Annotated in this window: 28 protein-coding genes, 1 tRNA gene and 1 pseudogene (2 of these 30 running past the window's edge); 15 read left to right on the plus strand and 15 right to left on the minus strand. The window is 69.3% G+C overall.

The window, feature by feature from the left end:
• The 3 genes from ABZ552_RS12815 to ABZ552_RS12825 form a co-directional block, all read right to left on the minus strand.
• Positions 1–9,118, minus strand: the 5' portion of a protein-coding gene (locus ABZ552_RS12815) for a thioester reductase domain-containing protein (RefSeq protein ID WP_357437101.1). 3,077 nt of this gene lie to the left of the window's left edge; 9,118 of the gene's 12,195 nt are visible here — the first part of the coding sequence; it begins with the start codon at positions 9,116–9,118; its stop codon lies beyond the left edge, outside the window.
• Positions 9,115–30,591 (minus strand): SDR family NAD(P)-dependent oxidoreductase, encoded by a 21,477-nt coding sequence (locus ABZ552_RS12820; protein WP_357437104.1) that lies wholly within the window; start codon positions 30,589–30,591, stop codon positions 9,115–9,117. Before ABZ552_RS12820 ends, ABZ552_RS12815 begins: the two co-directional genes overlap by 4 nt.
• A 234-nt stretch (positions 30,592–30,825) precedes the next feature.
• Positions 30,826–31,182 carry a helix-turn-helix domain-containing protein gene (locus tag ABZ552_RS12825; protein WP_281880980.1) on the minus strand — a complete coding sequence of 119 codons (357 nt, stop codon included), beginning with the start codon at positions 31,180–31,182 and terminating at the stop codon, positions 30,826–30,828.
• 143 nt (positions 31,183–31,325) lie between these two features.
• Between ABZ552_RS12825 and ABZ552_RS12830 the strand changes: the two genes are divergently transcribed.
• Positions 31,326–32,195, plus strand: coding sequence for an NAD(P)-binding domain-containing protein (locus tag ABZ552_RS12830; RefSeq protein WP_357437108.1), 870 nt, complete (start codon positions 31,326–31,328; stop codon positions 32,193–32,195).
• Between the two features lie 174 nt (positions 32,196–32,369).
• On the opposite strand, the gene ABZ552_RS12835 is transcribed toward ABZ552_RS12830, so the two are convergent.
• Positions 32,370–33,026, minus strand: a complete 657-nt coding sequence (locus ABZ552_RS12835; RefSeq protein WP_281880421.1) for a maleylpyruvate isomerase family mycothiol-dependent enzyme — start codon at positions 33,024–33,026, stop codon at positions 32,370–32,372.
• 72 nt (positions 33,027–33,098) lie between these two features.
• On the opposite strand from ABZ552_RS12835, the gene ABZ552_RS12840 reads away from it, so the two are divergent.
• Complete coding sequence (locus ABZ552_RS12840) at positions 33,099–34,103, plus strand: MerR family transcriptional regulator (RefSeq protein WP_281880419.1); 1,005 nt, start codon at positions 33,099–33,101, stop codon at positions 34,101–34,103.
• 133 nt (positions 34,104–34,236) lie between these two features.
• On the opposite strand, the gene ABZ552_RS12845 is transcribed toward ABZ552_RS12840, so the two are convergent.
• A complete protein-coding gene (locus ABZ552_RS12845) occupies positions 34,237–35,358 on the minus strand; it encodes a PucR family transcriptional regulator (RefSeq protein WP_281880417.1) in 1,122 nt (373 codons plus the stop codon).
• 140 nt (positions 35,359–35,498) lie between these two features.
• Here ABZ552_RS12845 and ABZ552_RS12850 point away from each other — a divergent pair, with 140 nt between their 5' ends.
• Positions 35,499–35,876, plus strand: coding sequence for a nuclear transport factor 2 family protein (locus ABZ552_RS12850; RefSeq protein ID WP_281880415.1), 378 nt, complete (start codon positions 35,499–35,501; stop codon positions 35,874–35,876).
• A 54-nt stretch (positions 35,877–35,930) separates the two neighbouring features.
• Here the strand turns inward: ABZ552_RS12850 and ABZ552_RS12855 are convergent, their stop codons facing one another.
• Complete coding sequence (locus ABZ552_RS12855; protein ID WP_281880413.1) at positions 35,931–36,290, minus strand: Rv2640c family ArsR-like transcriptional regulator; 360 nt, start codon at positions 36,288–36,290, stop codon at positions 35,931–35,933.
• A gap of 98 nt (positions 36,291–36,388) precedes the next feature.
• On the opposite strand from ABZ552_RS12855, the gene ABZ552_RS12860 reads away from it, so the two are divergent.
• The 3 genes from ABZ552_RS12860 (at position 36,389) to ABZ552_RS12870 (ending at position 39,691) form a co-directional block, all read left to right on the plus strand.
• Entirely contained in the window at positions 36,389–36,919 is a 531-nt protein-coding gene (locus ABZ552_RS12860) for an ArsI/CadI family heavy metal resistance metalloenzyme (RefSeq protein WP_281880410.1), read from the plus strand.
• 299 nt (positions 36,920–37,218) lie between these two features.
• Complete coding sequence (locus ABZ552_RS12865; RefSeq protein WP_281880409.1) at positions 37,219–37,998, plus strand: enoyl-CoA hydratase-related protein; 780 nt, start codon at positions 37,219–37,221, stop codon at positions 37,996–37,998.
• 124 nt (positions 37,999–38,122) lie between these two features.
• Entirely contained in the window at positions 38,123–39,691 is a 1,569-nt protein-coding gene (locus ABZ552_RS12870) for an esterase-like activity of phytase family protein (protein ID WP_350356446.1), read from the plus strand.
• Between the two features lie 115 nt (positions 39,692–39,806).
• On the opposite strand, the gene ABZ552_RS12875 is transcribed toward ABZ552_RS12870, so the two are convergent.
• The 4 genes from ABZ552_RS12875 to ABZ552_RS12890 form a co-directional block, all read right to left on the minus strand.
• Positions 39,807–40,538 carry an alpha/beta hydrolase gene (locus ABZ552_RS12875; RefSeq protein WP_281880408.1) on the minus strand — a complete coding sequence of 244 codons (732 nt, stop codon included), beginning with the start codon at positions 40,536–40,538 and terminating at the stop codon, positions 39,807–39,809.
• A 202-nt stretch (positions 40,539–40,740) separates the two neighbouring features.
• Positions 40,741–41,388, minus strand: coding sequence for a hypothetical protein (locus tag ABZ552_RS12880; protein WP_281918568.1), 648 nt, complete (start codon positions 41,386–41,388; stop codon positions 40,741–40,743).
• On the minus strand, positions 41,385–42,389 hold the full coding sequence (locus ABZ552_RS12885) for a hypothetical protein (RefSeq protein WP_281918567.1): 1,005 nt from the start codon (positions 42,387–42,389) through the stop codon (positions 41,385–41,387). The genes ABZ552_RS12880 and ABZ552_RS12885 overlap by 4 nt, the downstream gene beginning before the upstream one ends.
• A gap of 431 nt (positions 42,390–42,820) precedes the next feature.
• Entirely contained in the window at positions 42,821–43,738 is a 918-nt protein-coding gene (locus ABZ552_RS12890; protein ID WP_281918566.1) for a hypothetical protein, read from the minus strand.
• 32 nt (positions 43,739–43,770) lie between these two features.
• Here ABZ552_RS12890 and ABZ552_RS12895 point away from each other — a divergent pair, with 32 nt between their 5' ends.
• The 3 genes from ABZ552_RS12895 to ABZ552_RS12905 all read left to right on the plus strand — a co-directional run bounded on the left by ABZ552_RS12895 (position 43,771) and on the right by ABZ552_RS12905 (position 45,795).
• Positions 43,771–44,037, plus strand: coding sequence for a hypothetical protein (locus ABZ552_RS12895; protein WP_357437116.1), 267 nt, complete (start codon positions 43,771–43,773; stop codon positions 44,035–44,037).
• A 9-nt stretch (positions 44,038–44,046) separates the two neighbouring features.
• Positions 44,047–44,541 (plus strand): NUDIX domain-containing protein, encoded by a 495-nt coding sequence (locus ABZ552_RS12900; RefSeq protein WP_281918565.1) that lies wholly within the window; start codon positions 44,047–44,049, stop codon positions 44,539–44,541.
• Between the two features lie 369 nt (positions 44,542–44,910).
• Complete coding sequence (locus ABZ552_RS12905) at positions 44,911–45,795, plus strand: hypothetical protein (RefSeq protein WP_357437119.1); 885 nt, start codon at positions 44,911–44,913, stop codon at positions 45,793–45,795.
• A 29-nt stretch (positions 45,796–45,824) separates the two neighbouring features.
• On the opposite strand, the gene ABZ552_RS12910 is transcribed toward ABZ552_RS12905, so the two are convergent.
• The 4 genes from ABZ552_RS12910 to ABZ552_RS12925 all read right to left on the minus strand — a co-directional run bounded on the left by ABZ552_RS12910 (position 45,825) and on the right by ABZ552_RS12925 (position 50,222).
• Positions 45,825–47,471: an MFS transporter gene (locus ABZ552_RS12910; RefSeq protein WP_357437122.1), complete on the minus strand. Its 1,647-nt coding sequence runs from the start codon at positions 47,469–47,471 to the stop codon at positions 45,825–45,827.
• A gap of 159 nt (positions 47,472–47,630) precedes the next feature.
• On the minus strand, positions 47,631–49,031 hold the full coding sequence (locus ABZ552_RS12915; RefSeq protein WP_357437125.1) for a DUF2252 domain-containing protein: 1,401 nt from the start codon (positions 49,029–49,031) through the stop codon (positions 47,631–47,633).
• Positions 49,032–49,067: 36 nt separating this feature from the next.
• Positions 49,068–49,511: a hypothetical protein gene (locus ABZ552_RS12920; protein WP_281880397.1), complete on the minus strand. Its 444-nt coding sequence runs from the start codon at positions 49,509–49,511 to the stop codon at positions 49,068–49,070.
• 174 nt (positions 49,512–49,685) lie between these two features.
• Complete coding sequence (locus ABZ552_RS12925; RefSeq protein WP_357437128.1) at positions 49,686–50,222, minus strand: hypothetical protein; 537 nt, start codon at positions 50,220–50,222, stop codon at positions 49,686–49,688.
• Positions 50,223–50,994: 772 nt separating this feature from the next.
• Between ABZ552_RS12925 and ABZ552_RS12930 the strand changes: the two genes are divergently transcribed.
• The gene (locus ABZ552_RS12930; protein ID WP_281880395.1) at positions 50,995–51,408 is read left to right on the plus strand and encodes an SHOCT domain-containing protein; all 414 of its coding nucleotides are present in this window, start codon (positions 50,995–50,997) and stop codon (positions 51,406–51,408) included.
• Between the two features lie 82 nt (positions 51,409–51,490).
• Here the strand turns inward: ABZ552_RS12930 and ABZ552_RS12935 are convergent, their stop codons facing one another.
• On the minus strand, positions 51,491–52,768 hold the full coding sequence (locus ABZ552_RS12935; RefSeq protein ID WP_357437131.1) for a glycosyltransferase 87 family protein: 1,278 nt from the start codon (positions 52,766–52,768) through the stop codon (positions 51,491–51,493).
• Between the two features lie 430 nt (positions 52,769–53,198).
• Between ABZ552_RS12935 and ABZ552_RS12940 the strand changes: the two are divergent.
• The 5 genes and pseudogenes from ABZ552_RS12940 to ABZ552_RS12960 form a co-directional block, all read left to right on the plus strand.
• Positions 53,199–53,407, plus strand: a pseudogene (locus ABZ552_RS12940) (ABC transporter ATP-binding protein); the annotation flags it as partial.
• Between the two features lie 351 nt (positions 53,408–53,758).
• Positions 53,759–53,843 (plus strand) — tRNA-Leu (locus ABZ552_RS12945).
• Positions 53,844–53,951: 108 nt separating this feature from the next.
• The gene (locus tag ABZ552_RS12950; protein WP_281918559.1) at positions 53,952–54,323 is read left to right on the plus strand and encodes a hypothetical protein; all 372 of its coding nucleotides are present in this window, start codon (positions 53,952–53,954) and stop codon (positions 54,321–54,323) included.
• Between the two features lie 8 nt (positions 54,324–54,331).
• Positions 54,332–55,357: a site-specific integrase gene (locus ABZ552_RS12955; RefSeq protein ID WP_281918558.1), complete on the plus strand. Its 1,026-nt coding sequence runs from the start codon at positions 54,332–54,334 to the stop codon at positions 55,355–55,357.
• Between the two features lie 839 nt (positions 55,358–56,196).
• A protein-coding gene (locus ABZ552_RS12960; RefSeq protein ID WP_357437136.1) for an MMPL family transporter crosses the window boundary here: on the plus strand, positions 56,197–57,671 show its 5' portion. 679 nt of this gene lie beyond the right edge of the window; the window shows 1,475 of its 2,154 coding nt (coding positions 1–1,475); its start codon is at positions 56,197–56,199; its stop codon lies beyond the right edge, outside the window.

Below are 57,671 nucleotides of genomic sequence, written 5' to 3' on the forward strand. Positions count from 1 at the left end.
ATCCCGAGATCGGCACGCCGACGAACGCCTGGTATTCGGCGTAACCCACCCCGGCGAAGACTCCGGCATCGGGCAGGCCGCGTGCGGCGGCGCTGCGGCGCACGCGATCCGGTGAGTAACCCGCGTCTTCCAGCGCGGCCCAGGAGGTCTCCAGGAACAGCCGTTGCTGCGGGTCCATCTCCTCGGCGTCCTTGGGGGTGATGCCGAAGAAGCGGGCGTCGAACTTGTCCACGTCGTCGAGGAATCCGCCCCAGCGCGCGTAGGTGGTGCCGGGTTCGTCCGGGTCGTCGGAGAGGTATTCGCGGTGGTCCCAGCGTTGCGGTGGGACCTCGACGATGCAGTCGCGGCCGGCGACCAAGTTGGCCCAGAACTCGTCGATGTCCCCCGCCATCGGGAACTTGCCCGCCATGCCGATGACGGCGATGTCCTCGGCGTCGTCCGCGCTGTCGGGCGCGGAGGTGGAGGCCGCCGTGTGCGCGGGTGCGACGACGTCGCCGGATGAGGTCGTCTCCGGCTTCGAATCGGTGAGCGCGGCCAGGTGCGGCGCGTGCTCGTCGGCGAGATAGCCCGCGAGGTCGCGGACGGTCTGGTATTCGAAGAACAGGGTGCTGGGCAGCGGGCCGAAATCGGTTTCCAGCCGGTCGTTCATCTTGCTGATGAGGACCGAGTCGATGCCATAGTCCTGCAACGGGATACGGGTGCGGATCCGTTGCGGGTCGAGTCGGCAGTATTCGGCGAGCAGACCTTTGAGGTAGGTCTCGGCGGACTGCCGCAAAGGCAGGGAACCCGGCGAGGTGGATCCGGCATCAGGCGTGAATCCGTGAGCCGCGTGGTCGGCTTCGTTGCGGAGCACGCTGTCATGGGGCGGAGCAGCCGTCGCGGGTGTCTTGTCGGCAATCTCCGAGGGTGCCGAGATGTTTTCGAGAACCGGCTCGGCCGTGGGCGGGGCGGGAAGCATTCCCTCGGCGCTGTCGGACACCCGCAGCTTTCGCGGTGCCGCGCCGGTCGACGGGCTCGTTGCACGCATCGCGGCGAGGCCCGGTGCTTCGCTGTCGGCCGGTTGGGAGACCCCTCGCCGCGAGCGCCCGACCGCAGCCGGCCGCGTGGACGAAGACGCACCCACCTCCGGCGCCCAGCACCTTTCCCGGTCGAACTCGTACCCAGGCAGGTGAATACGGCGCGCGGCGGGATCGGTCCAGCCCGCGTATTCGACCTGAACCCCTTCGACCCACGCCTGTGCCGCCGCTGCCGGGTCGTTCAGCACAGTGGCTCCGGTTCGCTCAGCGGGGGCGTCGATCGTGCCGGTGAAGACCCCGGCGGGCCGATCACCCTCGGCGAAGGCGGCGAGCCGGGCCGCGACGGCGTCCACCGTGTCCGCGACCACCGCGAGGCGATGCTCGAAGCCGCTGCGCCCGAACGCCAGCGTGCGCGCGACATCCGCGAGCACCGCATCCGGATGCGCGGACAGATACCTGCGCAGCGAGCGCGCCATCCGGGTCAAGCTGGTCGTACTGCGCGCGGAGAGCACGATGACCTGCGGTGCGCCCGGCGCGGCAGGCCCGGCGGCTGCCACGGCCGGAGCGTCGTCGACCACCAGGTGCGCGTTGGTGCCGCTGAATCCGAAGGAACTGATCGCGGCTCGCCGGGGTGAACCGTCCCATGCGCGCAGTTCGGTGTTGACGAAGAACGGTGAATCAGCCAGCCCGAGCAGCGGGTTCACCGCGGCGACGTGCAGCGACGGCGGCAACTGTCGGGCGCGCATCGCCAGCAGCACCTTGAACAGACTCGCCATGCCCGCGGCGTGCGAGGCGTGCCCGATATTGGATTTCACCGATCCCACCGGGATGGCGCCGACCGTGCCGGTGTAGCGGCGGAAGGCGGCGGTGAGCGCTTCGATTTCGATCGGATCGCCCAAACGCGTCCCCGTGCCGTGCGTTTCGACGTAGCCGATGGTGGACGGATCGATCCCGCCGTCGCGATACACCGCCAGCTCCAGCTCGGTTTGCGAGCGCACACTCGGCGCGGTGATGCCATTGGTGCGGCCGTCGTGATTGACGCCGATCCCGCGGATCACCCCGTGGATCGGGTCGCCGTCGCGTTCGGCGGCGGCCAGCGGCTTGAGCACGACCACACCGACGCCCTCGGCGATCACGAAACCGTCGGCGTCGGCGTCGAAGCTCGCGCACCGCCCGCGCGGCGACAGCATGCCCATCGACGAGGCGAGCAGGTGGTATTCGGGCGTCACGAACACCGCGACACCACCGGCCAGCGCGAGTTCCGACTCGCCCGAAGCGAGGCTGCGGCAGGCTTGGTGCAGCGCGACCAGCGCGGAGGAACACGCGGTGTCCAACCCGATACACGGACCGGTCAAATCCAGGTGATACGCCACCCGGGCGGGCAGGATGGCCGGGCTGTTGCCGGTGAACAGGTGATGAGACCCGACCGTTCCACTGTTGCGCAGCAGGGTGGCGTAGTCCGACCCCGGCGACCCGGCGAACACACCGCACCGGCTGCGCCGCAACGACTTCGGGTCGATGGCGGCATCTTCCAGGGCCAGCCAGCTGTGTTCCAGGAACAACCGCTGCTGCGGGTCCATGTAGTCGGCTTCGGCGGGCACCAGGTCGAAGAACGCCGGATCGAACTGCTCGACGCCGTCGAGGAAGCCGCCCCACTTGGAGTAGGTCTTGCCCGGTGTGGCCGGCCCCGGCCGGAAGTGATCGGCGATCGGCCAGCGCGTCGCGGGGATCTCGGTCACCGCGTCGTGCCCGGCGGCGAGATTGCGCCAGAACTCGTCGAGGTTCGCCGCGCCCGGGAACTGCCCGGACATGCCGATGATGGCGACGTCCATCGATGCCGACCTCTCGCTGGGCCGCTCGGCGGCGGTTCGGGTGCCGGGCGTCGGCAGGTTCGAGACGGGCGCTGTCCGGGCGCGCGCTGGTGCCCCGGATGCGCTCGTCGCCTCAGCGCCCTCTTGGGCCAGGCGAGCGCTGAGCAGCCGTACCGACGGATGGTCGAACACCACCGTCGGGCGTAGCGCCAGGCCGTACCGGGCGTTGACCCGGTCGATGATCTTCACCGCGAGTATGGAGTCGACCCCGTACTCCGAAAGCGGCAGATCCACCCGCACCTCGCTGCGTGCCACGCCGAGTCCGTCAGCGACTATGGCGGTGAGCTCGGCCTCGAGCGCCTGGGCAGTGCCGGGCTGTGAAGGTGCGGTCACCACCGTGGGTTCGGTCCGCGTCTCGGCCGCTGGTCGGGCGGCGTCTGCTGGGTGGAGCGGCGCGACGGGGGCCGACTCCACGGCAAGCGCGGGGTGGACCTGCGGATCGGCGGCGACTGTCGGCTGAGACTGCACGCCGGAGACAGCCGTGGGCTGGACCTGCAATTCGGCGGCGACCGTGGGTTGGACCTGCGGATCGGCGGCAACTGTCGGCTGAGACTGCGCACCGGAGACGAGCGCAGGCTCGACGTGCAATTCGGCGGCGGCCGCAGGCTCGAGTTCCGCGGCGGCGGCGACCGCCGAGCGAGACTGCGCGGCGGCGGGAACGGAGGCGCTGACCGCGGCGAGCAGACGGAAACTCGGCTCCGGATCCGTGGACAGGCCGGGCCCCCACGAGCGGATCCCGGTGAAGCCCGCTGCGGCCAGCGCCGCCTGCCATTGGGACTCGGACAGCAACGGCGAGTGCGGAAGCCGCACCTCCGGATCGCGGTAGGCGTGCCAGCCTTCCAGCAGCCCGAAGGTCAGCGCGAGGACCTCGAGGTCGGTGGTCGCCTCCGTGCACGCGAGCACGCCGCCGGGCGCCAGCAGCCGCCGGACGTTGCGCAGCGTCGTGCCGATCGACCGCGTCGCGTGCAGGACGTTGGCGCAGAGCACCAGGTCGGCCTCATGCGCGGGGAATCCCTGCGCTACCGGATCGGCTTCGATGTCCAGCACCGTGAAACGCAGGTTCTCGCGCGTACCGAAGGTGCGTCGTCCGTGCGCGACGAAACTGTGCGACACGTCGGTGTAGTGGTAGTCGAACGCGATCGCGCGCTCGGTGAGCGCGTCGAGTACCGCGTGCGTGGAACCTCCGGTGCCCGCGCCGATTTCGATGATGCGCAGCGGCCGCGCCGGGCCCGGCGGCTGCGCTACCGCCGACACCAACCCGGCGAGCAAGCCGTTGGTGAAATCGTAAGCTGCGTTGCCACGGTAGATCGCGCCCACCAGTTCGAGGTCGCCGCCGGGGAACAGCACCTCCGTCGCGGACAGCTCGCCGCGTAGGACGCGCGGATACGCGGCCAGGCAGGCGTCCAGCAATGTCACATACGGCTGGGTTTCCGGGAAGCGCGCGAGCAGGTCGGCGCGCATCCCGCCGGTCCCGGGTGGCGGGCCGGGAACCACGATCCGGCCGTCCTGCGAGCGCACCAGCTCGTGTCGCCGCAGGATGTCCAGGCAGCTGGTGCGCAGTCGGTCGAACTCGGGTCGTATGCCCAGGCGCGCGTCCACCGACCGCGCGGTCCACTCCCCCGGCGTGAGTCCCATGCCGGCGAGCGTGGCGAACAGCCGCATCGCCGCGTAGCGGCCGAGTTCGGCCTTGCCGGGCTCCACGACGCCCGCAGGCTCGACGGCCGCCTCGAACCGCTGCACCGCGGCGTCGAACCCCGAGCGCGGTGGTGCGATGATCCAGTAATCGGTGCGCTCGAAGGGATAGCCGGGCAACGGGATCCGGCGCAGCGGCCCGCCGCGCCCACGCCAGTCGACCTCCGCGCCGGCGACCCACCGGCGGGCCAGCTCCTGGTCGTCGGACGTGGGCGCGGAGAGCGTCGGCCGGGTCTGCGCGTCGACGGTGCCGGTCACCACGGGACCGAGCTGGTCGGTGCGGAACTGGTCGAGCGCGTCGGCCACCTCGGCGGGTGCGGACGCGACGACCGCCAGACGATGCGCGAGCGCGGGCCTGCCCACCTGCAAGGTGCGCACGGCGTCGCGGAAATCCGCGGGATCGAGGGTGCGGAAGTGCCGGGCCATGGTCTCGGCGTAGCGGCGCAGTCGCTCGGGAGTGCGCGCCGACAGCACGAAGATCTCCGGTTCACCCGTGGCGGCCGGGCGAACGCGGTCGTCGAGGTATTCGGCCAGCACCACATGGGCGTTGGCGCCGCCCGCGCCGAACGCGCTGATGCCGGCGTGACGCGCCACGGCGACGCCGTCGATGGTGCGGCGCGGCCACTCCTGCACTTCGCGCGGCAGGCGGAACGGCACCGAATTGAACGCGATGGCCGGATTTGCCTGTTCGGCGTGCAGCGTCGGCGCGATCCGGCCGTGACGCATCTGCAACAGCACCCGGGTCAGGCCCGCGACACCGGCGGCCGCTTCCAAGTGGCCGATGTTCGACTTCGTCGACCCCAGAGCGCGGGAGTGCCCGGCTCCGGGGGACCTCCCGAAAGCGGCAGCGAGCCCCGCGATTTCGATGGGGTCGCCGAGCGGGGTCCCCGTGCCGTGCGCCTCGAGGTAGTCGATCGCGGTGGGGTCGACCCCGGCCGCGCGCAGGGCCTCACCGATCACCTCGGCCTGCGCGCCCGGGTGCGGCACGCTGTATCCGGAGGTCTGGCCACCGTGGTTGACCGCGCTGCCGAGAATCAGTCCGTGGATGGTGTCGCCGTCGGCGCGGGCGGCCGACAGCGGTTTCAGATACAAGGCGCCGACTCCTTCGCCGGGCACGTAACCGTCGGCCGCGGCGGCGAAGGGCCGGCACCGTCCGGTGTCGGACATCATGCCCAAGCTGTGCAGCAGCCGGAATTTGTCCTCGTGCAGCAGCAGATTCACCCCGCCCACCAGCGCCGCGTCGCATTCGCCGTCGAGCAGGCTGCGCCGCGCCAGATGCAGCGCGGTCAGCGACGCCGAGCAGGCGGTGTCCACGGTGATGCTGGGCCCGCGCAGCCCGAGGGTGTAGGAGGTGCGGTTGGCGATGGACGACGGGATCGAGGCCACCGCGACCGGATCGCCCTCGCGGGCGGCCGCGACCCCGAGCAATCGGTAGTCGCTCCAGGTGGAGCCCACGAACACGCCGACGCGGCGATCCCGCACGGCCGGATCGGTGTGGTGGTAGCCTGCGTGCTCCAGCGCCGCGTACGCCTGCTGCAGGAACAGCCGCTCCTGGGGGTCCAGCAGCGGCGCCTGGACGGGCGGGATGCGGAAGAACTGCGGGTCGAAACCGCCTACGTCACGGAGGAATCCGCCGATCATCGGGGGCGCGCCGGGCGCGTCCCCGGCGGCGGTGAGCCACCAGCGTTCGGCGGGGACGGGACCGACCGCGTCGTGTCCGTCGCGCAGATTCCGCCAGAACTCCTCGATGTCCTCCGCGTCCGGGTAGCGACCGCTGATCCCGACGATCGCGATGGGCTCCGCGACGGACCGGCGATGTGCAGCCGGCGAGGGCTCGATGACGGCGGCGGTCGGCCGTGCGGCTGCCGGTTGCAGTCGCGCGCGCAGCGCCTCGGGCTCACCCCACACCGTGGCCAAGTGCGCGCGGTTCAGCGTGGCACAGGACACCAGCAGGTCCAGGCCGGTCGCGGTCGGCAGCAGTCCCACACCGGCCCGCCGCAGCGCGGCGATCTGTTCGGCGGGTGGACGCATGCCGCCCTCGGCCCACAGCGGCCAGCCCACACTGATGGTTCTGCTTCCGGACTGATCGCGCTGTTCGGCGAAGACGTCCAGATAGCGGTTGGCCGCCGCGTAATCCGCTTGCCCGGGGTTGCCCAGCACTGCGGAGACCGACGAGAACAACACCGTCAGGCGGACCTCCGGCAGCGCCCGCGTCAAATGCGTGACGCCGTAGACCTTCGGCGCCAGCACGGATATCGCGTCGTCACGGCCGGTGCCCGCCAACAGTCCGTCGCGCAGTTGTCCCGCCCCGTGATACAGCACCTCGACGGGTCCGAACGTGGCGTGGGCGATCGCGGCGACGCGGTCGGCATCCGCGGCGACCGACACGTCGGCGCGCACGTGCACCGCTTCCGCGCCGAGGTCGCCGAGTTCGGCGAGCAGCGCGGCGGCCGCCGCGTCGAGCGGGCGGCGCGATACCAGCACCATCCGGGCGCCGCACTCGGTGGCGAGGCGGCGGGCCAGCTGCCGGCCGATTCCGCCGAATCCGCCGGTGATCACGACAACCGACCCAGGGCGCGGCACCGCGTCGCCGGAACTCGGCGTGGTGTCGGCGAGCAGCCGGGACCGGCGGATCTGGCGTCGCCCGCCGAGATAGCGGATCTCGGTGGCTGAGTCGCGTTCGTCGACGCCGAGTTCGGTGGCCACGATGTTCTCGATCGCACCGCCGGGCTCGCGCTGGACGGCCCGCAGGATCGGTTGTGGCTGCTCGAGCCGCAGGGTGCGCGCCAAACCGCCCAGGAGCGCGCAGGTCGATTCACCTGCGGGTGTGGCGGGCGTGAGAGCGAGTATCCGGCGCATCGGCGGTTCGGGCGCCGCCGCGGCGGCACGCAGCAGATCACGCAGCGGCAGGTACACCCGTTCGATCAAGCCTTGCGGGTCGGTGTCGGTCACCGCTTCGGGCCACAGATACAACGCGGCGTCGAAGCGCACTCGCCGCGACGCCAGTTGAGCGACCAGCCGCTCCATGTGTTCTGGGTTCGCCGGGTCGACGTCGAACCGGTCTGTTCCCGCCACGAACTCGTTGCCGGGGCGAACGCGGACGGCCGTGGCCGCGCCGTGCGGGTAAGGGTGGTCAGCGGTATCGAAGACGAGCAAAGCGGCCGGTTCGCGACGTGGGTGCGCGGCGGGGTCGGGCTCCCAGTCGAATCCGAAGGCGATCAGGTCGTCCACGGCTGGGACCGAGGCGGATACCACCGGCGTGGCGACTGCTTCCGATGTCTTGGCGCTGGTACTCGATTGTGTTGCGTTCGGAACTGATTCAGTTGGGTGAGCATCTATTCGAACAGGCGTTGCCGAGGGGACGGCGGTGTCACCGGGCCGGTAGTTCGCGCCGACGATCTCGGAGAGGTGCCCGGCGAGCGCCTCGATGGTCTGGTACTCGAACAACAACGTCGGGTAGAGCGGCTCACCGACCCGCGCCTCCAGCTCCGCGGTCAACCGCAGCAGGCGACCGGAATCCAAGCCGAGCTCGTAGAACCCCACGTCCGTCGCGATGCCTGCGGGCTCGGCGCCGAGTTCGCCCGCGACGAGCGCGGCCAAGTCGGCGGCGATCACCGCACGTGCGTCGCCCAGAGGGACGGCCGCGGCCGCAGCGGTGGGCGCGGCCGGTCGCTGCGGGGACGCCGCCTCCGGCTGGGTCAGCAACCGCTGGATGTCGGCGCTGCCACGCACACGCTTGGACGTCAGCCGATACCGCGCCACCGGTGCCCCGTCCGGATCGTAGAGCGCCACCTCGGCTTCGAGCAGATCCCCACCGTGCCCACCGCGCAGCGAGGCCCGCACGAAGACCTCCTCGGGAGTGGCCCGCCAGGCGCGCACGTCACCGAAATAGATCGGGATGAACGCGCTGTCGTCGTCCACGCCGAGCCGGTGCGGGTCGATGAACGGCACGATCGTGGAGGCGTCCAAGAAGGTGGGATGCAGCAGGAAACCGGGGAGATGCGCGGCCGCCTCGGTGCCGAGACCCAGCGTCGCGGTGACCACGTCGTCTCGGCGGGCGAAATGCCCGGTGGCGCGCATGAACGCGCGATGCTCGATACCCCGGCTCCCGCTTTGGGCATACATCTCGGCGATACCGCGCGCCAGCGCCGCACGGAATCCGGTGACATCGATTCCTTGCGGCTCGTCCGCTGACTCCGTCTGCTGGGCAACGCATTCCGCTACCAGCTCGACCGCCCCGACCGGCACGCCCGCGGCATCCAAACGCTGTACGTCGATGGCGATCCGGCCGGTCGGGCGATCGACCCGGAACGCGATGCGTGCCGCGCCGTCGTCGGCGAGGGCGACCGGACGCTGGAACAACGCTTCCCGGATCGTCAGGTCACCGGGCTGGTAACCGGCGGCCATCGCCGCGCGCAGGATCATGTCGAGATACACCACGCCCGGCAGGATCCGTACACCGTGCACCCGGTGGTCGCGCACCACCGGGTCCTCGGCCCGCAGGGTGGTGGCGAAGCTGTTCAGGTCGATCCCGCTCATACCAGCGGCTCCACACGGAGGAACGACGGTGCGGGGGCGCTCGTCGTCATCGGCACCACGATCCGCGGCGCGGGCTCCGTCGATGTGCTGGGAACCGTTCTCGGCAGCATGAAGCTCCTCTTGCGGAATGCGGGTGGATCCAGGGGACGGCGCGTCGGCCGGTACCCGTCGGGCGCCTGCTCGACGACGAGGTGGGCATTGGTGCCCCCGAAGCCGAACGAGCTGACGCCCGCCGCGCGGGGCCTGCCGTCGGCAGGCCGCCACGGGCGCAGTTCCCGGTTGACCTGCAAGGGCGAACCGGTGAACTTGAAACGCGGATTGAGGTTGTCGCAGTGCAGCGACGGCGGCAGCGCCGCATGGTGCACGGCCAGGATGGTCTTGACCGCTCCGGCGATGCCCGCCGCGGAAAGCAGATGTCCGATATTGGTTTTCACGCTGCCGACCGCGCACGGCTCCGGACCGCGCGACCGGTCGCCCAGCACGGTCGCCAGCCCCTTCAGCTCGATGGGGTCGCCGATCATGGTGCCGGTGCCGTGCGCTTCCAGGTACGACAGCGCGTCCGGCGACATGCCCGCCACCTCGAGCGCCGCGGTGACCACCTCGATCTGCGCCCGCATGTTCGGTGTGGTGATACCCATCGTGTGCCCGTCGTTGCCGATCGCCGAACCGCGCAGCACCGCGTAGATCCGATCGCCGTCGGCGAGCGCGTCGTCGAGCCGCTTGAGCAGCAGCAGCGCCGCGCCCTCACCCGGCACGAAACCGTCGGCGTCCTCGGAGAACGTGGCACACCGTCCGTGCGGCGACAGCACGCCCGCCGCCGACAGGGTGACGAACGGCATCTCGTCGAGCAGCACCTCCACCCCGCCGGCCAGCGCGGCGTCCACCTCGCCCGCACGCAGCGCCTGGCAGGCCAGATGCACCGACAGCAGCGACGACGAACACGCGCTGTCGAGCACGACGTTGCCCGCGTGCCAGTCGAAATAGTCGGAGATGCGCGCGGCGATGAAGTTCTGGCCGATGCCGATGACGGTGTGCCGGTCCGGGACCGGTATCCGGTGGAAGTAGTTCGCCGCCCGGCTGCCCGCGTAGACGCCGACCCGCTTGCCCGCCAGTTCCTCGCGCCGGTATCCGGCGTCGGTGGTGGCCAGCACCGAGGTCTCGAGCAGCAACCGCTGCAACGGGTCCATCTGCCAGGCCAGTTCGTCGGTGACCCCGAAGTACTCCGGATCGAACAGATCGATGCCGTCGACGAACCCACCCCATTTGCTGTTGGTCAGTCCGGGCCCGCCGGTCGGGCGGTAGAAGCGGGCGGGGTCCCAGCGCGCCGGGTCCACTTCGCGGATGCCGGAGGCGCCGGCGGCGAGCAGACGCCAGAACGCGTCCGGAGTGTCCCCGCCCGGCAGGCGGCAACCGATGCCGATCACGGCGATCGGCTCGGCGGCCCGGCCGCGACGGGCATCAGCGGCCCACGCGGCCGTGGTGCGGCGCGACTCCCGTGGTTGTTCCGCGGGCGGCGGATCGCTCGGCGTCCGCTGCGGATCCGCGGCCGGGTCCGCAGCGAAACGTTCCGGGTACTGCTCAGTCAACAGGCCCGCCAGCGCGTCCAGCGTCGGGAATTCCAGCACCAGCGCCGGGTCGAAGGGCTGGCCGATGACCTGCTCGATCCGGCGCACCGCCGAGGCGATCAGCACCGAGTCCGCGCCGTACTCCTCGAACCGCTTGTCGCCCTCGAAGCGGGCCGGGGCGAGCTTCAACTCGTCGGAGAAGATCCGCAACAGTTCCTGATACGCCGCCGCGGATCCGTTCGCCACCGTGGGCCGCGCCGCCGGGGCAGACTGTGGCGCGGGACGGCTCGTGCGGGTCGAAAGCCGTAGTGCCGCACCGTGGTACGGCAACACCACCGGATCCGGCAGGCCGAGGACCGCGTCCAGCAGTTCGAATCCCTCCGCGGCACTCAGCGCAGGCAGCCCGGTGGCCCGATAGGCCGCGCTGGTCACCTCGCCGAATCCGGTGTCGCGGAACGACGGCCATTCGACCGACCGGAAATACGGCCGTCCGAGGGCGTGCTGCGCTTCGGCGAAGCGGTCGAGGTGCGCGTTGGCCATCGCGTAGTCCGACAGGCCCACCGCCAGACCGGGCAGCACCGCCGACACCGACGAGAACAACACGAAGAAATCCGGCCGGTCGGCGGCCAGTACGTCGGCGAGAACCGCCGTGCCCGCCAGCTTGGGTTCGAGCACGGTCGCGACGGCGGGTCCGGTCTTGCGCACGAACGCCGGGCTCTCGCTCGACACGCTGCCCGCGCAGTGCAGCACGCCAGCGATCGGGCCCAGCTCGCGCCGCACGCGGTCGAAGAAGCCGGACAACGCCGTGTCGTCGGCGAGGCTGCCGAAGTAGGTCCGCACCGCGACGCCGCGATCGCGCAACGCGACCAACCGCCGCACCTTGTCGGCCACGGGCCCGGTACCTGCGGCGACCCGGTCCCAGTCCGGTTCCGGCGGCAGCGTTTCGTGGCCGAGGACGGCCAAGCGGCGTGCTCCGCGTTCGACCAGCGCCGCCGCGAACTCCGCGCCGAGCCCACGGGTACCGCCGGTCACCACATAGGTGCGAGCGGGGTCCACCACGAGACCGGCGCGTGGCGTGGCGTCGGCGAGTTCGACGGCTTCGCGTCTTCCGTTGCGGTACCGCACCCGCGGGGCGCTGTCCTCGCCGCACTCCGCGCCGAGGATCGCCAGCAATCGGGTGGGATCGGCGCACACCGCCGCGCGCTCGGCGACCACGTGGACGCTGCGGGTGCGCACGTCCCGGATCTCCTCGGCGAGCGCCGCGACCAGACCGCCCAGCGGCGCCGACTCCGGTCCGTCGGCGCCGGGATGTCCCGCGGCGACGTGCACCAGCACGAGCGAACCGGTGCGCGCCTCGATCACACCCTGGTACAGCCCCATCCGGCCGAGGTCGCCGGTGGGCCGGCCCGCCGGCGCGGGGGCGAGGTCACACACGTCGAGCACGCAGTCGGTGCTGGGATAGCGCGCCGCCAGCTCCCGGCCGAGCGCGGCGCCCGCGCCGAAGTCGTCACGGTGCAGGGCTCCCGGAAAGTCCGACAGCCGCACCAGACGGCGGGGATCGCCCACCGCGGCGACGAGTGCTTCGATCAGCGGCTGCGGGGTGCGCGTGTCGTATACAACCAACGCGCGGCGATCACGCAGGTCACCGGAGGGCAGCGGAGCTTCCCGCCAGACCGGAACCAGCAATCGACGTTCCGGCGAGGCGGCTCGCCGGGTCGGCGCATGCTGTTGAGCGGGTGCGGGCCACCCGGCCGACGCGGATTGCGGCGACCCGGGTTCCGCTGCCGACCGGTCCGCCGGAAGTGGCGGCAGCGCGGCGTCGGACCATTGCCCTGACGCGAGTTGCGGCGATTCCGGCGTGCGCGCATACCTCGGATCGAGAGCAGGCTGGGGCGCGAGGGCGAGATTCGCCGCTGATGGTTGTGGCAGCGACGTGAGGTCGGACCCGGACGTGGACTGCTCGAGTGCGGACTGTGCCACCGGGTCGGTGCCCGCTCCGGCCTGCCGACTCGGCGTGACCTGCGGCGCGGCAACGGATTCCGTGTTCGGAGCGCTCTGCCAGGTCGGCGCGGAATCGGACTCGGGCGCAGGCGTGACGTCCGGAATCCAATACCGCTCACGCGCGAACGGATACGTGGGCGCGGGAATGCGGCGTCGAGGTCCGGGGTCGCGAACGGTCGCCCAGTCGATGTCGCCGCCGCCGAGCCAGCGCGCGGTCCGGGAGTCCTCCCCCGCTTCCCGGCACGCCCTGGCGCCGGGTGCGTCCTCGACCCACGCGCGGACGGCGGCGCGCAACTGGTCGAGGTCCCGTGCGACGAACGCGGCGCGAGCGCGGCCCGCCTGACGGCCCACCTGCATGGTGTAGGCCAGATCGGCGAGGTTCGGCTGCTGTGCGGCGAGGTAACCGTCGAGTGCGGCCACGTACTCCGCGAGGCGCTCGCGATCGCGTGCGGAGACCGGGACGACCTGCCCGCCGCTGAACCGGGTCTCCGGCCTGCGGTCGACATACTCTTCGATCACCACGTTCGCGTTCGCCCCGCCCGCGCCGAACGAACTCACCGTCGCCCGGCGCGGTCGCGCCGGATCGCCGCCGGGCCAGGGCAGCGGCTGGGCCGGGATCCGGAACGGTGTGGCCGCGAAGTCGATATTCGGGTTGGGCGGCGTGGCGTGCAAGGACGGCGCGATGGTCCGATGGCGCATTTGCAGCAGCACCTTCGTCAGCGCCGCGACACCGGCCGCCGCCTCGAGGTGGCCGACATTGGACTTCACCGAACCGATCGGCAGTTCGGACACTCCCGAATGAGCGAAAACCTTGGCCAGACCCGCTATTTCGATCGGATCGCCCAGGGCGGTGCCGGTGCCGTGCGCTTCGATGTAGGACACCGACGCCGGATCCACACCGCCGGCGCGCAGCGCGGAACGGATCACCGCCGCCTGCACGTCGGGATTGGGCACCGTGAACCCGTTGACGCGGCCGCCGTGATTGATCGCCGAACCCTTGATGACCCCGTAGATGGTGTCGCCGTCGGCTTCGGCGTCGGCCAGTGGCCGCAGCACCATCGCGCCGACACCCTCGCTGGCCACATATCCGTCGCCGCCCGCGCCGAAGGAGCGGCAGCGGCCGTCGGTGGAGGCGAACTGCCCTTGGCTGAGGGCGACGAATTTGTAGGGGTGCAGCGACAGATTGACGCCGCCGACCACCGCCAGCCTGCATTCGCCGGTGCGGATGCTCTGGCAGGCCAGGTGCAGCGCGGTCAGCGAGGACGAGCAGGCGGTGTCCACCGCCATGCTCGGCCCTTGGAAGTCCAGGGCGTGTGAGACGCGGTTGGGGATGCTCCAGAACGTCGATCCGGGCAGCGTGCCGCGCCCGAGCCGGGACTCTTCGGCCCCGAACATCTGGTAGGTGCCCCACATGACGCCGACGAACACACCGGCCTGTTCCGGGCGCAGGCCACCGCGCGCCAGATCGGCGCGGGAGTGCCCGGCGTCTTCCAGTGCGGCCCAGGCGGTTTGCAAGAACAGCCGCTCCTGCGGGTCCAGGATCTCCGCCTCGCGCGGGGAGATCGCGAAGAACAGCGGGTCGAAGCAGTCGACGTCGTCCAGGAATCCGCCCCATTTGGTGTAGGCGGTGAACGGGTTGTTGCGGTCGGGAACGAAATAGCGGGTGTGATCCCAGCGCTCACGCGGGATCTCGGTCACGCAGTCCCGTCCCTCGACCAGCACCCGCCAGTACTCGTCGAGACCCTTCGCACCCGGGTAGCGCCCGCTGACGCCCACGATCGCGATATCCCCTACCGGGCCGGTGGGGTGGCCGGAGGACGAGGCGTCGGCCGCAGCAGGGGCCGCCGGGGTGTGCGAAGCGTGCCGGGTCCTCGGCTGGGGTGCGGACGGACTGTCGTTCATGAGCGGGCGATCGACCGCGATCGACGCACCATTGGCGCCCGGCCCGTCGGTGTGCGCGGCGAGATCGTTGCTCGCAGCCTGCGGTCGAGCAGCTACGGCTCCGTTCGATGCGGTCGAAGTGCCCGCGGAGTACGTCGCGGGCGTCCGCGCCGCCGTCCGATCGGAGGAATCGCCACGGCTCTCGACCGGCGGCGGCGCGGACGGCTTGTCGGCGGAGCCGAGCCGCACCAGCAGGCCGACCACCGCGCGCGGGGTGGGGTACTCGAAAGCCAGCGTGGCGGGCAGGCGGTGACCGCTGGAGCGCGACAGTTCGTCGCGGACCTCGAGCGCCGCTACCGAGTCCAGCCCGAGTTCGTGCAGCGGACGATCCAGATCGTCACCGGGTGCCAACCCAAGGCAGCGCCGCACGAGAGCCTCCATCCTGTCGGACAGATCGGCGGTAGGCATTGCCGCGGCGACGTTTTCGACGGGCGCGGCGAAATCCAGCAACACGTCCGGCGCGTCGACACCGGTCGTTCCCGCGAGCACGAGCGGCATCGCCGTGACCGTCGGCGCCGGGGAACTGATCAGGCGGGCGAGCGTGTCCAAAGCCTGCGCGGGGCGCAGCATTCCGTACCCACGGCGGGCCAGCCGCTGTACGGCGCCGATGTCGAGCTGTTCGACCATTCCGGTGTCCGCCCAGGGACCCCACGCGATCGACAGCGCGGGCGAGCCCGAGAGGTCGCGCGACTCGGCCAAGCCGTCGAGGAAGGCGTTCGCGGCGCCGTAGCTCGTCTGGCCGGGCAAGCCGACCACCGCCGCGGCCGAGGAGAACAACAGGAAGAAACGCAGGGAGCGACCCGCCGTCAGTTCGTGCAGGTGCCATGCCCCGAACGTCTTCGGGGCGAGGACGTGCCCGACCCGCGCGGCCGTCTGCTCGGCGATCACGCCGTCGTCCAGCACCCCGGCCAGATGCGCCACGCCGGCCAGCGGCGGCAGCTCGCGGTCGATCCACGCCAGCGTGGCCGCGACGGCGTCGCGATCGGCGACGTCGAGCGACCGCACCCGGATCCGGGCGCCACGCTCCCGCAGTTCGGCGATGACCGACCGGGCTCGCGCGTCCGGCGCCGAGCGCCCCGCGAGCACCAGCTCCGGCCACCCCCGGTCGACGAACCAGCGGGCCAGTCGCAAGCCGACCCCGCCCAGGCCACCCGTGATGAGCACGGTCTGTCCCGCTCCGGAAGCCGACTCGTCCGGCACGGCTCGCACCGGCACGAGCCGCGGCACACGACGACGTCCCTGGCGCAGCGCGAGCTGGCGTGGGGCGTCGGGTACGACGAGTGCCTCGGCGACGGTTCCGGCATCGGTCATCTGGTCGAGATCCAGGACGCGACAGCCCATTTCGCGGTGCTCGAGCTGCGCACTGCGGGCGAAGCCCCACAGCGCGGACTGCTGGGGCGCCACCGGATCGGAGGAACCGACGCGCTGCCCGTGCCGGGTGACCAGCCATACCGCGGGTTCCCCGGCCGCCGCCGCGGCCTGCAGGAGGTGTACAGCGCCGACCACCAGGCGTTCGGCGACGACCGGCGCTGGCGAGTCGTCGGCCGAGAGCGCGATCGCCGAGACGATCCCGCGCAACGGTGCGCGTCCGTCGCGCACCGCGCCCAGCAGCGCGCGCACCGCCGCGGGTACGCCGAGGTCGACCTCGAACTCGTCGTCCGCGCGGAACGCGAAACCGTGGCCGGGCCGGGCGAGTACGCACTCCCCGCCGCGCGCCCGCAAGGCGTCGGCCAGCCCGTCGGTGAAGTCACCGGACGCGCCGATGATCAGCCAGCGTCCGGCCGCCGAGGCCGGGAGCGCGGAGTCGGCCTCCTGCCAGTCGATGCGATAGGTGTCCGCCAGGAACCGCTCGTGCAGCGCGCGGGACGGCTGCCCGCCCGAGTGTGGTGTAGGGGTCGGCATCACTCGCAATCCGTTCGCGACCAGCACCGGGTTACCCTCCTCGTCGAGCAGTCGAACATCGGCGACGCACAGCTGTGGCGTCTGCTCGACGACGCGCACATGGCCGAATCGAACGGTGCCCGCGGCCAGCGAGACGAGCACCTGGTCCACCGCGAACGGCACCCACGTCTGCTGCTCGGCGCGCGGTGACATCGCCGCGTAGGTGGCTTGGAACGCCGCGTCCAGCAGTACGGGATGCACCGGCGCGGTGCCGGTCCCGGTCTCCGGGTCCGCCAACGTGACCAGGGCCTCCTGCCGGCCGAAGCGCACGTCGGTGACGCGGCGGAACGCCGGTCCGTACGGCAGGCCCGCTCCGGCCAGCAGCTCGTAGAAGGCCGCCGCGGTGAGGTGTTCCCGGCAGTTGCCGAGGACCTCGGCCAAGCCCGCGCCGTCCGGGATCCGCTGCGCCGCGGTACGGACCTGAGCGCGCGCGTGCGTGCCGGACCCTGCGGTCGTCACCCGCACCGCCAACCCGTTGGAGATCGGCTCGAAGCCCACGCGCACCGTTTGCGGGCCGGTCAGGGCGAGTCCGTGGGTGATCACGAGGTCATCGATCGCGATTACCTCACCGGTGAGGAGAGAGCGCGCCTTGTCGGCGATGGTCGCGACGAACCATGCGCCGGGTACGACGACAGCGCGGTCCACGACGTGGTCGGCCAGGTAACTCGGGTACTCCGGGGCGAGTATCAGATCGAAAACCGATGCGCCGCTGTCTAACCGGTCGGCGGTCGAAGCCGCAGCACCTTCCGGTCTCGCTGAAACGTCCCCGTGCGGAGGGACAGCGCCGCTCGGGACACGCAGAACGCCCGGCCGCGCCGGAACGGACGCCTCGGCGACGGCAGTGGCCTCCGAAAGCGTGCCGAGGTCTCCCGGCTGCCCACGGTGGTCCGAGAGCGCACCTCCGGGCAGCGCGGCGAGCCTCGCATCCGACACCGACGGCGTGCTACCCGCGATAGTCGTGCGCTCGGAGAGCACGGTGCTGGAATCAGCGAGCGGCGCCTCGTCGGGTCGTGGTGAAACCTCACCGGATCGTGCGGGTGCGACGCCCGCATGTGCGTCTCCGGAACGCATCGCACGATCCGGTCGCCCGGCAGCCGAAGCGTCCGATACCGCGAAGGCGGCGGATCCCTGCTCGACCCAATAGCTTTGCCGCTGGAACGGATAGGTCGGGGCGAGCACCCGTCGTCGTTCGTGCGGCCGGTGCACCTGCTCCCAATCCACCGGCACACCCGCGACATACAGCTGTCCGAGCGCGGTCATCATCGTCTCGCGGTCACCGCGGCCCCGGCGCAGCGACGCGACGAACCGTGCCGAGTCGCCCAGCACGCGCCCGCCGAGCGCCGACAACGTCGGCTGCGGACCGATTTCCAGGAAGTCACCGATGCCCAGCTCGGCCATGGCCCGCATCCCCTGGGCGAACCGCACCGGCTGGCGCGCGTGCCGTGCCCAGTACTCCGGGGTGAGTTCACCCACCCCCAGCGGTGCACCGGTGAGATTGGACACGAGCGGTATCGCTGGATCGGTCATCGTCGCCTTGGCCGCCGCGAGGGCGAGGTCGTCGAGGATCGGATCCATCGCCGCGGAGTGGAAAGCATGCGACACGGTGAGGGCGGCGGACCGGAAACCGCTGGCCGCCAGTTCGTCTCGTAGCCGGTCGAGCGCGGCTTGCGGTCCGGCGATCACCACCTGGGCCGGTCCGTTGTAACCCGCGATCGACACCGCGGGCTCGTACCGCGCGACCAAGGGCGAGACCTGCTCGGCGGGAGCGTCGACGGCCATCATCGCGCCACCGTCCGGCAACCGCTGCATCAGCCGTCCGCGCACGGCGACGAGCTGTAAGGCGTCCGCCATGGTCATCGCGCCCGCGGCGCAGGCGGCGACGTATTCTCCGACGCTGTGCCCGAGCACCGCGGCCGGGGCGATCCCCCATCCCCGCCACAGCTCCCACAGCGCCCACTCGACGGCGAACAGCACCGGCTGGGTGAACGCCGTCTGCCGCAACAGCTCCGGACCGTGGTCGCCGTAGAGGGCCTCGACCAGCCCGATCCCGTCCGCGATCGGTCCGAGCACGGCGTCGCAGTTCCGCAGCGCGTCCCGGAAGACCGGTTCGGAGTCGAACAGCTCGCGCGCCATGCCTGGGTACTGCGATCCCTGTCCGGTGAACAGCAGCGCCACCTTCGCCCGTGCCGTTCGTTCCACGCGGCCGTGGATCAGCGTCGGCGGGCGGTCCCGCAGCTGCCGCGCGGCCGCCGCGCCGGTATCGGCGACCACCGCGAGCCGCTCTTCGAAATGGGTCCGCGCGGTCGCGGCGGTGTAGGCCAGATCGCCGAACGACGCACGCTCCGAGGAGATTTCGTCTGCCCAGTTCTCGGCGGTGTCGGCGAGGGCGGTCCGGTCGCGTGCGGACAGGACGAGCAGCTGCGCGCCCGGTGCATCAGTGCGCGGCGCCTGCGCCGGATCGCCCTGAGCCAGTACGACGTGCGCGTTGGTGCCGCTCATCCCGAAGGAGCTGATGCCGATCGCCGGATCGTGATCGGTGCGCGGCCACTCCCGGCCCTCGCGCACGACTTCCAACGGCAGCCCGGCCCAGTCGATCAGCGGGTTCGGTGTCCGGAAGTGCAGGCTCGGCGGAATCCGGCGGTGCTGCAACATGAGCACGGCCTTGATGACTCCCGCGACACCGGCCGCCGCCTCCGTATGCCCGATGTTGGTCTTGACCGACCCGATGAGCAGCGGCCGCGTACGGTCGGCGCCGTACACCTCGGCCAGCGCGGTGGCCTCGATCGGATCACCGAGCGGAGTGCCGGTGCCGTGGGTCTCGACGTAGTCCACCACTTCCGGCCGCAGCGCCGCCCGCTCCAGCGCGTCGCTGATGACCCGCTGCTGCGCCGGACCGTTGGGCGCGGTGAGGCCATTGGATCGTCCGTCGTGATTGACCGCGACGCCACGAACGACGGCCAGCACCCGATCACCGTGGCGGCGGGCCTGCGACAATCGGGTCAGCACCAGCACGCCGCACCCGTCGGCGCGGACGTAGCCGTTGGCGTCGGCGTCGAACGCCCGTGACCGTCCGTCGGGCGACAGCGAGGCCAGACGGCAGAAGCCGATGGTGGTCTCCGCGGCCAGCTGGAGGTTGACTCCACCCACCAGCGCCAGATCGCACCGGCCCGCGCGCAGCCCGTCCGCGGCCGCCTGCAACGCCACCAGCGACGACGAGCATGCCGTGTCCAACGTCATCGCGGGACCTTGCAGCCCGAGGACATAGGCCAAGCGACCGGCCGCGACGCTCGGCGCCGAACCGATCACCGAATAGGCGCCGATCGCGGTCGGGTCGGCGGCCCGGATCGGCGTCGCCGGATACTCGCTGAAACACAGCCCCACGAACACGCCGGTGCGGCTGCCCGCCAGCGCACCGGGCGCGCGGCCGGAGCGCTCCAGCGCCTCCCAGCTGGTTTCCAGCAGGAGGCGTTGCTGCGGGTCCATCGCCCGCGCCTCCGCCGCGCCGATGCCGAAGAACGCGGGATCGAATTCGTCGGCGCCGTCGACGAACCCGCCCCAACGGGTGTACATCGTGCCCAGCGCCGCCGGGTCGGGATCGTAGTAGTCGTCGATGTCCCAACGCTGCGGCGGCACCTCGGTGATCGCGTCACGGCCGTGCCACAGCAGATCCCAGAAATCCTCTGGCGTGCGCACCCCGCCCGGGAAGCGGCAACTCATGCCGACGATGACGATGGGGTCGTCGTCGGGCTGGTCGCTTGCGGAGTCCGTGTCGGTCGAAAGCTGTGGCTCGGCAGGCTGTTCCGAGGACGACGTTTCCGACGGTGTGAACGCGCGCGCAGGCGCCTGGTCGGCGACCTCGTTCTGCGCCGCCGTGGGAGCGGACCCACCCTTGCGGTGCAGGAACCGCGCGATCTCACGCACGGTCGGGTAGTCGAAGACCAGCCCGGCGGGCAGCGGCATCCCGACCTCGGCGGCCAGTGTCGCACGCAATTCCATCCCCGTCAGCGAGTCCACGCCCGTGTCGTGCAGTGGCACCTCGGGATCGAGCGCACCGGCTCGATCCAGTACCCGCATCGCGACGCGCTGGACGAGCGCCTCCCAAGGCGCGACATCATCGGGTGTTGCCGGGGTGTCGGCGGTCTCCGGTCGAGTCGGCAGCGGGGCGGCCGCCGTGACGTGCGGCGCTCGCCGCGCGTACCACCGTTCGGGGGCGAAGTCGAAGACGCCCGGAGCGGTGCTGTCGGACCGGACGAGATGATCCAGCGCCGTGGCCGCATCCCCCTCGTACAGCGGCGGCAGCCCACGTCGCACGAGCCGCGCGGTGACGTCGGCCCGGCCCGCGGCCATACCCACGTCGGCGAACGGCCCCCACCCGATGCTCAGCGCGGGAAGTCCCTCGGCACGCCGCCGCCAGGCCAGCGCATCCAATGCCGCGTTCGCCGCGGCGTAGTTGGACTGGCCCGGTGTGCCGAGCACGCCCGCCACGGACGAATAGGTGAGGAAGAGTGCCAGCGGCTGGTCGCGGGTGAGTTCGTCGAGGTGGCGCGCCGCATGGTATTTGGGTCCGAGCACGGTCTGGAACCTCGGCCAGGTCTGCTCGGTCACCACGCCGTCGTCGAGCACTCCCGCGCAGTGGATGACGCCTCGCAGGGGCGGCAGCCCGGATTCCGTGATGCCCTGCAGCAGCGCCGCGACGGCCGCACGGTCACCGACATCCGCCTGCCGCGCCGTCACACGCACACCGGCGGCGCGCAGCGACTCCATCAGGCGCGCTCCCGCCGCGTCCGGTGCGCGCCTGCCCACCAGCACCATGTGCCGGACGCCGCGGCCGGCCAGCCACCGCGCGGCCGCGGCACCGAGGCCGCCGAAACCTCCGGTCACCAGATACGTGCCTTCGGGCAACCGGTCACCGTGCCCGGCGGCGGCGTCTCGGGCCAGCACCACGACGCGGCCGGGATGATCGCGTTGCGCCATGGCGCGGAACGCCTCGGCGGCACGATCGATCCCGTGCACCGCGTGCGGCAGCACAGTCAGTGCACGCTGGTCGAACAGCGCCATCACCTCGCGGAGGGCAGCGCCGAGCTGCCGTGGGTCGAGGGTGGCGGGATCGAAAGCCCGATGACCGACATCGCCCTGACGGTCGATCGCGCCGGTCTGCACCGGGTCGACGATCTCGACGACTCGGCCGCCGGCGTGCAGTAGTTCGGAGGCGTGCGCCGCGAATCCGTCACCCAGGGTGTGCACGACGACATCCACCCCGTGCCCCGCGGTCGCAGCCCGCACGCTCTCGCCCAACCCGTGGCTACGCCAGGTATCGATCTGGGTCACCGGAACGCCCGCGTGCTCCGCCCAGCGACGCAGCGCGGCTGGCGCGCACACCTGCGCGCCCGCGTGCGCGGCCAGCTGGATCAGAGCCATACCCATGCCGTCGGCGGAGCCGTGGACGAGCACGCGGTCCCCGGTACGCAGACCGCCGAGATCGAACAGCGCATGCCATGCGGCGGTGAAGGCGTAGGGCACGGTGGCGCCTTCGGCGAAGGACAGGTGATCCGGCAGCAGTGCCACCATGCCCTGGTCGACCGTCACGTGACTGGCGAGACTCTCGCTGGCCAAGGCCACGACACGGTCACCGACCGCGAGCCCGTCGACACCGGCGCCGACCGCGGTGATCCGGCCCGCGCATTCCGCACCCAACGGCAGCACACCCTGCGGATGTATGCCCGAGGCCACCCACAGGTCACGGGCATTGAGACCGGCGGCGGCGACGGCGATCTCGACCTCCCCGGGCGCCGGCGCACGCCGGACACCGGAGGTCAATCGCATCCGGTCGAATTCGCCGGAGCGGTCGGCGACCAGTTGGTACTCGTCGGACGGCGCGGGGCCGTCGGTGAGACGAGCGGTCAGCCAACGGTTGTCGCGAATCGCGAACTCACCGGTGCGCCCGCTGAGCAAACCGTCGACGATACTGTCGGCGGCGAATTCGGCGGGCAGATCCAGCAGTCGGCACCCGAACTCCGGATGCTCGGTCCTCAGTGTGCGCCCGAAACCCCACAACAGCGCCTGGTCGGGATCCGGCCGGTCGGCGGGAGCGACGTGCTGGGCGTCGACGGTCAGCAACCACAGCGCGGACGGCCGGTGCGCCGCCGCGTCGAGCGCGCGCGTCAACCGCAGGACGGCTTCGATGCGGGTCCGGGCGGACGCCGCGGTCCACGCGAAGACGACACCTCGGAACGGCGACGAGAGCGGGTCGGCCGCGTCGTCCGGGCGTACCACCACGGTGTCCGCGCCGCGCGCAGCCAGCTCGGCGGCGACCGCGTCACCGACCGGCCCGTCACCGAAGATCAACCAGCGGCCCGGGGGCTCCCCTGCTTCGAACGCGCCGTTCTCGGCGGGAACCCATTCCATGTGGTGCAGCAGACGCGTGAGCCGGGACGAATCCGATTCGCCGGCAGACAAGTGCGGCGCAAACCCTGGCCCCGTAGCCATCAGTTCGACCCCGTGCACGCTGGCGAGCGGTCGCCCGGAGAGCGAGTGCAGTGTGGCGTCACCGACGATGACGCGCGCACCGCGTTCGGTCACCCGCACCCGGCACCGGACAGTCGTATCCCCGGCCGACGGTCCGCCGAAGAATCGAGCTCTGCCCACAGCGGACGGCAGGAACAACCCCTCGGCCCGAGCGGTCACCACGATGGTGTGCAGACAGGCATCGAGCAGGATCGGATCGAGCGCCGTCGCGCGGTCACCGGGCAGCCGGAACACGGCCTCGGCTTCGCTGTCGCCGATCCGCCGGAACTCGAGGGCACAGCGGTATTCGGCACCCAGATCCAGGCCCAGCCCGGCCACCGTGTCGTAGTAGTCCGGCCATATCCGTGGCTCCGGGTCACGCGCCACAGCCTCGAGCGGGGCGATGGAATCCGATTCCGCCGCAGTAAGTGTGGCCTGCGCATAGCAGGTCACGCCGTCATCGCGGCGAACGAAACGCACGCCATGACCGTCCGGGCCGGGCTCGAGTTCGACCCGCAGTTCCGTTTCTGCGGTGACCTCCAGCGGCTGTAGCAGTCGCAGCCCGGTGACCTCCCACGCCCCGGGCAGTCGAGCGCCGATCTCGTTCAGCTGAGCGCACAGCCACGCCGCGGGCACCGTGGGCACACCGCGCAGGCGGTGTCCTTCGAACATCTCCGGAGCGAGCCGCAGCGTGCGCGACGAGGGCGCGTCCGCCGAACGCGGCGTCAACTCCAGCCAGTGCCGTTTGCGCTGGAACGGGTAGGTCGGCAAATCGACATGACGCCACCGGCGACCGGAATGCACTGCGGCCCAGTCGATATCGGAACCATCGACGTACCGGCGAGCGAGGTCCGACGAACCGGTCGACTCCTCGACGACCGACCCGCTCGCGATCGTCCCCGAGGCGACATTCCCGAGCGCGGCGCGCAATTGCGCGGCGGTGTCGAAGCCGATGGCCACCCGCTCGCCGAAGTGGGTTCGGCCCACCGCGGCGGACGCGCACAAATCCCCCAGCGCGGTCTCCGGGCGGGTGGCCAGCAGATCCCGGTAGCGAGCCGCCAGCGCACGCAGCGCCTCGGCGCTCTTGGCCGACAGAACCAGCAGATGGGGTCCGGCGTCGTCAGCGGTTGCGGGCTCGGCTGCCTGCGGCGCTTCCTCGAGTACCACGTGCGCGTTCGTCCCGCTGATACCGAACGCGCTCACACCCGCCCGCCGCGGTCGCCGCGAACGCGGCCACGGGCGCTGCTCGGCGACCACGCGAATCGCGACCGAATCCCAGTCGATATGCGGATTGCCCGACCGGAAGTGCAGCGAGGCGGGAATGCGCTCGTGCCGCAGAGACTCGATCACCTTGATGATGTTCGCGATCCCCGCCGCGGCCTGGGTGTGCCCGAGGTTCGACTTCACCGATCCGATCCACAACGGGGTCGCTTCGGTGCGACCTTGCCCCAGCACCGAGGCCAGCGCGTTCACTTCGATCGGATCGCCCAGCGCCGTGCCGGTGCCGTGCGTCTCGACGTAATCGATGTCCTGCGCCGCGAGTGCCGCGTCCGCGAGCGCCGCGCGGATGACCCGTTCCTGCGCCGGACCGTTCGGCGCGCTCAGTCCCTGACTGCGGCCGTCGGAATTGACCGCCGATCCGCGCACCAGTCCCAGCACCCGATCGCCGTCGCGCCGGGCATCCGCCAGTCGTTTGAGCACCAGCATCCCCGCGCCGTCACTCCAGACCACGCCGTCGGCGCGCGCGTCGAAGCTCTTGCACCGACCGTCGGCAGCCAGGCCGCGCGCCCGCGCGAAATAGATGTCGAGCGAGGGCGTGAGCACCACGGTGGCGCCACCGGCCAGCGCGAGATCGCATTCGCCGCTGCGCAGGCTGCGTACCGCGGTGTGCACCGTCACCAAGGACGACGAGCACGCGGTGTCGATGGTGAGGCTGGGACCGTGCACGCCGAGGAAGTACGACAGCCGCCCGGAGGCGACGCTGGAGAGATTGCCGGTACCGAACCAGGCATCGGGCGCGAGGTCGGCCCGCGCCATCCGTTCGGCATAGTCATTGGACATCAATCCGACGAAGACACCGGTCCGGCTGCCCTCCAGGCGACTCGCCGGATAACCGGCGTGTTCGAGCGCCTCCCACGCTGTCTCGAGCAGCAACCGCTGCTGCGGGTCCAGCATCCGCGCCTCGCCGACGGAGATGTCGAAGAACCCGGCGTCGAAGTCCTCGACACCGTCGACGAACCCGCCCCAGCGCGTGTAGGTCTTGCCCTCGGCGTCGGGGTCCGGATCGAAGAAGGCGTCCGCATCCCAGCGGGTCGCGGGCACCTCGGTCACCGCATCGGTCTCGGTGGCGAGCACGTGCCACAAATCGGCAGGCCCGCGGACCGCGCCGGGATAACGGCAGCCCATGCCGATGATCGCGATCGCCTCGGCGTCCTCGTCCGTGGCAGAACCGGTTTCGTGCGTTGTGAGCTGCGACACGTTCGATGTAGTAGGTGTAACCGGGAGTTCGGTTGGGTACACGGGGGTGGTGAGCTGCTCGGAGGTGCGCGTGATCGGTCGTGGTCCGGCCTGCTCTCCTGCCGTGCGGCGAGGGGCGGACGTCGCGCCGAGCCGGGCGATCTCCTCGGACACCGCGGCGACGGTCGGATGATCGAACAGCAGGGTCGCCGGCAGCCGCACGCCCAGATCGGCGGAGAGCGCGTCGCGCAGTTCGACGGCCATCATCGAATCCAGTCCGAGTTCGCGCAGCGGCATGCGATCGGAAATCGCCGTCGTGCGGCCCAGTGCGGTCATGGCGTGGCCACGCACCAGTTCGAGCAGTTCCGCCGGCTCACGCGGCGCTCGGGCGTCCTGCGCGTCCACCTCGGCGATCGATTCCGCTTGCGCCGCAACGGCTGTGACAGCCGGGAATACCGCGACGACGCCCTCGGCCGACAGCAGCGAGCGCAGCGCTCGAGCGCCGTCCTCGGCGGCCAATTCGGCGACGCCGTGGCGCAACCAAGCGCGGCGGGCCGCGTCGCTGAGCCCGCCGGCCATGCCGGTGTTCGCCCACGGGCCCCACGCGATGCTCACCGCGGGCAGCCCGCGCGCCGCGCGCAGGCGAGCGAGGGCATCGAGATACGCGTTCGCCGCGGCATAGTTTCCCTGCCCGGCGGTGCCCACCACGGCGCTGACCGACGAGAACAGCACGAACAGCTCCAGCGACCTGTCAGCGGTCAGCTCGTGCAGGTGCCACGCCCCCGCGACCTTCCCCGCGAACACCCGATCGATATGACCCGCGGTCTGCTCGACGAGCAGGGCGTCGTCCAGGACGCCCGCGCAGTGCACCACCCCGGACAGCCTCGGCAGCTCGTCACCGAAGCGAGCGAGCAGACGCGACAACGCCGCTCGATCCCCGACGTCGACCACCACGGTCTCGACGCGCGCGCCGAGGGCCGCGATTCGCGCCATCGCCCGCTCGTCTCCCGGAGCGGGGACACTGCGACCGGCCAGCACGACAGTCCCCGCACCGGCTTCGGCCAAAGTTCGCGCAGCGGACAACCCCAGCGCTCCGCGCCCGCCGGTGATCAGATACGCGCCGCCACGATCGAGCCGAGGCAGGGAGCCGAGGTCGTCGGAGGGCTGCATTCGCGGCGTGTAACGGTGGTGTCCGCGCAGCGCGACCGCCTGATCCGCCGCCCCCGAGCGGATTTCGCTCACCAGGCGGTGGTCGTCGCAGTGTGCGCCCACGGGCAGATCGATCAGGCGGCAGCGCACTTCGGGCAGTTCGGTGTGCGCGACCGCGCCCAATCCCCACAGCGCCGCGGCAGCAGCGCGCACCGGTTCCCCGGGCAGCGCTCCGGTTGCCCCGATGGTCACCAAGTACAAGGGTGCGTCGGCGACGCTCCGAGCCATCCGCTGGATCACACCCAGGGCGAAGTGCGATTCCCGCCGCGCCGCCTCGGCGCTGTCGTCCGCCTCGACGTCGGCGAGGTAGATCACCGCCCGGTCATCGTCGGGCCGGACAGCGAGATCCGTTGTGCGTTCTACCGCCACGGCATCGGTACCGGCGGCGCGCAAGGCGGCGGCGAGCCGGTCGGCCTGGTGACCGACGCCGATCACCAGCGCGGCGGCGGGTCCCCGTCCGCTCGGCGACGCCACGACGGGCGCCCAGGTCGGACGATGCGTGAGGCCGGACATGCGATCCCGATCCTGCGACTGTCCGGCGATGCCGGACTCGGCGAACCATACGTCTTCCATCTCGCAGAACACGGCGCCCGCGGTATCGAAGACCGTGATGCGAACTGTGCGGCCGGTGCGCTCGGCCAGCGCCCACGCGGCGGCGCCCGCGTCTTCGCCGGCCAACCGCAGACGGCCGATACCGACCGGCAGTCGAGCCGCGTCGGTGTCCCTGGAGGCCAACGCGAGGCCGGTCTGCACCGCGGCGTCGAGCAGGCACGGCAGCCAGGCGTCCGGTTCACCGGCGAGTTCGGCCGGACGCCGCAATTCGGCGAGCACGCTGCCCTCGCCGCCCCACAACCGCGTGATCCAGCGGAATCGCGGACCGAAGGTCAATCCGGCGTCGGCACACCGCCGGTAGAAGTCCGCGACGTCCCATTCGGTGCCCAGCGCGCGCCGCGCCGCGGACAGGTCACCGGCTTCGCGCGGCCGGGCCGAAGCGGCCCGGACCGCCGCGGACACCGCGGTGACACTGCCGTTCTCGACATGGAACCGCACTTCGGTGCGATCCCCCGCCTCGGACACGACCGGCTCGGCCAATTCCCCGAGCGGCACCGGCCGCGCGGCGACGAAATCGATCAGCTCATGGTCTGTGTTTCCGGCCGCGCGCAGAGCGCGCAGCGCGAGATCCGCCGCGGGCACCACCGCGCGGTCCCGGAACCGATGCTCGGCGAGATATCCGGTGCTCGACGAGGTGCCCGCGTTCGGCACGGCGAGCTGCTGCCGCTCGAACGGATAGGTGGGCAGGTCGTTGCGCCGCTGTGCGCCTTCGGGCACCACCGCGGTCCATTCGATTTCCGCACCGGAGCAGTACAGCTCACCCAGAGCGGTCAGCAACACCTCGTCGTCGCTGGAACGTCGGCGCATACTCGGCAGCCACAGAGCGCCGGTGTCGGCATGCCGCCCGAATTCCAGCAGCACCGGGTGCGGTCCCACTTCGAGGTAGGCGTCCACGCCCAGCTCGGCGACCGAGCGCACACCGTCGGCGAAACGGACGGTGCCGCGGGCGTGCGCCCGCCAGTACGCGGCATCCATGCGGGTCTCGATCCGCGCGCCGGTCACGTTCGACACCAGCGGAATCGCCGCCGCGCGCGGATGGGGCGCCAGTTCGGCGACCCGGGTCTCGAAGTCGTCCAGCATCGGATCCAGCAGCGGCGAGTGGAAGGCCGTCGCACCGGGAAGTCGCACCGTGCGGATCGACCGTTCCTCGGCGGCGCGCAGGATCCGGTCCACCGCGTCCACCGCTCCGGAGACCACGAACTGTCCGGGACCGTTGACCGCGGCTACCGACGCAGTCGCCGCGAGCGCGTCCACCAGCGCCTCGAATTCCGCGGGCGCGGCGAACACCGCCGCCATGGCGCCGCGCTGCGCGACCGCCTGCATCAGCCGGCCACGCTCGGCAGCCAGACGCAACCCGGTGTCGAGGTCGAACACTCCCGCGACGGTCGCCGCCACCAGTTCACCGAGGCTGTGCCCCAGCACCACGTCGGGACGCACGCCGAACGCCGACCACAGTTCGGCGCAGGCCCATTCGATCGCGAACAGCGCCGGTTGCGCGTACTCGGTGCGGGTCAGCAACTCGTCGTCGGCGTCGAACAGCACCGATCGCAGTCGCATGCCGCCGGGAAGTGGTCCGAGCGACTCGTCACAGCGGTCGAGCGCCGCGCGGAAGGCCGGATACTTGCGGTCGAGTGCCGCGCCCATTCCCGCGTACTGTGCGCCCTGCCCCGTGAACAGCATCGCGACCCGCGGCTTCCCCGCATCGAGGTCGGTCGACCGACCTGATGGAGTTGCGAGTTCGCGGGCTGCTTCCTCGGCCGTACGCGCCACCACCGCGCGCCGACGCGCGAAATGCGTGCGCCCCAGCGCCGCAGTGGCAGCGACATCGGCGAGCGGCACCTCCGACCGGCTCAACTGCTCTGCGTAACGGCGGGACACCAGGTCGAGCGCAGTCGGGGTGCGCGCCGAAACAACCAGCAGTGCAGGGCCTTCCGGTACCGCGCGCGGCCGCGGGTCGGGCGCCTGTTCCAGCACCACATGCGCGTTGGTGCCCGAGAAACCGAACGAACTCACCCCGGCCAGCCGGGGCCGCTCCGTACGCGGCCAGTCGATATCGCGGGTCGGAAGCGCCAGCGCCGTGCCGTCGAGCGAAATCTTCGGGTTCATCGTGGCGAAGTCGTGCTGGCGCGGAATTCGTTCATGTTGCAGTTGCAGCACCACCTTGATCAGACCGGCGATGCCCGCCGCCGCCTCCAGGTGGCCGATCTGCGACTTCACCGAACCCAGCAGGCACACCGACCCATCCGGACGCGGCCCGCCGAGAACCTTGGTCAGCGCTTCGATCTCGATCGGATCGCCCAGTGGCGTGCCGGTGCCGTGCGTCTCGACGTAGCCGACCCGGTCGGCGGTGCAGCCGGCGTCGGCCAGCGCGTCGCGCAGCAACTCGCGCTGTGCCGTCGGATTCGGTGCGGTGAGGCCCATGGAACGACCGTCGTGGTTCACGCTCGAGCCTCGGATGAGCGCCCTGATCGCGTCGCCGTCGGCAATCGCCCGCGAAAGCGTCTTGAGCACAACGACACCCGCGCCCTCGCCGCGCACATACCCGTTCGCGCGGGCGTCGAAGGGACGACAGTGCCCGTCCGGTGACAGCGCGCCCATACGGGCCAGCGCCTCGGAGGTGAGTTCGGATTGCAGCAGATTCACCCCACCCGCCAACGCGACGTCGCACTCGCCCGCGCGCAGACTGCGACACGCCTGATGCACCGCCACCAGCGACGACGAACACGCCGTGTCGATCGCCACCGCCGGGCCGCGCAACCCGAGCGCGTAGGACACCCGCCCGGCAACGATGCTCGACATCGTCCCGGTGAGCGTGTGCGCGTCCACCGACTTCACCCAGTCCGGGGTGATGGTGCGCTGGTATTCCTGCCAGCTGACGCCGAGGAACACCCCGGCGCGGGCTGCGGCCGGGCTGTCCGGCAGCAGTGCCGCGTCTTCCATCGCTTCCCAGGCTATTTCGAGTGCCAGCCGCTGTTGCGGGTCCATCGATGCCGCTTCGCGCGGTGCGATCCCGAAGAACCCGGCATCCATGGCATCGATCGGCCCCGTCAGCAGGCCGGCCCGCCGCCGCGCTCGCCGAGGCGCCGAATCCGTGACATGCCAACGGTTTTCGGGCGCCTCGACGATCGCGCCGCGGCCCGAGGACAGCAGTTCCCAGTACTGCTGCGGGGTTTCCGCACCGCCCGGAAAGCGGCAACCGATACCCACGACGGCGATCGGCTCACGCTGAGACCGTGCCTCCAACTCCTGAATTCGGCGGAGCGCCCGCGTCAGCAAGACCCGTAGGTCATACCCATCATCCGACATCCGCGCCGCCACCCACATCTTGCCAAAGTTGTGACGTGGAACATACGACGGGCCCGGTTATGCGTCAATTACACGACGGATGCACAAAGGTAACTAAAGTTACCAACTAGTAGCTTGATCTTCCGCTCAACGATGTTGCCCGAGTGAAACATTCACTTTTGAAGGATTCACTCACGGCTGGGGATGCACGCGTCCCGCCCCGATCCGATCGATCCGGGCGCGTCCCCAGGCGCCCAGCGGTTCCAGTGCGGCGTTGAGCGCCACCCCGATCTCGGTCAGCCGGTACTCCACCCGCGGCGGCACTTCGCGGTACACGGTCCGGCTGACGATGCCGTCCTCTTCCAGCTCGCGCAGTTGCTGGATCAGCATCTTCTCCGAGACCCCCGGCAGTCCCTTGCGCAACTCACCGAAGCGCCGTACGCCATGGTTCTCCAGCTCCCACAGGATCAGCGCCTTCCACTTGCCGCCGACGACATCCATCGCGGCGTCGATGCCGCAGAAGTACGGCCCTGATCGTTTCGCGCCCATCGCCACCCTCTCCACCTGTTCACCAACCAATAGGTAAGTACCGGACAAAATAGTAGGTACTTGCCTCCTTGCCGGGCAGCGAGCAATCTTGGTCCCAGCGCGCTGACCAGGACGTTCCTCTACCCCAAGGAGTTGATTCCGCCATGGCGGAGACCACGAAGACCCCCGTGACCATCCTGGGCCTCGGTGCGATGGGCCGCGCACTTGCCGCGACATTCCTGAAGGCCGGCGTGCCGACGACCGTCTGGAACCGCACCCAGGGGAAGGATGCCGAACTCCTCGCCGCCGGAGCCGTCCGGGCCGCGACGCTCGCCGAGGCGATCGAGGCCGGCGGTCCGATCATCGCCGTCCTGCTCGACCACGCGTCGGTGCACGCCACCCTCGACCCAGTGGCCGAGCGACTGGCCGGACGGCAACTGATCAACCTGACCAGCACCGCCCCGGGCGAGGCGCGCGAACTGGCCACGTGGGCGGCCGGACTCGACTGCGACTACCTGGACGGCGGGATCATGGCGGTGCCACCGATGATCGGCCTGCCCGGCGCCGCGATCCTCTACAGCGGCTCGCGGGCAATCTTCGACGCGCACCGCGAAACCCTGGAATTCCTCTCCGCCGCAGAATTTTTCGGCGACGACGCGGGCTTGGCCTCGACCTACGACTTCGCCCTGCTCGCCACCATGTACGCCATGTTCGGCGGTTTCCTGCACGGTGCGGCCATGATGCGCTCCGCCGGCGTCTCCGCCGCCGAATTCGGTCGGCGCGCCGCCGCGTGGGTCACCGCGATGACCGAGTCGCTGCCGCATCAGGGCGCTGTCATCGACGCCGCCGCCTATGCCGACCCCGTCCAATCGATCGCCTTTCACAAAGCCGCGCTCGACGCGATCAACCGCGCCAGTCGGGACGCGAATGTCGCCCTCGATTTCGTCGCGCCTTTGAAAAACCTTCTCGACCGTCAGGTGGCCGACGGCCGCGGCGCGCTGGGGTTCGAACGTACTTTCGAAGAACTTCTCTGACCCGCGCTGCACGAATTCGCTTCCCGTGGTTGTCGTTTGCTCGGCACCGGCTGCGGTGACGGCCTCCGCGTCGCCCGAGCAACCGCCACGCCTGCTTCCGGTCCGGCCGGATGCTCCCCGCCCCGGCGCTGTCGGGTCCGGGAGCATCGGTTCAGCTATCGGGTCCGACCGTGATCACACTCGATCATGTTCCGCCGCCGAGGCCGCCCCGTCGCCGGTGAGCCGGTCCCACCCTTCCCGGCGACCGGTCACGACCAGTAGGAGGGCGGCGATCGGGCCGGTGATGACCGCTCCCTCGCCCGCCGCCCAATCGATGTCGCTGGCGACAAGGCGGTAACCGGCGAACCTCCGGCGAGCGTGGAACGGTGCGCCTGTCGTCCAGATTCGGTCGATCGCGGTCCGGGCGGCGGGGCCCGGCATCTGCCGGGAGATGCCGAGCGGCAGCGCGATGTCTTGGCCGTGCACCAGCAGATCCATCAGCCGATCCGCCGGTGTCGTGCCGATGACCGTGACGCGCGCGTCGATGCTGTCGCGCAGCTCGCCGAGCAACTGCCCGGTCGTGCGACGCTCGGCGTGGCGAACAGCGGTGTCGCGGATGGCCCGGTGCAGACTGCCGCGGGCGCGGATCAGATTGACGAGGATCCAGCCGATATCGGCGCGCGCCGACAGCACCACGTGCGCGACTACCTCACGCACACGCCAGCCCGCGCACAGCGAAGGGCGGTCCCAGTCTTCTTCGGGCAGTCGCGCCAACAGCTCGGCCAGACCGGCCCGCTCCGCGGCAACTGCCCGCCAGATCTGCTCGGTGTTCATCGTCGTGTGCTCGGTCATCGGTGTCACTCCTTGTCCTGGTGGGTGTTCCAGTACGGTAGGAACTCCACCGGGGTGGAGGTTCCAGCGATCGTGACCGAGAACACACACCGTGACGGCCTGGTCGGCATCGGGGACCTGTCGCGCTCGACCGGCGTGCCCGTCCGTACGCTCCGCTTCTATTGCGACGAAGGGATTCTGGAGTCACGGCGTAGCTCCGGCGGGCACCGATTGTTCGATCCGGCGACCGCGGTGGACCGGGTACTGCTGCTGCGCCGACTCCGTGCGCTCGGCCTGGGACTGCCGGCGATCGTCGACGTCCTCGCCGGCCGCACGTCGATCACCGACGCGGTCGCCGCCGAGCGGGCGGCGCTGGACACCGAACTCGGCGTGCTGGCCTGGCGGCGGGCGTCGCTGCGCGCTGTCGAGGACGCGGCACCCACCCAACACGCCGCTCGGCTGGAATGGCTTGCCGCTGTGCAGGACCGTCGCCACGCGCAGGACCGTCTCATCGCGTTCTGGCGGCGACTGCTGGCTCCCCTGCCGACGGCGATATTCGACGGATTCGTCGCGATGAACCTTCCGCACCTGCCGACCGATCCGCCGCCCGAGCATCTCGTGGCGTACGCCGAACTCGTAGCTCGCGTCACCGATCCCGCATTGAGCGTCGCGATGGCAGGTCAACTGTGGCGAACAGACCCCAGGGGAATTCGCGACAAATGCGCACTGGTGACGGCGGTTGCCGAAGTCTGCGAAACCGTGGATCCGCTCGTCGCCGCACACCGCCGCCCCGGTCCCGGCCCCGAACTCGACCGGTTCATCGAGGCGCACGCCACCGCACGAGGCGAACGCGACACCCCACGCCTGCGCCGCAGGCTCCTCGACAACGCCACCGACAACCACCACGGTATCCACCGTTATTGGACGCTGACCACCGAGATCACCGGTGCCACCACCTCCGGAGCCGCCCAATTCTGGCTCTACCGAGCGCTTCTCCGCTGGGCCGATGACTGCGCGGGTGACGAGGACCGCTCGCGCGCCGACCCGCGCGGGTCGGCGCGGACGTCACCCACCCGGCGGAAAGTGCCGGAGCAGTGACACGGCCTCTGCGCGGTGTTCGACATTCACCGAGCGGCTGACTGAGCCGACGATCGCGGCGTCCGCGACGTAGCGGGCGATCCGGCTGATCGTGCGTCCTTCGCGCGGACGTGCAAGGTGAGAAGCGTTGCCGTCAGCACGGGTCGCCCGGTGCCCGGAGCAACCGTGCTTGCAGCGCCAGATACAATAGCGCCGCATCGGCGGGCACCGTGAATGCTGAACCGGTGAGCCGCTCTATCCGTTTGAGACGGTGCAAGACCGTGTTGCGGTGCAGGTGCAGGCGCTCCCCCACCGCCGATGTCGAACCGCCGAGCTCGTACCAGGCCAGAGCCGTCTGCACCAGAGCGGCGGCGTCACTGGGGTGGAGTCGGTCTAATGCGGTGAGCGTCTCGGCGAAGAGGTCGGCGGCAAGCGCGGGTTGGGCCGCGATCAAAGCACGCGCCGGCGACGAAGCGTAGGTGTGGATTTCGGTGTCCGTGGGGCTCAGACACCGGAACGCGAGGCGCGCCTGGTCGAGTGCGGCAGGGGCGGAGACCAGGTCGGTGAACGGTCTACTGGCGCCGGCGCGCGTGGCCGCGCCGTGGAGTGCCTGGACGAGCGAAAGCGGCGAGTGCGCGGCGGCGAGGGTGACGCGGTCGTCGGCGAGCAGCGTCCGCACGGTGGTCACTCCGGCCGCGGCCAAGCGAATGTCGCCGACCAGGATGACGAACGTGCCTCGGGCGGGCAGCCGCATCCGTGTGCCCAAGTCCTCGCGCTGCGCGGGTGGGAGGTCGGGATCGAGCAGTGCTCGCAACAGCCGTTGATCGGGGTGATCGCCCCCGGTGAACGCGACGCGCCGATAGATGTCGGCGGCCGCGACGGAGTACTCGTCGACAGTGGCCCATACCCGGGTGGACAGCTGGGGCAGCGCGGAACGGTCGTCGGGCCGAGCGCGTTCGACGATGACCTCCCAGAACGCCATGCCCGCGACGCGGAACGCGTGCAGCAAACTGTCCAGCGGAATGCCTCGCTCGGCTTTGAGGCGTCCGGCCCGGTGCGCGGGTTCGAGCGAGTACCGGCTGCCGGCGATCGCGTCCAGCAATGCCGCGAGACTGTCGGTGACGAGCGTGGCCAATTCGTGGTGAGCGAGGACGGCGTCGCCGTAGTCCTTCTCATCGTGTTCGATTCTCGCCGTGATCATCTCGGAGATCGCAGCCAGGTCCGCCCGCAGCTCGCGGAGCAGGCGCGGGTGCGCGAGACGGGTGTCCTGGGTCACTGCCGTCAAACTAGCGTGCATTGTGCGTGGGCACAACGAAAGTGGGTGAAGTGGAGGCATGCGCCTGTCGCCGCGACGGGCAGCCGCCGACGACACTGAGGTGACATGGTCCGCACGACGGAGTACCGGAGACCACCATCATGACCACTGCTACGCGCGAACTGTTCGAGCGCTACCACGCCTGCTGGGTGGACCGCGACCCGGCCCGAATCGCCGAACTCCACACCGTCGACTCGGTTTTCCACCTGCACTCGGGCCAGGAGCCCGCACGAGGCAGGCGCGCCATCCGCGAGGCTGCGGCGGGGACCTTCGCCCTGGTTCCCGACCTGACCTTCCACTTGGTATCGCTGCGTGTCGGGGAGGACTTCTGGGTGGTGCAGTGGCAGCTGACCGGAACCTCCGCGACCGGCAAGCAGGTTCACGTCGATCTCGCGGACTATGTCCTGATCGAAGACGGCGCGGTCAAGGAGAAGCACTCCTACGTCGACGGAGTCGCCATGCAGCAGGCCATAGGGTGACCACCCGCTTCACCAACTCTGCCTGAGAACGCGATCCGCCCCGGGTCGCACGGGTCAGCGGCAGCAGTTGGGGTCCAGCACCACGCACAATGCCGCGAGGGCGTCGCGGCGGGCGCGGTGGAAGGTGTTCATGCCACGTCGCTCGGATTCCACGAGCCCGGCCTTGCGGAGTTGGCCGAGGTGGTGGCTGACCGTCGACTCCGACAACCCGACCGCGGCGGCCAGGTCGCCGCCGTTCTCCTGGCCCGGCGCGCTGGTCAACAGCAGCGACAGCAGTTTCACCCGCGCCGGGTCGGCGATCGCTTTCAGCCGCAGCGCCACTTCCAGCGCGGCGTCGTCGTCGACCGGTCCGGCGGCGACCGGCGGGCAGCAGACCGGGGCGGACATGTCGATCAAGGGCAGCGTCTTGGGCATGCGATCGACCATACCGGCTGCATTGACATATGTCGAAAAGGTGGCAGACTCGGCGTCGAACCGGTTCTTCGATATATGTCACACAAGTGGAGGTAGTCATGTCCCGTATCCAGCTCGCCCTCGACGTCGACGACATCGACCAGGCCGTGCGGTTCTACTCGACCCTGTTCCGGACCGAGCCCGCCAAGCGCAAGCCCGGCTACGCCAACTTCGCCATCGCCGAGCCGCCGTTGAAACTCGTGCTGATCGAGAACCCCGGCCACGGCGGCGGCCTCAACCATCTGGGCGTCGAAGTCGAAAGCTCCGACCGGGTGCACGCGGAGATCGCCCGCCTGTCGCAGGCGGGGCTGTTCACCGAAGAACAGATCGCCACGACCTGCTGCTTCGCCACCCAAGACAAGGTCTGGGTCACCGGCCCGAACGACGAACGCTGGGAGGTCTACACCGTACTGGCCGACAGTGAGACCTTCGGCACCGCACCAGCACTCACCGGCGCGGCCACGCCCGCCGAGGCCGAGGCGGTTCAGGCTTGCTGTGGTACGACGGCGGAAGCCGCCGCCGAAGGTGCGTGCTGCACCCCGACGGCGAAGAAGGAAGCGATCGCCTCTGGCGCCACTTGTTGCGGCTGACCGATGGCGCGGCTCCCGGCGTGACCTCACCGTCCTGTGAGGTCACGCCCCTCGTCCGTCGGCGACTGACTACAGCCGCGAGCCGGCCTGGTCTTCAGAGCAGTGCCGGACCGGTACGGTTGCGGCTGCTGCCGATCGTGACCAGCCATGCCAGGCGGAAAGCCCGCGTCTGCGATTCGGTCGACGTTCCGCAGAGTCGGCCATGGGTGCCGTCCCATTTCGCGCGGCGCGGTCCGGTGCTCGAACGCCTACCACCGGCGATCGCGACATGACGTGTCGTCGCGTTCTACGGTGGAGATATGACCGCTTTGGAGTATCGGCATTTGCTGGTCGTGCGGGACGGCGACACGGTGCGCATCACCATGAACCGGCCGGAGCGGCGCAACGCGCTGTCGGGCGAGCATCTCGCCGAACTGCTCGCCTCGTTCCGGGCCGCCGGTGAGACCGACGCCACCGGGATCGTGCTCGGAGCGCACGGTCCGGTGTTCTCCGCGGGACACGACTTCGCCGACGTCGCCGCGCGCGACCTGCTCGGCGTGCGGGAACTGCTCACGCTGTGCACCGAGCTCATGTCGACCATCCAGTCGGTGCCGCAGGTGGTGATCGCCCGGGTGCACGGTCTGGCCACGGCCGCCGGCTGCCAACTGGTGGCCTCATGCGATCTGGCCGTCGCCGCCGAATCGGCCGGTTTCGCGCTCCCCGGCGGCAAGGGTGGCTGGTTCTGCCACACCCCCGCGGTGCCGGTGGCCCGCGCCGTGGGCCGTAAACGACTGATGGAACTGGCTCTCACCGGCGACCCGATCGATGCCCGCACCGCCGAACAATGGGGTCTGATCAACCGAGCCGTGCCCGACGCCGACCTGGATACCGCAGTGGACGAGTTGCTCGCCCGCGCTACCCGCGGCAGCCGGGCCAGCAAAGCACTCGGTAAACGCACCCTCTATCGCCAAATCGACCGCCCCGAAGCGGATGCCTACACCCTCGCTCTGGAAGTCATGGCCGCCGCCGCTCAACTTCCCGGTGCCAGGGAAGGGATGGCGGCTTTCCTGGCGAAGCGCCCACCCGTCTGGCGCGACTAGAGGTGTCTACCCACCCTCACCATCGCTGGTGGCACGGCACAATCATCGGATGGTTGTCGGGATCGACGGTTCATGTTCAGCTGGATGCCGGCCGATGGTCGGGCGGGGGCGGTACCCATCGCTGGTGAGAACGCACCGCAACACCCGAAGCGCACTCGTCATGGCCGCTGTGTGCGCGACCGCCGTCCTGTCCGCTTGCTCGTCATCGAGTTCTGAGGCGGACTTCACCGCCGCCAGGGATCAGCCCTTGGTGATCTCGCTGGATGATCTGCTCGCCGAGACCGGCGGCAGCGCGGCGGTCGGGATCGCCGATCCACGGCACGGCACGATCACCCGGCGCACCGACGGTGCGGTGGTGTACACGCCGGCGGCCGGATACACCGGGTCCGACAGCCTCACCGTGACGACCACCGACGCCGTCAAGGTGTACACCACCGATATTCCACCGCTCGGCGAGTTCGGCGGGGTGAGCCTGCAGGGCAGCGGGTACGGGTCGGCCTTCACGCCGGTGCCCGGCTCGACCGACGAGTTCTACGGTCTGACCGACCGCGGACCGAACGTGGACGGCAAGGGCAAGAACGAAAAACTCGATCCCATACCGACTTTCACACCCGCCATCGCCAAGTTCAAAGTAGCCGGCAACAGGATGGTGCTGGAAAGCACCATCCTGTTGAAGAATTCGGTGGGCCAGCCGTTCAACGGCCTGGTCGACACCTCCGCAAGCACCGGCGAGACCATCCGCGACCTCGACGGCGCCATCCTGCCGCCCACCGATCACGGCATCGACAGTGAGGGTCTGGTGGCCATGCCCGACGGGAGCTTCTGGGTATCCGACGAGTACGGGCCGTTCATCGTTCACTTCGACGCCAACGGCACCGAGCTGGAGCGGCTGGCGCCGGGACGCGGCCTGCCCAAGGAGCTTTCCCTGCGTACGCCCAACCAGGGCATGGAAGGGCTGACCGTCACGCCGGACGGCAGCACGCTGGTCGGCATCGTGCAGAGCGGGCTCAGCGCGCCGGGTGTCGCCTCGGCGCGTGAGGTGCCCATGACCCGAATCGTCACCGTGGACCTGAAGACCCGCGACGTCAAGGAATTCGTGTATCCGCTGGAGGAGCCGAAGCAGAAGCTCGCGGTCTCCGAGATCACGGCGCTCAGCAACACCACTTTCCTGGTCGACGAGCGCGACGGCAATAGACCGCCCAAAGCCGACAAGAAGCTGTGGACGATCGACATCACCGGCGCCACCGACATCGGCCCGCAAGCGAAGGTCCCGGGCGCGCAATACGATCCGGAGCTGGGCCTGCTGGTCGACGGCAAACCGCTGGAACTTCTCGTCGGTGCCGTGTCCACGGCGGACGGCGCCGCCGCGTTGCGGAAGGCGGGCATCGCCCCCGTCGCCAAGAAGGCCGGTCTGGACCTCGGCGGCCTGCTGGACGGTCTGAACGCCGACGGCAAGTTCTTCGGCCACGACAAGATCGAGGGTGTCGCCACCCGTGATGGCGGCAAGACCCTCTACATCGCCAATGACAGCGACTTCGGCATCGAGGGAGCCACCGGCGACCAGCCACCGTTCGGGCTGAAAGCGAAACTGCTCGTCAACGGCGTGCAGGACTCGGGCGAGGTGCTGATGGTCGACACCACCAAGCTGCCCGCCAAGACGCAGACCAGGACGGTCACAATCGCCGTCTCGTAGCCGTTCGGGGCGGTTGTGCCTCTGGGCCACCGCCTTCGAGGGGCCGGGGCTGTCCTCGATGAGCGGCGTCCTGGCCGACAGCGCCTATCGTCTGCTGTCGGCCAGGACGCCGGGCTCACTTCAGGTGCCGGGCGAAGAACCGGTTCCCGGCGTCCCCTTCGAACTGCGGGACGCCGGTGTGCCCGCCCATATTGGCGTGCAGCGTCTTCTCCTTGGAGCCGAAGGCGTCGAACAGGTCCAGAGCCATCTGCCGGTCATTTCCCTCGTCGTCCCACTGCAGCAGGACCTGCAGCGGAATGGTGACCTGCCGGGCCTCCTCGAACATACGGCGGGGGACGTAACTCCCGGCGAACAGCAGGGCGGCCGAAATGCGCGGCTCGACCACCGCCAGCCGCAGGCCGATGGATATCACGCCTCCCGAGTACCCGACCGGGCCGCCGATCTCGGGCAACGAAAGCAGGACATCCAGAGCGGCCCGCCATTCCGGGACCGCCTGCTCGACCAGCGGGAGGACGAGCCGCTCGACGATCTCGTCGTCGACCGGCTTCCCGGCCGTCACCGCCCGGCGCAGGTCGGCGCGGGCCTGCTCGGCGGCGGCCGACCGGGGTCGGTCACCGCTGCCGGGCAGCTCGATGGTGGCCGCGGCGAAGCCCTCCGTCGCGGAGTGCCGGGCCCGGGACGCAAGTCGGGGATACATCTGGCGCAGTCCGCCGGGGTGGCCGATGAGGATCAGCGGCGCCGGTGCGGGCGCGGATCCGGGCGTCCACAGGATGCCCGGAATCTCGCCGAGGGTGAATTCGCGCTCGAGGACACCGTCGTCGAAGCGCTGTTCGGAAGTGAATTGCACAGTCGTGCCTTTCGGGAGTGCTGTTGAGCGGCGCTCCCGGACGACCTATCGCCCGACCGTGACCCCAGAGTGGAGCACCCATGTCGATACTGCGTTCACGGGTACCACCTCCTCGGTCTCTCGCACGGCCCTCGGAAAAGTAGCAGTGGTCGCCGTGCTCCGCCAAGAGGTTTTTACGGAGGCTCCGCGGCCGGCGAGTCCGTCAGCCACCGGCCCACCGTGGTTGCGGGGACCGCACCCTTGGCACACCGCCGGGCGCGGCCGCAGGCTGTTCGACGAGCGGTATGGGCCAGCGCAAATCGATCATCGTCGCCGTACGCAGTGTGCGTTCGCGTTTCATGATCGGGCCCAGGTCCGGTGCGCCGATCGATACGGTCACGGTGCAGTCGCCGGGGCCGAGCGCCACCAGCATCCCGTTGCGGACGGTGGCGGCGAGCGGCTGGAGCAGTATCGCCACGCAGAGTTCTATCGTGAACTCTCCCACCGGGTTTTCGTCGATGGTGACGTCCAGGCACGGACGGTAGGTCTGGGTGATCTCGTGCTCCAACAGCGTGACCTGTTCGGCTCCTCCGGCACGGGTGCGCATCGCCGCCCTGCGCAGCAGGTCGTAGCGGCGCCAACCTCCGATCGCGACACTCCCCAGATCGACCTGGAGCAGCCCGTCGATGGTCTCGGCCACCTCGTGCAGCGCCGCCGACGCCAGTATCGGGGCCACGCCCGGGGCCCGGCGCAGGGCCAAGTGTTCGGCACCTCTTTCGTGCAGGCACTCCGCCAGTTCGCCTACCCCGGCTTCGTGCGGGGCGTTCTGGAACAGAACTGTCCGAGCCCTGATCGACGCTGGACTCGTCATCCGAGCACCTCCTTGACACTCAGCCACGGTTCGCAGGCCCGCAGCCGGACCCGCACGTCCGGAGTGCGGGCGACCTGGCGAACGTGGATCGATGGGGGGCCGTCGGCAACCACGCGCACATGCACCCGCGGTAGACGCGGGTCCTCGTTGCGCGGCGCTTCACTCGGGCGGTTCCGGCGACTGCGCAGGACCAGCGCTGCGGCACCGAGTGCGACGAGGAACCCGCCGAGGCCGAGCATGCCGCCTGCGCCGGTGTCCTGGTCACGGTCATCGGCTTGCGACGACAAGGTCGGACGCGCGCCGGTCGGCTCAGTGGTCGTGGGTTCACCGGTAGTCGGCACCAGCCGCGCGGGGATCACCTGGACGGATGCCTTCACGACGATGCGCTGAGGGCTACCCAGGCAGGCGCCGAGAACGGAGTGCACACCCAGCTCGACTCCGTCGGGAACATCGACGCGTGTATCGAACGAACCGCCACGGACCCGGGCGTCCACAGTTTCAGACCAATCCGGAAAAGCGCGCACCGAGTCGCAGGGCCAGCCCTCGCCGTGCACGGTGATGACTGTGCCCCGTTCGGCGGTGGCCGGCGCGACGAGAGTGGGTACGGGAAGCACGGCGGAACTTCCGCTCGGAACGATGGTCGTACCGGCAGTTGTCGGTCGCGGAGTTGTCGTGAGCGGTTGCCCGGTGGTGGTTGTCGGCTCGGGCTTTGTCGTGGTGGTTGTCGGCTCCGGCGTTGTGGTCGTGCTCGTCGGTTCGGGTTTCGTGGTCGTGGTCGTCGGCTCGGGTTGCGTGGTCGTGGTCGTTTGCGGATCATGCCCCTCGGTGGTGGGCAGCCGGAAATCCGTCGGCGTGGTGATCGGCCACGCCGGTCCCGGCGTGCTGGGCGGCGGGGCGGGTGCGGTGGGTATCTGCTCCGGTGCCGCGCCCGATACCGGCGCGGCGCCCAGCAGTCCTGCCAAGGCCGCCGCGACCAGTAGTATTCGCGAGTCGTTTCTCATGATCGCCTCCCCCCGAGACCGGCATCCTCTCGAGGTCCAGTCGAGTCTCGCCCCTCCCGCCCTGCGCGACGCGAGTAGCTAACTACTCGTTTCCGGCCCGCTTGCCTGCGGCATCGCACCGAGATCGTCGCTGCGCCGAGTATCGACTTAACATAATCCCTACCTTCGGCCAGCTCAGGATCATCGCTTGGCGCTAGCGGTGCCCGAAGCGCGACCTGCCACATTGCCGATCGCGGCCCGGCTACTGTTGCATGAGCATGAATGGCAATCGTTCAGCATTCTCGACATTTCGCCACTGACGCATGGCCGAGCACGCTCGCGTACCAGCTACGTGTAGGACTCGAGCGCGGAGTTCGAAGTGGTCCGGCGGTGCGTCGGCCGCTGAAGGTGTCCGAGAAGCTGACCGGTGTCCGCCGCTCCGGCTGAGCGGATCAGAACAAGCTGGTCTGCGCGGCGACGGGGGCGACGGTGATCGAGTCGTCGAGTTCGATACGTCGCCCGATGAGCTGAGCATCGTTGACCAGCAATAGTTCTCCGGTCTCCGATCCGTGCCGGCAAGCGATGGTGTGCCCGTGCGCGGTCACCGTGTCGAGGACGTACTCCCCCAGTCCCGCCCCGCCGAAGTCGACGACGGTCGCGTAGCGGCCTCGCTGCGCCACAATGCGGTAGAACTCGCTGCCGCCCGACCAGGCGGTGTCGGTCCGCGCCGTCCCGGCGGGCAGCACGGCGATCGCCTCGGCGGCTGCGGCGGCTACCGCAGCCTCCACTGCCGCCCACGGAGCCATCGGCTTGGTCAAGATGCGTGTTTTCGCGGCGCTGCCCACGGCCTGCCGGAAACCGGCTTGTGCCGACACCACCCGCTCCAGTTCGCGCACATGCAAGCCGTCCGGTGAGTCGGCGACGAACCGTGCGGCCAGTGCGCCCTGTTCGTACAGGCGGCGATGCCGGCGTACCGCCGACGCCGTGCCCACCTTGGCCAACCCGTCACCGAAATAGGCGATATAGAGGTGGTGCGGCTGCGACACGTAGTCACGGATCTGCTCGGGGAGCGCGGAAATCGGCCCGCGGTGCGTGTGCACCGCCGTCCACCCCTCCCGCGCCCGGCACTGCGGACACTGTCGGCCGCTCGCGACTCGCACGGAATCCGGACACGCTCGCCGTCCCGGAAAACTGCCGAACTCGTTGTATCCCAGGCAGTATCGCGCCGCGTCGCGGACCCGGAATGCCAGGCGCGCGCCGGGACCGGGCACACGTTCGGTCGTGCCGTCGGCGCGGATCAGCTCGTAGCACCAGCGGCCGCGCTCGTCCCATCGGGTGCCGCCGTACAGCAGGGTATCCGTCGTGGTCATCGGCTCACCGCTCCGCACCTTCGTGTTGGGTCGTGGTCATCACCATGATGGACGATGCCGCCGAAACATGTTCTGCGCGTGCCGATATCCGACAGCGTCGCACCACGAACCCGACGCCGGGCGATCCGCTCGCCCAGTACGGTGCCGACGTCAGCCGCGGCGCATGTCGGGTGCCGGTCGTCGATGACGCCGACCGGCTGCTGTCGATGTACGGCCATCACCCACGCCGAAAGGGCAGAGACGGCAGCCGGGAGAAGACTTCCCGCAGGCGGTCGGGAGCAACCGGTCGGGCTCGATAGTCTGTCGTAATGTCCTCGGCCCGTCTGCGTCACGCGGTGCGCGCGATCGTTCTCGATGCCGACGACCGCATCCTCCTGTGCGGTCACTCCGTGACGGAGTCTGCGGCAACGGTGGTGTGGGCCGCTCCGGGCGGGGGCATCGAACCCGCGGAGGAACCGCTCGCCGCGCTGCGGCGTGAGCTGAGCGAAGAGATCGGCCTCACGGTGGAGGCCGAACCCCCGCACATCTGGCATCAAGAGGTCCACGCGCCCGGCCACGCACCGGGTTTCGACGGCGTGGTCAACGACTTCTACCTTGTCCGGACCACGTCGTTCACCCCGCGCGGCGCGCTGACCGACCAACAACTGGCGGCTGAGAACATCACGGCATTCCGTTGGTGGCGATTACCGGACATCTCTGGGTATCGCGGTGCCGATTTGTTCGCGCCCCGCGATCTCGCGGCCCTGCTGCAGGCGCTGATGACCGACGGTATTCCGCGCCGTCCGGTGCTACTCGGCTTGTGAGGCCGCGCCGCCGTCCGGGACAGCCCCGATTCCTTCATCAAAGCAGTCGCGATTCCCCTGAAAGGGAACGACACGAAGATACAGATCACGACTTACTCCCAGGACTCGAATGCTGCTGCCGCCAAATCGCTGGCGAAGGCCCGCGGCGACAACATCGCGGCCCAGCTGGAGCCGGAGCACAGGTAGGCCATCCGGTGTGCCGTTTCCGCGGCGCTCGGCGATCTCGTCGGGGTGGGTTCGGCTTGCCATCGGAATCGACTAAGTCGACGTGTTTGCCCGGATGTCGGCGTAGCGTTCGTTTCGTCTCCACCGAGACCATTGCGCACTATTCGACATCCTGACCGAACGAGCAGAAGGACAGTGAGCGCAGTGCGGTCCGTGAAATTGTCGGTGGCATTGGCCCGCGAAGTGTCCATCGCGCGTACGCAGGCCGCGACCGGCCGGCTGCGCGGAACGCCGTACGGACGGACGCTGCGCCGCGTGATCGAGGGGCTGGCCGAGATCCAACTGGTGGATCGCTCGCTGGCGCTCGCCGCCCAGATATTCACCTCGGTATTGCCGGTGATGATCGCCGCGTCCGTCTTCAGTGGCTGGCATGCGCCGGCGAAGACGATCAACGACCAGTTCGGTTTCGACTCCAGATCGCTGTATACCGACGGCGGGTCCCTGTCCGCCGATCCGGCGATAGCCGCGTTCGGTGTGGTCGGCCTGCTGATGGTCCTGCTCGGCGGTACCTCGTTCGCGCGGGCTCTCGCGCGGGTGTACGAGGCGGTCTGGAAGGTTCCCGCGATCGGTCCGCGAGAGGCTTGGCGGTGGCTGGTCGCGCTGCTCGCGGTGGCGCTCGCCGCCGGGCTGGTGGGGCAGATCCGCGACCTCGAGCAAATCCGCTACGCCGGTCGGTTGCTCGCCTTGCTGGGCGAGGTGGTCATCTGGGTGTTCGTCTGGATGCTGGCTCCTTATCTGCTGACGAAGGGAGCGCTGACCGGGCGGCTGTTGTGGGCGTCTGGGTTGCTCACCGCGATCGGCTTGACCGCGGTGCACGCGGCGGGCCGGGTCCTCTTGCCTCGGATCACGACGAACGCCCAAGAGCATTTCGGTCCGTTGGGGTTGGCTTTCACGTCGGTGAGCTGGCTTTTCGTGCTGTCGGTGGTGATCGTGGGCGCGGCATCGGTCGTCAAAGCATTGGCTCTGGACGAGACCACCATCGGTCGCTACCTGCGCGGCCGGGACAACGGCGACGGCGAACGACGCTAGCTGGGCGCGTACGTCCGAGGGCGCCCCAGTCATCGCTCGGCATCCGGCTCGGCTTTCCCTGACGAGAACTGGTCCTCCCCGTCGCGCAGGGCTACCGGCCGACGAGGCAATAGGCCGGTACCGAACAGCGCCGCGATCGCGAGCAGGGCGGTAACGGCGAACGCCGCTTGCAAAGCCTCGAGGCGGGCGTCGGAGTTGACGGCGAGGACGGTATCGGCGGTGGCGTCATCGATACCGGCGCTGTCGAGCGCGGCCACCAACTGGCTGTCGGACAGGAACGGCACCCCGGCAGCCAGCTCCGTGGTGGCTTGTTCTCGCACGGACGCCGGGACAGCCGGATTGTTCTGGATGCCGCTGACGACGCTCGAAGTGAGCGTGGCGATCAGGATCGACCCGATCAACGCGGTGCCCAGGGACGCGCCGAGCGTGGTGGCGGTGTTCTGCAGTCCCCCGACCTCCGAGCTCCGCGAATCGGGCACGGCCGACACCGTGACGGCGCCCAGTTGCGAGGCCAACGCGCCCAGACCCAGTCCCATCAGCAGCATCGGGATGGACACGACGCCCGCGTTGGCGCCCGGGTCCATCCCGGCCGCCAGGATCAGAACGCCGATGATCATCGCCATCAGACCCAGCCGAACGACGCGGCGCGGGTCGGCATGTGGCAGGAACCGGGGAAGGCCCGCCGCGGCCACGACGAGCGCGACCGACAACGGAAGGATCCGCACACCGGTCTCCAGCGCGCTGAGTTCGAGCACCACCGACAAGAACAGCGGCACGGCGAAGAACACGCCGGCTTGCACGGTGAACTGCGCGAAGAACATGCTCGAGCCGCCGACGAGTTGCCGGTTCCGCAACAGACTCGGATCGACGAGCGGATCGCGGCCCCGCCGCACCAGAAACGTCTGTCTGCGCAGGAACAGGTACGAGGTCAGCAGGCCACCGATCAACAGCCAGATGACCGGCGACAGACCGAGCACGGCCGGTCCGTCGGACTCCGTCCGCACCCACCCCCATTCGCTCGACCGCAACACCCCGTATACGACCGAGCCCAGACCGATCACCGACAGAAGCGACCCGACGACATCCAGTCGGACCCGGCTCGCGGGGGCGTCCTCGACCCGGCGCAGCACCAGCAGGATCAGCACGACGATGACGACCTCGCCGAAGAAGACGTACCGCCATGACGCGAACGTCGTCACGGCGCCACCGAGCAACGGGCCGACAGCGACCGCCATCGCCCCTGCCGCCGCGATGAGACCGTAAGCCGCGGAACGGCGTTCGGGCGCGAAATTCCCGGCGACGAGGGCGACGATCGCGGGCATGATCAGGGCGGCGCCGATTCCCTCCAGGAGCGACCACCCCAGCAGGAGGGTCGTGAGGTTCGGGGCGAGCCCGGTGATGAACGAACCGGCGCCGTAGACGACGAGGCCGAGCCCGAACGTCCGGCGGCGGCCGAGGATGGCGCCCACTTTGCCGCCCGTGATCATCAATGAAGCCATGACCAGCGTGTACAGGGTGATCGCGGTCTGGATGCCGGTGATCGGGGTACCGAGATCCTGGGCGACGGTGGCCATGGAGACATTCATCACGGAGCTGTCGAGCGTCATCAAGAACTGCCCCGACGCCAAGACGGCCAGCACGAGCTTGCTCGACCTCACTGTCGGCGCCGACGACATCGGGCGCTCCTCTCCTGGACAAATCCTGGTTCACCGGTGGCCCATAGCGACTCCGCTGCGGACGCCACGAGGACGGCCGCGGGGAATGCCGTCCGCCCCCACCGACGCCGGAAACGGGGCACCGCGGCGGCGGGAACGGCTCGGTCGCCGTGCACTGGTCTATACCCCCGGTCGGGCGATTACCGTGCCGTCATCGATCGCCTCGAGCAGCGCGGCGTGATCGCGGGCGTTCTGGTCGGCGTAACTCTCGGCGAACATGGACATTGCTTCCTCGAAGTCGTCGTCCGTGCCGAGGTAGCCGGCGATCGCGAATCGGTCACCGGCGCGGGCGTGGGCGTGGGCGAGAACGCGTGCGCACAGCCTGCCGTAGCGAGTCATCAGTTCGGGAGACATGGTCTGGATGTCGGCGGATCCTTTGCCGTCGCGCAGTTGACGAACGTAGTAATCCCGCACCGCTCCGTCTTCGCCCACACCCTGCTGCCAGCCCAGGAAGATATCGCCGGCAGCTTGCATCAGCCGCTGCCCGGCCACGACCCGTTCGCCCTGGCCGGTGAACGACGGGCCGTCGAGGTGCTTCGCGAGAACCGACGGCTGGGCTTCCTTGACCTGGAGGATCAGCGGGTCGTTGCCCGGCCCGCGGAGCAGGATGATCCAGGCCCGGGTGCCCACGCTGCCTACGCCGACGACCTTTCGTGCTGCCTGAACGTATTCGAATCGGTCGAACAGGGCCCGGCAGTTGGGCGGCAGCGTGTCGCGGTAGTGGCCGAGCCGTTCGATCAGTGCCCGGTTCAACTGTGCGGCGTCGGCGCCGGTGAAGATCTCCTCGACAGGGACGATCAGCGGCGGCATGCTCGTGATCCTCGGCTGCCCGTCCACCACGGTGGTCAGCTTGGCCAAGGCCTGGACGCTGTCTCGGTGCCGGGACTTGTCGACCGTCTTCTTGATGCGCTTCCTGGTCGGGGAATCGAGAATTTCGCGCAATTCTTCGAATTGGGTCTCGGCATCGACATGGGAGTACCAGACCGCGAGTTCTCCGCGCGCGGATTGGGAGTTCATGACTTCGCGGTACTCGGCGGCGCAGGCCTGCAGGTACTTTCTGCGTTGTTTGCCGCTGTGGTCGTTGTCGCGCCCGGCGACCGCGAGGCTCGCGACGAGTCTTCGAACGTCCCATTCGAAGGGGCCGGGGTAGGTTTCGTCGAAGTCGTTCAGGTCGAAGGCAAGGTTGCGTTCCGGTGTCGCGAAGAGGCCGAAGTTGCTGAGGTGGGCGTCCCCGCACAGTTGAGTGATCAAGCCGGTGGCCGGGGCGCGGGCGAGATCCTCGGCCATGACCACGGCGGCGCCGCGGTAGAACGCGAACGGCGCGGCGGCCATTCGCCCGTAGCGCACGGGAACGAGTTCGGGAATTCGGGTCGCGGCCTGGGCTTCGAGGAGTCCGAGCGGGTCGCGATCGGTGCTGCGCTCGAATTCGGCCATCCCGTCGATGGGCGTCCGGCGCCGTGCCGATCTGCCGTATTCGGCGCGCTCGGCCCTGGTCCATCGGTCGCGCGCGTGTGTGCGCACGTCAGGCTCCGCGGCGGGCGGAGCCGTCTCGATCGGTCATGGCCGCGACCCACCGTGGGAGAACTCGCTCGAGCGCGGCTCGCTGGAGACGTCCGGCTTCCATGTGGTAACCGCCCAGATCACAACGATGTCGAGGGCGATGATCAATACCGACCACCACGGGTAATACGGCAGCCACAAGAAGTTCGCGAGAATGGAAATCGAGGCGATGACGATCGTCGCAATTCTCGCCCAGCGTGCTCCCGTGAACAACGCGAGCCCTACCGCCAGCATCAGCGCTCCGAGCGCGATGTGGATCCAGCCCCACGCGGTGAAATCGAACTTGTAGGTGTACTCGACGCCTACGACGAAGACCTCGTCCTCCGCCACCGCCGCAATGCCTTGGAACAACTGCAGTAGTCCGACGGTGACAAGAATGATCGCGGCCCCGATCGAGGTTCCTGCCGCGACTCCCTGTTTCACCGATGAATTCTCGGACATGATGCGCTCCCTTCCTCGACGAGCCGCTCGGATATGCGCGATTCTGCACCGGGCGCACTCCCCACGTGCGCGGGATCGCGTAACTGCGGCTCGATCGCGACCCAACCGGAGGAAGCCGGCGAAGAACACGTGGACGCCGCTGTGCTGCGGTGCCGATTCCGCGCCCCGGTGGGATCAGTGGGTCAGGATGATCTTGACCGCCACGACGGTCGTGGCCGTGCAAACCAGCAGGACCGCTCCCAGCAGCGTCGAACGTTGGGGTCGCTCGCCGTGGAGTCGGCCGATGACGAAGACGATCCCGCCGATCCGCACCAGCATGGCCGACTCCGCGAGCACCTGGGCGAGACGCGGTTCGATCCACCCGACCGCCGCGGCAGCCAGGATCGCGCAGGGCAGCACCGCTGAACTGAGGATGGGCACGGAGTCCCGCAGGTCCGCCCATCGCTCCTGTGGCGACAAGCCATGGCTCTGGCGCACCGATTGACCCACGCCTTCGGCGAAAGCATGCGCGATGAACGTCGAGAGGGCTGTCCCGAGGACGACCAAGATGCCGACGTGCTCGACGGACGGCGTGACCGGGATCAACGCGGCGAGGATCAGGACGTTGCCGTAGACGTATGCGCTGATCCGGCTCGCCGCGTTCCGGCGGTCGAGCGGAACGCTGCGGGTGAACAGCGGCCCATGCAAGAGCTGGTGTCTGCTGCGTTCCATCAGTCCTCACAGCGGGCCAGGACGGCGCGGTCTCGATCTCCCTGCCGCACTCCGGGATCCGGATCGCCTACTCGCGACCGAATTCGACCCGTGCGATGAGCGAGAAGTCGTAATTTGGCGGTGCGCGGGGGAATATGGGCCTGTATCGGCGTCGCTCCAGCTCGAAAAACCTTTTTCGGTATGGCCTCCGCCGGCCCGGGCCAATCCTCCGCACTCGGGGTCATCTGCGCCTCCGTCTCCAGCGGTACCGCTCGAACCGTGCCGCGATTATGGCGGCCGATCCACCCACAAGGCCGCACCGACGACCGGTGGCCACTCAGCTCTGTTGCCCGGCCAGGCTTATGGCCTCCTTGTTCGAACCGAGACAAACTCGTTCTCGAGGAGATTGCGGTGAGCGTCGGCGCTGCAATTGTGGCGCTCAGCCGACGCAAGTCGGTCCCGACCCCGCAGACCGGCCCGGTACCACCCGGCGATTTTAGCAGCGGCGCTTCGGCAACGAACATCCCGTTTGCCTGATGTCCGATCCGAGTCGGACAGCCGGACCGCTGGATGTCGGCAAGAATCGCTACTTGTGTACCGGAATCTCAACAATCTCGTCGATCTGTAGCGCCGACGTCCCTCGCTGCCTATTTTCGAACTGCGCTCGTAAGCTGTCGTCATAACGAAAGTTTGTTTTTCGACCCAGCGGCCGACCGGCGGTTCGATCTACTTCACAGCCGGAATCCACCGCCTGATACCAAACAGGAAAGATCCGCCGAGGAGGTTTCGCAACATGGATTCGTTCTGGGATTACGTGTGGTACACGATCCTCGTGTTCGCCTTTGTGGCGTACCTGATCGTGCTGTTCCAGATTCTCGTGGACCTGTTCCGCGACCACTCCGTGTCCGGCGTCGCCAAAGCGCTGTGGGTGATAGCCCTGGTGATATTCCCCTACCTCACGGCCCTGGTGTACCTGATCGTTCGCGGGCGGGGGATGGCGCTGCGCGCCCAACGCGCACAGGCGGAGGCGCAGAAGGCCACGGATCAGTACATCCGGGAGGTGGCGGGTAAGTCCCCCGCCGAGAGCATCGCCGATGCCAAAGCCCTCCACGACTCCGGTGTCATCACCGACGCGGAATTCGAGCAACTGAAAGCTCAGGCGTTGGGGCGTCCGGTGTCAGCGCACAACGCGGCGACCGGTCGGTGACACTACGGCCTCACCCGATGCACGACCGGGACGAGAAGTCCGGTCATGTCATGCGGGTGGGCACGGTGCGATGTCGGTTGTGTCAGCTGTGCGCCCGAACGCGGGGCCGGTCGGCGACGAAGTCCGGTCGTTGACGTCTGGCCGCGTGCCGAGTGAGGATCGCGATGACGACGGCGAGGTAGACCGCGACGGGGACACCACAGACAATGACCCGGGCCGGGTGGGAGATCTGTTCGGCCGCGGCGGTCATGGCCGGCACGTAGCTGGGCGCCCCGGTCAGCCCGAGGTCGCGGATCTCGGCATAGAGCCAACCGGTCAGCCACATCGAGAAGGCCGCGAACACGGCTGTCGTCGTGGCGATCCGAGGGATTCGGTGCATGTCCGCGCGGGCGGTCCAGTGCAGCAGGACGATCAGCAACGGCACCGACCACACCCAGTGGTGTCCCCACGCCAGCGGCGGCACGGCGCACCCGATCAACCCGACCACGACCAAACCGAGCAATGGCCGACCGGTCCGGTGCGCGATGACCGCGGCGGCATAGCCGAGGCAGGCTGAACCAGCCACGCACGCCGGCCATAGCCAATTCGGTGCGGGCTGCGGTGCCCACAGGTTCGACAGCACACCTTTGATCGACTGGTTTCCGGGATGGGTCACCGGCCCGATGCGATCTACATCACCGGCCGCATCGCTCCAGAAGTCCTGGGTGTCGCCCGGCAGGATCAGCCCGGCCACGACAACGGTGGCCAGGCCTGTGGCGATCGCGATGACGGCTGCGCGCCACTGCCGGGTGAGCAGCAGGTAAGGCAGGAGCACGATCGCGGTCAGCTTGATTCCGGTAGCCAGACCGATCGAATAGCCACGCAGCCGGGCGGAGGCCGGACGGGTCAGATCCCAGACCAGAATCGCCATCAGCAACAGGTTGATCTGGCCCTGCCACAAGGTGCCGCGGACCGCCTCGACGTCGACTGCGAGAAACGCGAGCCCGAGGCACAGCACCGCGAGGCGGGTATCGCCGCGGTAACCGAGCACCCGCCAGCAGCGCCAGATCGTGGCGTACAAAGCGGTACACGACACCGCGAACCAGACGACCTTCGCGGTGCCGAACGACACGACCGCCAACGGAATGAAGAACAAGGCTGCGAACGGCGGGTAGGTGAACCAGCCACCTGGGGGTATGGGTGCGGTGTAGAGCGCGTGCGAGTCGAGCACTGCGCGCGCGGCGTTGCGGTAGATCGCCAGATCCCCCTGGTTGACCAGCAGACCGAATTCCGGTGCGGCAGTGAACGGCACAAGCACGGCCTGCAACAGCAATGCCGCGATGCCCACAGCGAGCATTGCTGCCGCCCAGCTGGTCGACACCGCGGTTCCGGCCAGGCTTCGATTCCGTACCACCATGCCCCCTATGGCTGTATTCCTCGAATGCCTTGTCGCACCAGCCGAACCGTCTCCAGGTGATGTTCAGGCACGCGAGTTCGGCCGACTCTTCGGTGGACAGCGCGGCGCGGCCGCCGGCTTCGGCCAACGCAACGTCGACCCGATCCTATTCGAGCCGGGCCCGTCGTCGGCGCTCTCCCCCACCTGTGGGCTCGACTCATCCGGTCGTTACTTCTCGCGCAGACCGTCCAGCGTCCTGCGCGCCTGTGACCTGGCGATCGAATCGAGTTCGTCCCTCCGCACCACTGGAGATCCAGGAGGATCACCGCGTGATCGCCGCCTACCTCGGCACCGCCGCACACGGCGCGGACGCGCGACCACCGGCGACGGTCGACCGACGGGCAGGAGAGAACGAATGACCAGCCCCGCCGCGATCCGTCCGGCGCGCTCGCAGACAGCACCCGCCCTGAGTATCGAAGGGCTCACCGTCGGTTACGGCGGCGTCCCCGCGGTGCGCGAACTCCCGCACGGGTCAGGCCGGGCGAGATTCTGGTACCGCTCGGCCCGAACGGCGTGGGAAAGACCACCACCCTGCTGGCGTCGGTCGGTGCACTGCTACTGATTCGACGCCGCACCGCAGCGTGCGCGGTCCCGGCCGCCCGATCCTCATTGCGATCTGGGCCACCAGGGGCTTGCCCAGCCTTACAGGGGTGTCAAGCTTGATTCCGGCAGCACTTTTTTCGGCCGGAAGAGCGGCTACGCCGGTGTCGGCAAGGTGCCGGGCGCGCGTGTTGGGGCGCTGGTGAGCGACCCGGCTGCAACCGATGCGTGTGCGGGCAACTAGATGACGCGTCATCTAGTTGTTGAATCGCGGCGAGCCCATACCGCCGCCCATCCCGACCTGCTCGAGAAACCGCAGGTCCAACCGCGATTTGGTCCACGCGTAGTGATCCGATAATCTTGCTGAGCACACCGGTCCGGGTGGCGGAATGGCAGACGCGCTAGCTTGAGGTGCTAGTGCCCTTTATCGGGCGTGGGGGTTCAAGTCCCCCTCCGGACATTCAATGACACGGTTCCGTGGCAAATTTGCCGCGGAACCGTGTATTTTTCGGCCTTTAACCGGGTCCGGACCCGGTTTCGGGGGCAAGTATGCCGCGCGGTGGTGTCATTGAGCGGCTCGGACACGTTCCCGGTGTCGCTGTGGCTGGCACGAAGGATCCGCCGCCGCGGCTGTGCGCGGGCCTGCGTCGGTTCCGTGCGACAGAGCATGTCCGAACCGGACTACGTTCAGCCCGATGACCTGGATAAAAGTCGTCGAGGTGCTGCCTTGAAGATCTTGACCGTGCTGTGGCCTGCGTCCGATGATGTGTATCTGACAGTGGTGATGGTCACCGCGAGCCGTGAACGATTTCCGGTTCGAGCCGGGTCGGTCGACCACCCCGGTCCAGCGCAGTCGGTGCTGGTGCTGTCGGATTTCCGATCCATCTTCCAGCGGATGATCGGTGCCGTTTGCAGGCACCGTCACATCGCCTCGTGTTGAGGAGCACCATGAGTGTCGACGAAGTCCCCCTCACACCGCCCCCGCTCCCCCACCAGTCGTCGGTGCTCGACCGCAGCGCCGGTGATGCTGGCCGCTCACCGGCTGGTGCCCCTCGGTTTCGTGAATACATCGACCAGGTGCGTACGAAGGTCCCGCCGAAGACGTTGAGGACCTATGAGTCGGCATGGCGTGCGGTCAGTGAGGTGTGGGGTGACCGAGTGTTGAGTGAGCCGACCGCCAGGGAGATAGAAGAGCTGATGGATGCGCATCAGCTTCGTTCCCGTGGTCGTGCCAACTCCCGTGGCGGAGAGGCAGCTGCGGAGAATCTGCTGTCGGCGTTGCGGCGGGTCTACAAGCACGCCGAGCGTGACAGGCTCATCGATCCCTCCAGCAATCCAGCGGCGGCAGCACGGCTTCCAAGCCGACGCGTCGGCAAAGGCGATGTTCTGTCCAGTGAGCAGTTGCGGGAAGTTATTCGCGTTGCTTCTTCGACCGGTGATGACCCCGAGCTGGACGAACTGATCGTCATGCTGCACATCCAAACCGCCAGCGACCGGCAAGCTGTCATCGATCTCGCGCTTCACGACCTCGACCGCGACAACTGCCTGGTGCGGCTACGGACGCGGGGTGGTGGGTTTCACTGGCATCCCGTTTCGCCCCGTCTCATGGCCGCACTCGGAATGCATGCCGAACGTCGGGGAGGTGAGAACATCACGCATCGCGTGCTGCGTAAACGCAGCGGGCGCCCGATCAGCTACAGACGCTACGACGGGCTGTGGAACCGCGTCCGCGAGAACCTGCCATGGGCAAAGGAATTGGAAGTCACCACGTACTCGATCACCGAGACCGTGCGCGCCAACGTCCGCCAACTGTTCGGCGAGACGGTCGAGCGAGCCTATGTCGGGCAGCATGACGAAGACACAGCCGTCCTCACCCACTTGCGTGGTGATGTGATTGAAGCGCTCATGACGGTCACCGGCGAACCCCACCCACTGGCCAGGAACAAACGACCCCAGGGCTCACCGGGTCGGTAACCGACCTTGTTCTCAGGCTGCGGGAGAATCACCTCTGATGGATCAGGTCGATCGCTCGCCGCAGCGTTGAATGCGCTTGCCGGGTGGGAGATCCGCTTGCTGAAGTGCCCTGTCCGCCAACCGATCCTCTCGGGTTGGCATACCGGCTACTGGGACCTCAACCTGCTCGAGATCGCCCATTCCGGAGGTCCGGATGTCCCGTCGGTGGGGCTGTCAGCTGAGCCGTCAAACGGTCCCATCGAAGCCTGGGCCGGCGGCCTCTTTCCGGTGCTTGCGCTGGCCCGAGTCCGCCGGGCTGCGAGAGCTGGCAGACGAGCATCTGAGCGTGTCGACAAGGGCACCTTCGGCCACGTCCGTCAGCTCGACGCGGTCGCTTCCCGGTTACTGACTGCAACAACTTCGGTCCGGTGAAGCATCCGGAGAAGACGTTCCGCTATTCATCCACCCGGCTTCTCGAAGACGAGCCGGTGACGTTGGACGGGGATGGTGGGCCCATCCGCAACCACGAGCATGGCGAGTATCGAGTAGGCGACCATCGCCTCGTGCGGCATGGCCGCTTAGCCGGGCCGGGACCGGTATGCCAGCCAGCCGGATAAGAGCTCAACGGCCATCTGACGGTCGGCGGATCTCAGGATGGCACTCCTGACGATCAGGCGTGGTCAACAGCGACCGTTTCCGTAATCAGCCGATCCGTGGCTCGATCGAAGTTCCACCGGCACCGCTCTCGTGGCCCCCAGATGCGCCCGCCTGTGCGGGGAGCCACCTTTTCTTCTAATACCCCAGGGGGTATCTTCGTGCATGAACCGATATACCCCCATGGGTATGTAAGGAGGAAACTCATGACCGACTCGTTGGTTGTCTCGCCTGATCAGGACACCTCACCGCCGGACAACTCCGGCGTGTTGGGCAGGCTCGGTGCCGCGATGGCCGGGCGTGCCCGGATTGTGTTCGGTGTGTGGTTGTTGTTGCTCATCGCGCTCGGCGCGGCCGCGCCGAGCGTGTTCACCTCGCTCGCGGGGGCCGGATGGCAGGCCAACGGATCGGAATCGGTGCGGGTGCGCGAGTTGGCACAGCAGCATTTCGGTGGCGCTTCTTCGGCGGCTGTGCAGGTGGTGGTCCATTCCGACGCCGCGATCGATAGTCCGCAAGTCCAGCGGACGCTCGGCGAGATCACCGAGGTCTTCGCTGGTGATGCGCGCTTCGGCGCGGTGGTAGGGCCCCAGCCGGGGATGTCGATCAGTCCGGACGGGCATACCGGGGTTCTCATCGCGGGCGCGAACGCCTCCACCGATGACATGGTCAAGGCGGTCGATGAGCACAAGGATGCACTGGCCGCGTTGTCCAGCGACGGGATCGAGGTCTACCCCACCGGCGCGTCGGCGTTGTGGAGTGATTTCAACAAGGCCAACCACGACGCCATGATCAAGGCCGAACTGTTCTCCTGGCCGGTGACGCTCGCGATCATGGTGCTCGCGTTCGGGTCGCTGGTCGCGGCCGGGCTACCACTGCTGCTCACCCTGGCGGGACTGGTGGCCTCCGCCGGTGGGCTGGTGCTGCTCAACCACATCACGCCGATCTCGGTGTGGGCGATGAACTTCGCCATGATGTTCGCCCTAGCGCTCGGCATCGACTACGCACTGTTCATCGTCGCCCGATTCCGCGACGCGCTCACCACCGCCCCGAACGCCAAGGCCGCGGCCGCCGAGACAATGGACACCGCGGGCAAAGCGGTTGCGCTGTCCGGCCTGACAGTCTTGGTCAGCTTGTCGGCGGTGCTCATCGTGCCGGCGCCCGCGGTGCGAACGATGGCGGTCGGGATCATGTTCGCCGTGGCGTTCGTGCTGGCGGCAACGATGACGCTGCTGCCCGCGGCACTCGGAGCTCTCGGTCGCAGGATCAACGCCGGTTCGCTGCCGCATGCCAAGCGTCAGCAGCACCGTTCACCGCGGTTCGCGGCATGGGGGCGGCTGCTGCACACGCATCCGTGGCCATTCGCGACCGGCGCGGTCATCGTATTGATCGCCCTGTCGGTCCCGGTGTTCGGACTGAAGGTGGCTATGCCCTCGATCCAGGTTGTCCCCTCCGACGCCCCGGTGCGCCAAGGCTACGAACTGGTTCAGGCCCAGATGGGCGAGGGCGCGCCGGGCATGCTGCAGATCATCACCCCGGCCACCCAATCCGCGCAGGCCGCGCAGGCCGCCGCCACCGTCGACGGCATCACTATGGTCACCCCTCCCCAGCCCGCCCTCGACGACAGCGGTCTGGTGATGATGCAGGCGCTGCCCGATGTCGACCCACCGGACCCGCGCATGGG

This window comes from Nocardia sp. NPDC019219 (assembly GCF_040632645.1).
In the GTDB taxonomy this organism is placed as follows: Bacteria; Actinomycetota; Actinomycetes; order Mycobacteriales; family Mycobacteriaceae; genus Nocardia; species Nocardia sputorum.

Bases quoted from the DNA above. Each gene is read 5' to 3' on its own strand.
- ABZ552_RS12825 (WP_281880980.1), bottom strand. From the start codon at position 31,182: ATGGGCGCGAAACGATCAGGGCCGTACTTCTGCGGCATCGACGCCGCG.
- ABZ552_RS12865 (WP_281880409.1), top strand. From the start codon at position 37,219: ATGACCGCTTTGGAGTATCGGCATTTGCTGGTCGTGCGGGACGGCGAC.
- ABZ552_RS12920 (WP_281880397.1), bottom strand. From the start codon at position 49,511: ATGTCCGAGAATTCATCGGTGAAACAGGGAGTCGCGGCAGGAACCTCG.
- ABZ552_RS12900 (WP_281918565.1), top strand. From the start codon at position 44,047: ATGTCCTCGGCCCGTCTGCGTCACGCGGTGCGCGCGATCGTTCTCGAT.
- ABZ552_RS12860 (WP_281880410.1), top strand. From the start codon at position 36,389: ATGTCCCGTATCCAGCTCGCCCTCGACGTCGACGACATCGACCAGGCC.
- ABZ552_RS12830 (WP_357437108.1), top strand. From the start codon at position 31,326: ATGGCGGAGACCACGAAGACCCCCGTGACCATCCTGGGCCTCGGTGCG.
- ABZ552_RS12955 (WP_281918558.1), top strand. From the start codon at position 54,332: ATGAGTGTCGACGAAGTCCCCCTCACACCGCCCCCGCTCCCCCACCAG.
- ABZ552_RS12885 (WP_281918567.1), bottom strand. From the start codon at position 42,389: ATGAGAAACGACTCGCGAATACTACTGGTCGCGGCGGCCTTGGCAGGA.
- ABZ552_RS12890 (WP_281918566.1), bottom strand. From the start codon at position 43,738: ATGACCACGACGGATACCCTGCTGTACGGCGGCACCCGATGGGACGAG.
- ABZ552_RS12855 (WP_281880413.1), bottom strand. From the start codon at position 36,290: ATGCCCAAGACGCTGCCCTTGATCGACATGTCCGCCCCGGTCTGCTGC.
- ABZ552_RS12850 (WP_281880415.1), top strand. From the start codon at position 35,499: ATGACCACTGCTACGCGCGAACTGTTCGAGCGCTACCACGCCTGCTGG.
- ABZ552_RS12880 (WP_281918568.1), bottom strand. From the start codon at position 41,388: ATGACGAGTCCAGCGTCGATCAGGGCTCGGACAGTTCTGTTCCAGAAC.
- ABZ552_RS12835 (WP_281880421.1), bottom strand. From the start codon at position 33,026: ATGACCGAGCACACGACGATGAACACCGAGCAGATCTGGCGGGCAGTT.
- ABZ552_RS12910 (WP_357437122.1), bottom strand. From the start codon at position 47,471: ATGTCGTCGGCGCCGACAGTGAGGTCGAGCAAGCTCGTGCTGGCCGTC.
- ABZ552_RS12930 (WP_281880395.1), top strand. From the start codon at position 50,995: ATGGATTCGTTCTGGGATTACGTGTGGTACACGATCCTCGTGTTCGCC.
- ABZ552_RS12925 (WP_357437128.1), bottom strand. From the start codon at position 50,222: ATGGAACGCAGCAGACACCAGCTCTTGCATGGGCCGCTGTTCACCCGC.